At 71.7% G+C, this 57299-nt stretch carries 46 protein-coding genes, 1 tRNA gene and 1 pseudogene (2 of these 48 cut by a window edge); 28 read left to right on the top strand and 20 right to left on the bottom strand.

The features are described 5' to 3' along the window. From KUM38_RS37330 to KUM38_RS37320, 3 genes are all read left to right on the top strand, one after another. Positions 1–687, top strand: the 3' portion of a protein-coding gene (locus KUM38_RS37330) for a VIT1/CCC1 transporter family protein (protein ID WP_217136454.1). It extends 45 nt beyond the left edge of the window; the window shows 687 of its 732 coding nt (coding positions 46–732); its start codon lies off the left edge, out of view; it ends in the stop codon at positions 685–687. A 371-nt stretch (positions 688–1058) separates the two neighbouring features. Further along, positions 1059–5660, top strand: a complete 4602-nt coding sequence (gene gltB / locus KUM38_RS37325; RefSeq protein ID WP_217136452.1) for a glutamate synthase large subunit — start codon at positions 1059–1061, stop codon at positions 5658–5660. Next, positions 5653–7116 carry a glutamate synthase subunit beta gene (locus tag KUM38_RS37320; protein WP_217136450.1) on the top strand — a complete coding sequence of 488 codons (1464 nt, stop codon included), beginning with the start codon at positions 5653–5655 and terminating at the stop codon, positions 7114–7116. The genes gltB and KUM38_RS37320 overlap by 8 nt, the downstream gene beginning before the upstream one ends. Positions 7117–7245: 129 nt before the next feature. Here KUM38_RS37320 and KUM38_RS37315 read toward each other — a convergent pair whose 3' ends face one another. Next, the gene (locus KUM38_RS37315; RefSeq protein ID WP_308409142.1) at positions 7246–8151 is read right to left on the bottom strand and encodes a chitosanase; all 906 of its coding nucleotides are present in this window, start codon (positions 8149–8151) and stop codon (positions 7246–7248) included. After that, on the bottom strand, positions 8148–9074 hold the full coding sequence (locus tag KUM38_RS37310; RefSeq protein WP_217136448.1) for a rhomboid family intramembrane serine protease: 927 nt from the start codon (positions 9072–9074) through the stop codon (positions 8148–8150). Before KUM38_RS37310 ends, KUM38_RS37315 begins: the two co-directional genes overlap by 4 nt. Before the next feature lie 144 nt (positions 9075–9218). Between KUM38_RS37310 and KUM38_RS37305 the strand changes: the two genes are divergently transcribed. Next, the gene (locus KUM38_RS37305) at positions 9219–9944 is read left to right on the top strand and encodes a VWA domain-containing protein (protein ID WP_217136446.1); all 726 of its coding nucleotides are present in this window, start codon (positions 9219–9221) and stop codon (positions 9942–9944) included. A gap of 101 nt (positions 9945–10045) precedes the next feature. Here KUM38_RS37305 and KUM38_RS37300 read toward each other — a convergent pair whose 3' ends face one another. Further along, positions 10046–10942, bottom strand: a complete 897-nt coding sequence (locus KUM38_RS37300) for a hypothetical protein (protein ID WP_217136444.1) — start codon at positions 10940–10942, stop codon at positions 10046–10048. 81 nt (positions 10943–11023) lie between these two features. On the opposite strand from KUM38_RS37300, the gene KUM38_RS37295 reads away from it, so the two are divergent. The 3 genes from KUM38_RS37295 (at position 11024) to pepN (ending at position 14714) form a co-directional block, all read left to right on the top strand. After that, positions 11024–11401, top strand: a complete 378-nt coding sequence (locus KUM38_RS37295) for a chorismate mutase (RefSeq protein WP_217136442.1) — start codon at positions 11024–11026, stop codon at positions 11399–11401. A gap of 109 nt (positions 11402–11510) precedes the next feature. Continuing rightward, a complete protein-coding gene (locus KUM38_RS37290) occupies positions 11511–12071 on the top strand; it encodes a two-component system response regulator (protein ID WP_217136440.1) in 561 nt (186 codons plus the stop codon). 48 nt (positions 12072–12119) lie between these two features. Continuing rightward, complete coding sequence (pepN, locus tag KUM38_RS37285) at positions 12120–14714, top strand: aminopeptidase N (protein ID WP_217136438.1); 2595 nt, start codon at positions 12120–12122, stop codon at positions 14712–14714. Between the two features lie 76 nt (positions 14715–14790). Here the strand turns inward: pepN and KUM38_RS37280 are convergent, their stop codons facing one another. After that, positions 14791–15402, bottom strand: coding sequence for a TetR/AcrR family transcriptional regulator C-terminal domain-containing protein (locus tag KUM38_RS37280; RefSeq protein ID WP_217136436.1), 612 nt, complete (start codon positions 15400–15402; stop codon positions 14791–14793). 57 nt (positions 15403–15459) lie between these two features. On the opposite strand from KUM38_RS37280, the gene KUM38_RS37275 reads away from it, so the two are divergent. Together KUM38_RS37275 and KUM38_RS37270 are read left to right on the top strand one after the other, a co-directional pair. Then, entirely contained in the window at positions 15460–16983 is a 1524-nt protein-coding gene (locus KUM38_RS37275) for an FAD-dependent monooxygenase (RefSeq protein ID WP_217136434.1), read from the top strand. Between the two features lie 389 nt (positions 16984–17372). Continuing rightward, complete coding sequence (locus tag KUM38_RS37270; RefSeq protein WP_217136433.1) at positions 17373–18779, top strand: lysine N(6)-hydroxylase/L-ornithine N(5)-oxygenase family protein; 1407 nt, start codon at positions 17373–17375, stop codon at positions 18777–18779. Between the two features lie 23 nt (positions 18780–18802). On the opposite strand, the gene KUM38_RS37265 is transcribed toward KUM38_RS37270, so the two are convergent. Next, positions 18803–20617: a 5'-nucleotidase C-terminal domain-containing protein gene (locus KUM38_RS37265; protein WP_217136432.1), complete on the bottom strand. Its 1815-nt coding sequence runs from the start codon at positions 20615–20617 to the stop codon at positions 18803–18805. Between the two features lie 153 nt (positions 20618–20770). Here KUM38_RS37265 and KUM38_RS37260 point away from each other — a divergent pair, with 153 nt between their 5' ends. Both KUM38_RS37260 and pyk read left to right on the top strand, forming a co-directional pair. After that, positions 20771–21442, top strand: coding sequence for an SIMPL domain-containing protein (locus tag KUM38_RS37260; protein WP_217136430.1), 672 nt, complete (start codon positions 20771–20773; stop codon positions 21440–21442). Positions 21443–21575: 133 nt separating this feature from the next. After that, a complete protein-coding gene (gene pyk / locus KUM38_RS37255; RefSeq protein WP_217136428.1) occupies positions 21576–23012 on the top strand; it encodes a pyruvate kinase in 1437 nt (478 codons plus the stop codon). A 101-nt stretch (positions 23013–23113) separates the two neighbouring features. Here the strand turns inward: pyk and KUM38_RS37250 are convergent. After that, positions 23114–23186: transfer RNA gene (locus KUM38_RS37250), tRNA-Leu, on the bottom strand. 105 nt (positions 23187–23291) lie between these two features. On the opposite strand from KUM38_RS37250, the gene KUM38_RS37245 reads away from it, so the two are divergent. Then, the gene (locus KUM38_RS37245) at positions 23292–23948 is read left to right on the top strand and encodes an ANTAR domain-containing response regulator (RefSeq protein WP_030858815.1); all 657 of its coding nucleotides are present in this window, start codon (positions 23292–23294) and stop codon (positions 23946–23948) included. A 65-nt stretch (positions 23949–24013) separates the two neighbouring features. Here KUM38_RS37245 and KUM38_RS37240 read toward each other — a convergent pair whose 3' ends face one another. The 7 genes from KUM38_RS37240 to KUM38_RS37210 form a co-directional block, all read right to left on the bottom strand. Continuing rightward, a complete protein-coding gene (locus KUM38_RS37240; protein WP_217136426.1) occupies positions 24014–24730 on the bottom strand; it encodes an ABC transporter ATP-binding protein in 717 nt (238 codons plus the stop codon). Continuing rightward, a complete protein-coding gene (locus tag KUM38_RS37235; RefSeq protein WP_217136424.1) occupies positions 24727–25587 on the bottom strand; it encodes an ABC transporter ATP-binding protein in 861 nt (286 codons plus the stop codon). Before KUM38_RS37235 ends, KUM38_RS37240 begins: the two co-directional genes overlap by 4 nt. 5 nt (positions 25588–25592) lie before the next feature. Next, positions 25593–27416 (bottom strand): branched-chain amino acid ABC transporter permease, encoded by a 1824-nt coding sequence (locus KUM38_RS37230; protein ID WP_217136423.1) that lies wholly within the window; start codon positions 27414–27416, stop codon positions 25593–25595. Between the two features lie 5 nt (positions 27417–27421). Beyond that, positions 27422–28351 carry a branched-chain amino acid ABC transporter permease gene (locus KUM38_RS37225; protein ID WP_217136421.1) on the bottom strand — a complete coding sequence of 310 codons (930 nt, stop codon included), beginning with the start codon at positions 28349–28351 and terminating at the stop codon, positions 27422–27424. A 117-nt stretch (positions 28352–28468) separates the two neighbouring features. After that, positions 28469–29704, bottom strand: coding sequence for a branched-chain amino acid ABC transporter substrate-binding protein (locus KUM38_RS37220; protein WP_217136419.1), 1236 nt, complete (start codon positions 29702–29704; stop codon positions 28469–28471). Positions 29705–30800: 1096 nt separating this feature from the next. After that, positions 30801–31283, bottom strand: coding sequence for a PaaI family thioesterase (locus KUM38_RS37215; protein ID WP_217136417.1), 483 nt, complete (start codon positions 31281–31283; stop codon positions 30801–30803). A gap of 52 nt (positions 31284–31335) precedes the next feature. After that, positions 31336–33615: an FdhF/YdeP family oxidoreductase gene (locus KUM38_RS37210; protein ID WP_217136415.1), complete on the bottom strand. Its 2280-nt coding sequence runs from the start codon at positions 33613–33615 to the stop codon at positions 31336–31338. A gap of 208 nt (positions 33616–33823) precedes the next feature. Here KUM38_RS37210 and polA point away from each other — a divergent pair, with 208 nt between their 5' ends. Both polA and KUM38_RS37200 read left to right on the top strand, forming a co-directional pair. Continuing rightward, on the top strand, positions 33824–36550 hold the full coding sequence (polA, locus tag KUM38_RS37205; RefSeq protein WP_217136413.1) for a DNA polymerase I: 2727 nt from the start codon (positions 33824–33826) through the stop codon (positions 36548–36550). A gap of 378 nt (positions 36551–36928) precedes the next feature. Then, entirely contained in the window at positions 36929–37348 is a 420-nt protein-coding gene (locus tag KUM38_RS37200) for a hypothetical protein (protein WP_254398432.1), read from the top strand. Here KUM38_RS37200 and KUM38_RS37195 read toward each other — a convergent pair. After that, the gene (locus tag KUM38_RS37195) at positions 37272–38126 is read right to left on the bottom strand and encodes a DUF4184 family protein (RefSeq protein WP_217136412.1); all 855 of its coding nucleotides are present in this window, start codon (positions 38124–38126) and stop codon (positions 37272–37274) included. The two genes, KUM38_RS37200 and KUM38_RS37195, sit on opposite strands and share 77 nt — an antisense overlap. 287 nt (positions 38127–38413) lie before the next feature. Here KUM38_RS37195 and KUM38_RS37190 point away from each other — a divergent pair, with 287 nt between their 5' ends. Further along, on the top strand, positions 38414–40147 hold the full coding sequence (locus KUM38_RS37190) for a lytic transglycosylase domain-containing protein (protein ID WP_217136411.1): 1734 nt from the start codon (positions 38414–38416) through the stop codon (positions 40145–40147). Positions 40148–40163: 16 nt separating this feature from the next. Here the strand turns inward: KUM38_RS37190 and hrpB are convergent, their stop codons facing one another. After that, positions 40164–42764, bottom strand: a complete 2601-nt coding sequence (gene hrpB, locus KUM38_RS37185) for an ATP-dependent helicase HrpB (protein WP_217136410.1) — start codon at positions 42762–42764, stop codon at positions 40164–40166. Positions 42765–42768: 4 nt separating this feature from the next. Next, positions 42769–43644 carry a class I SAM-dependent methyltransferase gene (locus tag KUM38_RS37180; protein ID WP_217136408.1) on the bottom strand — a complete coding sequence of 292 codons (876 nt, stop codon included), beginning with the start codon at positions 43642–43644 and terminating at the stop codon, positions 42769–42771. 303 nt (positions 43645–43947) lie between these two features. Between KUM38_RS37180 and rpsA the strand changes: the two genes are divergently transcribed. The 4 genes from rpsA (at position 43948) to KUM38_RS37160 (ending at position 47767) form a co-directional block, all read left to right on the top strand. After that, positions 43948–45441 (top strand): 30S ribosomal protein S1, encoded by a 1494-nt coding sequence (gene rpsA / locus KUM38_RS37175; RefSeq protein WP_217136406.1) that lies wholly within the window; start codon positions 43948–43950, stop codon positions 45439–45441. A gap of 259 nt (positions 45442–45700) precedes the next feature. Further along, complete coding sequence (locus KUM38_RS37170) at positions 45701–46639, top strand: PAC2 family protein (RefSeq protein WP_217136404.1); 939 nt, start codon at positions 45701–45703, stop codon at positions 46637–46639. Between the two features lie 18 nt (positions 46640–46657). Then, positions 46658–47269: a dephospho-CoA kinase gene (gene coaE, locus KUM38_RS37165; protein ID WP_217136402.1), complete on the top strand. Its 612-nt coding sequence runs from the start codon at positions 46658–46660 to the stop codon at positions 47267–47269. Positions 47270–47386: 117 nt separating this feature from the next. Continuing rightward, complete coding sequence (locus tag KUM38_RS37160; RefSeq protein WP_217136400.1) at positions 47387–47767, top strand: tetratricopeptide repeat protein; 381 nt, start codon at positions 47387–47389, stop codon at positions 47765–47767. 9 nt (positions 47768–47776) lie between these two features. Here the strand turns inward: KUM38_RS37160 and KUM38_RS37155 are convergent, their stop codons facing one another. Next, the gene (locus KUM38_RS37155) at positions 47777–48040 is read right to left on the bottom strand and encodes a DUF6343 family protein (RefSeq protein WP_217136842.1); all 264 of its coding nucleotides are present in this window, start codon (positions 48038–48040) and stop codon (positions 47777–47779) included. A gap of 147 nt (positions 48041–48187) precedes the next feature. On the opposite strand from KUM38_RS37155, the gene KUM38_RS37150 reads away from it, so the two are divergent. Then, positions 48188–48874: a bifunctional 2-polyprenyl-6-hydroxyphenol methylase/3-demethylubiquinol 3-O-methyltransferase UbiG gene (locus KUM38_RS37150; protein ID WP_254398293.1), complete on the top strand. Its 687-nt coding sequence runs from the start codon at positions 48188–48190 to the stop codon at positions 48872–48874. A 15-nt stretch (positions 48875–48889) separates the two neighbouring features. On the opposite strand, the gene KUM38_RS37145 is transcribed toward KUM38_RS37150, so the two are convergent. After that, on the bottom strand, positions 48890–49543 hold the full coding sequence (locus KUM38_RS37145; RefSeq protein WP_217136396.1) for an RNA-binding S4 domain-containing protein: 654 nt from the start codon (positions 49541–49543) through the stop codon (positions 48890–48892). Positions 49544–49617: 74 nt separating this feature from the next. On the opposite strand from KUM38_RS37145, the gene KUM38_RS37140 reads away from it, so the two are divergent. The 5 genes from KUM38_RS37140 to KUM38_RS37120 all read left to right on the top strand — a co-directional run bounded on the left by KUM38_RS37140 (position 49618) and on the right by KUM38_RS37120 (position 54100). Further along, a complete protein-coding gene (locus tag KUM38_RS37140) occupies positions 49618–50334 on the top strand; it encodes a uracil-DNA glycosylase (protein ID WP_217136394.1) in 717 nt (238 codons plus the stop codon). 36 nt (positions 50335–50370) lie between these two features. Then, positions 50371–51342 (top strand): prolyl aminopeptidase, encoded by a 972-nt coding sequence (pip, locus tag KUM38_RS37135; RefSeq protein ID WP_217136393.1) that lies wholly within the window; start codon positions 50371–50373, stop codon positions 51340–51342. A 173-nt stretch (positions 51343–51515) separates the two neighbouring features. Continuing rightward, the gene (locus KUM38_RS37130) at positions 51516–52349 is read left to right on the top strand and encodes an MIP/aquaporin family protein (protein ID WP_217136841.1); all 834 of its coding nucleotides are present in this window, start codon (positions 51516–51518) and stop codon (positions 52347–52349) included. Positions 52350–52707: 358 nt separating this feature from the next. Next, the gene (locus KUM38_RS37125) at positions 52708–53544 is read left to right on the top strand and encodes an alpha/beta fold hydrolase (RefSeq protein ID WP_217136392.1); all 837 of its coding nucleotides are present in this window, start codon (positions 52708–52710) and stop codon (positions 53542–53544) included. Between the two features lie 22 nt (positions 53545–53566). Next, positions 53567–54100, top strand: a complete 534-nt coding sequence (locus KUM38_RS37120; protein WP_217136840.1) for a TetR/AcrR family transcriptional regulator — start codon at positions 53567–53569, stop codon at positions 54098–54100. 84 nt (positions 54101–54184) lie between these two features. On the opposite strand, the gene KUM38_RS37115 is transcribed toward KUM38_RS37120, so the two are convergent. Next, complete coding sequence (locus KUM38_RS37115) at positions 54185–54706, bottom strand: ATP-binding protein (protein ID WP_374227126.1); 522 nt, start codon at positions 54704–54706, stop codon at positions 54185–54187. Positions 54707–54895: 189 nt separating this feature from the next. Here KUM38_RS37115 and KUM38_RS37110 point away from each other — a divergent pair. After that, a pseudogene (locus KUM38_RS37110) lies at positions 54896–55736 on the top strand (helix-turn-helix domain-containing protein). Continuing rightward, positions 55733–55945 (top strand): DUF397 domain-containing protein, encoded by a 213-nt coding sequence (locus tag KUM38_RS37105; RefSeq protein ID WP_217136390.1) that lies wholly within the window; start codon positions 55733–55735, stop codon positions 55943–55945. The pseudogene KUM38_RS37110 and the gene KUM38_RS37105 overlap by 4 nt, the downstream one beginning before the upstream one ends. 100 nt (positions 55946–56045) lie before the next feature. On the opposite strand, the gene KUM38_RS37100 is transcribed toward KUM38_RS37105, so the two are convergent. Then, the gene (locus KUM38_RS37100; RefSeq protein ID WP_217136389.1) at positions 56046–56462 is read right to left on the bottom strand and encodes a RidA family protein; all 417 of its coding nucleotides are present in this window, start codon (positions 56460–56462) and stop codon (positions 56046–56048) included. Between the two features lie 147 nt (positions 56463–56609). Here KUM38_RS37100 and KUM38_RS37095 point away from each other — a divergent pair, with 147 nt between their 5' ends. After that, a protein-coding gene (locus tag KUM38_RS37095) for a nucleotidyltransferase domain-containing protein (RefSeq protein WP_308409141.1) crosses the window boundary here: on the top strand, positions 56610–57299 show its 5' portion. It continues 75 nt past the right edge of the window; the window shows 690 of its 765 coding nt (coding positions 1–690); the start codon lies at positions 56610–56612; its stop codon lies beyond the right edge, outside the window.

Raw genomic sequence — 57299 nt, 5'->3', positions numbered from 1 at the left:
GACAACCACACGCACCGGGACGTGAACGGCGGCTGGCTGCGCCCCGCCGTGTTCGGGGCGATGGACGGGCTGGTCTCCAACCTCGCCCTGATGACCGGTGTCGCCGGCGGCTCGGTCGGTCAGCAGACCGTCGTGCTCACCGGCCTCGCCGGTCTGGCCGCCGGCGCCTTCTCCATGGCGGCCGGCGAGTACACCTCCGTCGCCTCCCAGCGCGAGCTGGTCGAGGCCGAGCTCGACGTCGAGCGGCGCGAGCTGCGCAAGCACCCCCAGGACGAGGAGGCCGAGCTCGCCGCGCTCTACCAGGCCCGCGGCGTCGAGCCCCACCTGGCCCGCGAGGTCGCCCGACAGCTGTCCAGGGACCCCGAGCAGGCGCTGGAGATCCACGCCCGCGAGGAACTCGGCATCGACCCCGGCGACCTGCCCTCGCCCACCGTCGCCGCCGTGTCCAGCTTCGGCTCCTTCGCGCTGGGCGCCCTGCTGCCCGTCCTGCCCTATCTGCTCGGCGCGAGCAGCCTGTGGCCCGCCGTGCTGCTGGCGCTGCTCGGACTCTTCCTGTGCGGCGCGGTGGTGGCCAAGGTGACGGCGCGGAGCTGGTGGTACAGCGGCCTGCGGCAGCTCGCCCTCGGTGGCGCGGCGGCCGGTGTGACGTACGCCCTGGGCGCACTGTTCGGAACGGCCGTAGGATAATGCGACTCGCACTTATGCGTTGGGCCGCATAAGTAGTCGTAACGTGTGGGTTTCGGCCGCGTGACCACTGGGCATGAGCCGTAAGCGCTGTGGGCAAAGAGGCCGACGGCGTGCCCCGCGGGGCGGGCGAAGAAGCCCTTTCCCGCCATCGGACCGACGGACACCGATCTGTCCGCCCCGGTCTCCATAGCCTCCACCGCCAGGCGCGGAATCCCGCCGCGACCCATGTGGTGTCCGCATGCTGGAACGGAATATCCCGGTTCCCGAGAACCGCTCCATCATGTAACCTGCACGAAATTTCGCACCACGCAGAGGGCCAGCGTCGTCCCTCGGCACTTCGCACATGCCACATGACGACGACGGGAGAGCCGATGCGTACGCCGCGCCAGCCGTCCCAGCACTCCACGAACGACCGCCTGAACTGGTCGTTCATGGATGCTCGCCCTGCTGCGCAGGGTATGTACGACCCCCGCAACGAGCACGACGCCTGTGGCGTCGGCTTCGTCGCCACCCTCACCGGCGAGGCGTCCCACGCTCTGGTCGAGCAGGCCCTCACGGTCCTGCGCAACCTCGAACACCGTGGTGCCACCGGCTCCGAGCCGGACTCCGGCGACGGCGCCGGAATCCTCTCCCAGGTCCCCGACGCCTTCTTCCGCGAGGTGGCCGGATTCGACCTGCCCGAGGCCGGCGGCTACGCCGTCGGCATCGCCTTCCTGCCGGAGGACGGCGCCGACGCCGCCGTCGCCCGCATCGAGGAGATCGCCGCCGCCGAGGACCTGACCGTCCTCGGCTGGCGCGAGGTGCCGATCGCACCCGAACTGCTCGGCGCCACCGCCCGCTCGACGATGCCGGTCTTCCGGCAGATCTTCGTCACCGCCGGTGAGCGCAAGGGCATCGACCTCGACCGCAAGGCGTTCGTGCTGCGCAAGCGCGCCGAGCGCGAGGTGGGCGTCTACTTCCCGTCGCTGTCCGCGCGGACCATCGTCTACAAGGGCATGCTGACCACCGGCCAGCTCGAGCCCTTCTTCCCGGACCTGTCCGACCGCCGCTTCGGCTCCGCGATCGCGCTGGTGCACTCCCGGTTCTCCACGAACACCTTCCCGTCGTGGCCGCTCGCGCACCCGTACCGCTTCGTCGCGCACAACGGTGAGATCAACACCGTCAAGGGCAACCGCAACTGGATGCGCGCCCGCGAGTCCCAGCTGGTCTCCGACCTGTTCGGGGGCGAGGACAAGAACCTCGAGCGGATCTTCCCGGTCTGCACCCCCGACGCCTCCGACTCGGCGTCCTTCGACGAGGTCCTCGAACTGCTGCACCTGGGCGGGCGTTCGCTGCCGCACTCCGTGCTGATGATGATCCCGGAGGCGTGGGAGAACCACGTCTCCATGGACCCGGCCCGGCGCGCCTTCTACCAGTACCACTCCACGATGATGGAGCCCTGGGACGGCCCCGCCTGCGTCACCTTCACCGACGGCACCCAGGTCGGCGCCGTGCTCGACCGCAACGGCCTGCGCCCCGGCCGTTACTGGGTCACCGACGACGGCCTGGTCGTCCTCGGCTCCGAGGTCGGCGTCCTCGACATCGACCCGGCGAAGGTCGTCCGCAAGGGCCGCCTGCAGCCCGGCCGCATGTTCCTGGTGGACACCGCCGAGCACCGCATCATCGAGGACGACGAGATCAAGGCCGGCCTCGCCGCCGAGCACCCCTACGCGGAGTGGCTCGAGGCCGGCGAGATCGAGCTGTCCGACCTGCCCGAGCGCGAGCACATCGTGCACACCCACGCCTCGGTCACCCGCCGCCAGCAGACCTTCGGTTACACCGAGGAGGAGCTGCGCGTCCTGATCGCGCCGATGGCCAAGGCCGGCGCCGAGCCGATCGGCTCGATGGGCACCGACTCGCCGATCGCCGCGCTGAGCGAGCGCCCGCGCCTGCTCTTCGACTACTTCACCCAGCTGTTCGCGCAGGTCACCAACCCGCCGCTGGACGCGATCCGCGAGGAACTGGTCACCTCCCTGCGCTCCTCGCTGGGCCCGCAGGGCAACCTGCTGGAGCCGACCGCCGCGACGTGCCGCAGCGTCACCCTGCCCTTCCCGGTGATCGACAACGACGAGCTGGCCAAGCTCATCCACATCAACGCCGACGGCGACATGCCCGGCTTCAAGGCCGCGACCCTGTCCGGCCTGTACCGGGTCTCCGGCGGCGGCGACGCGCTCGCTGCCCGCATCGAGGACATCTGCGCCGAGGCCGACGCCGCCATAGAGAACGGCGCCCGCCTGATCGTCCTGTCCGACCGGCACTCCGACGCCGAGCACGCGCCGATCCCGTCGCTGCTGCTCACCGCGGCCGTCCACCACCACCTCATCCGCACCAAGCAGCGCACCCACGTGGGTCTGCTGGTCGAGGCCGGTGACGTCCGCGAGGTCCACCACGTCGCCCTGCTCATCGGCTACGGCGCCGCCGCCGTCAACCCGTACCTGGCGATGGAGTCCGTCGAGGACCTGGTCCGCGCGGGCACCTTCCTGCCGGACATCGAGCCCGAGCAGGCGATCCGCAACCTGATCTACGCCCTCGGCAAGGGCGTCCTGAAGGTCATGTCCAAGATGGGCATCTCCACGGTCGCCTCCTACCGCGGCGCCCAGGTCTTCGAGGCCGTCGGCCTCGAGGACGCCTTCGTGGAGAAGTACTTCAACGGCACCGCCACCAAGATCGGCGGCGTCGGCATCGACGTCGTCGCCCAGGAGGTCGCCGCCCGCCACGCCAAGGCGTACCCCGCCTCGGGCATCGCCCCCGCGCACCGCGCGCTGGAGATCGGCGGCGAGTACCAGTGGCGCCGCGAGGGCGAGCCGCACCTGTTCGACCCGGAGACGGTCTTCCGCCTCCAGCACTCCACGCGCTCCGGCCGCTACGACATCTTCAAGAAGTACACCGAGCGGGTGAACGAGCAGTCCGAGCGGCTGATGACGCTCCGCGGCCTGTTCGGCTTCACGTCCGACCGGCAGCCGATCCCCGTCGACGAGGTCGAGCCGGTCTCCGAGATCGTCAAGCGGTTCTCGACGGGCGCCATGTCGTACGGCTCCATCTCCCAGGAGGCGCACGAGACCCTCGCCATCGCCATGAACCAGCTGGGCGGCAAGTCCAACACCGGTGAGGGCGGCGAGGACCCGGAGCGGCTGTACGACCCGGCCCGCCGGTCGTCCATCAAGCAGGTCGCCTCCGGCCGCTTCGGCGTGACCTCCGAGTACCTGGTCAACTCCGACGACATCCAGATCAAGATGGCCCAGGGCGCCAAGCCCGGCGAGGGCGGCCAGCTGCCCGGCCACAAGGTCTACCCGTGGGTCGCGAAGACCCGGCACTCGACGCCGGGCGTGGGCCTCATCTCCCCGCCGCCGCACCACGACATCTACTCCATCGAGGACCTCGCCCAGCTGATCCACGACCTGAAGAACGCCAACCCCCAGGCGCGCATTCACGTCAAGCTGGTCTCCGAGGTCGGCGTCGGCACCGTCGCCGCGGGTGTCTCCAAGGCGCACGCGGACGTGGTGCTGATCTCCGGTCACGACGGCGGCACGGGCGCCTCCCCGCTCACGTCGCTGAAGCACGCCGGCGGCCCCTGGGAGCTCGGCCTCGCCGAGACCCAGCAGACCCTGCTGCTCAACGGCCTGCGCGACCGGATCGTCGTGCAGACCGACGGACAGCTGAAGACCGGCCGTGACGTGGTCATCGCCGCGCTGCTCGGCGCCGAGGAGTTCGGCTTCGCCACCGCCCCGCTGGTCGTCTCCGGCTGCGTCATGATGCGCGTCTGCCACCTGGACACCTGCCCGGTCGGCATCGCCACCCAGAACCCCGTCCTGCGGGACCGGTTCTCCGGCAAGGCCGAGTACGTCGTGAACTTCTTCCGGTTCATCGCCGAGGAGGTCCGCGAGCTCCTCGCCGAGCTGGGCTTCCGCTCCATCGAGGAGGCCGTCGGCCACGCCGAGGTGCTCGACGTGACCCGCGCGGTGAACCACTGGAAGGCGCAGGGCCTGGAGCTGGCCCCGCTGTTCCACGTGCCCGAGCTGCCCGAGGGCGCCGTCCGCCACCAGGTCGTCGCCCAGGACCACGGCCTGGAGAAGGCGCTCGACAACGAGCTGATCAAGCTCGCCGCCGACGCCCTCGCCGCGTCCGGCGCCGAGGACGCCCAGCCGGTGCGCGCCCAGGTCGCCATCCGCAACATCAACCGCACGGTCGGCACCATGCTCGGCCACGAGGTGACGAAGAAGTTCGGCGGCGCGGGCCTGCCCGACGACACCATCGACATCACCTTCACCGGCTCCGCAGGGCAGTCCTTCGGCGCCTTCGTCCCGCGCGGTGTCACGCTGCGCCTGGAGGGCGACGCCAACGACTACGTCGGCAAGGGCCTGTCCGGCGGCCGGATCGTGGTCCGCCCGGACCGCGCGGCCGACCACCTCGCCGAGTACTCGACCATCGCGGGCAACACGATCGCGTACGGTGCGACCGGCGGCGAGCTGTTCCTGCGCGGTCGTACGGGCGAGCGGTTCTGCGTCCGCAACTCCGGCGCGCTGGTCGTCTCCGAGGGCGTGGGCGACCACGGCTGCGAGTACATGACCGGCGGTCACGCGGTCGTCCTCGGCGAGACGGGGCGCAACTTCGCGGCCGGCATGTCCGGCGGCATCGCCTACGTCATCGACCTGGACCGGGACAACGTCAACGCCGGCAACCTGGACGCCGTCCAGGCGCTGGACGAGGCCGACGAGCAGTGGCTGCACGACGTGGTCCGCCGCCACCAGGAGGAGACGGGCTCCACCGTCGCCGGGAAGCTGCTCGCCGAGTGGGACACCGCCGTGCGGCGCTTCAGCAAGATCATCCCCAGTACGTACAAGGCAGTGCTCGCCGCCAAGGACGCCGCCGAGCGAGCCGGTCTCTCCGAGACCGAGATCACCGAGAAGATGATGGAGGCGGCGATCAATGGCTGACCCGAAGGGCTTTCTGAACCACGGCCGCGAGGTCGCCAGGTCCCGCCCGGTCGAGGAGCGCAAGAAGGACTGGAACGAGGTCTACGTCCCCGGCTCCCTGCTGCCGATCATCAGCAAGCAGGCCAGCCGCTGCATGGACTGCGGCATCCCGTTCTGCCACAACGGCTGTCCGCTGGGGAACCTCATCCCCGAGTGGAACGACTACGCCTACCGCGAGGACTGGGGCGCCGCCTCCGAGCGGCTGCACGCCACGAACAACTTCCCGGAGTTCACCGGCCGCCTGTGCCCCGCTCCGTGCGAGTCGGCGTGTGTGCTCGGCATCAACCAGCCGCCGGTCACCATCAAGAACGTCGAGGTCTCGATCATCGACAAGGCGTGGGAGGCCGGTGACGTCGCCCCGCAGATCCCCGAGCGCCTGTCCGGCAAGACCGTCGCGGTCGTCGGCTCCGGCCCCGCGGGTCTGGCCGCCGCCCAGCAGCTGACCCGGGCCGGCCACACGGTCGCGGTGTACGAGCGCGCGGACCGCATCGGCGGCCTGCTGCGCTACGGCATCCCCGAGTTCAAGATGGAGAAGCGGCACATCAACCGCCGCATCGAGCAGATGCGCGCGGAGGGCACCAAGTTCCGCACGGGCGTCGAGATCGGCCGCGACATGCCGGCCACCGCGCTGCGCAAGCGGTACGACGCCGTGGTCCTCGCCGTCGGCGCGACGACCGCGCGCGACCTGCCGGTGCCGGGCCGCGAGCTCAAGGGCATCCACCAGGCCATGGAGTACCTGCCGCTGGCCAACAAGGTGCAGGAGGGCGACTACGTCGCCCCGCCGATCTCGGCCGAGGGCAAGCACGTCGTGGTGATCGGCGGCGGTGACACCGGCGCCGACTGCGTGGGCACCGCCCACCGCCAGGGCGCGGCCTCCGTCACGCAGCTGGAGATCATGCCCCGCCCGAACGAGGAGCGGGACCCGGCCTCGCAGCCGTGGCCGACCTTCCCGATGCTCTACAAGGTCACGTCCGCCCACGAGGAGGGCGGTGAGCGGGTCTACTCCGTCTCCACCACCCACTTCGAGGGCGACGAGGACGGCAACGTCCAGTGGCTGCACCTGACCGAGGTCGAGTTCGTCGACGGCAGGCTGACCCCGAAGCCGGGCACCGAGCGCAAGATCCCGGCCCAGCTGGTCACCCTCGCCATGGGCTTCACCGGCACCGACCGGGACAACGGCCTGGTCGAGCAGTTCGGCCTGGAGCTCGACGAACGCGGTAACATCGCCCGCGACGCCGACTTCCAGACCAACGTGCCCGGCGTGTTCGTCGCCGGTGACGCCGGCCGCGGCCAGTCGCTCATCGTGTGGGCGATCGCCGAGGGCCGCTCGGCCGCCCGCGGCTGCGACCGCCTCCTCACCGGGGCGAGCGAGCTGCCGGCCCCGATCCGCCCGACGGACCGCTCGCTGATGGTCTGACGGCCGGCGCGGCTCACAAGGTGACCTGACGGTCCCTCATATGCGTCCCGTACAACGGCGTACGGAACACACAGGTGGCGCCTGCCCGCCAGTCCCCGACCGGACGACTGGGCAGGCGCCTCCGCATGCTCAGGGAAGCCTGTGGTGCTCCCCGTACATCTCCCACACCAGCGGGGTGTCCAGCCCCAGGTTCCCCGCCTCCAGGAACCGGCGCTGGGCCGTGTCGACGCGGGAGGTGTCCTGGTCCGGGTACCGGGTCAGCATGGCCTCGCGGCGGATGTCGAGGAAGGCGTTCAGGTACTTCTTCTCGGAACCGCCCGCGGCGGGCGTCTTCGCCTGCTTCAGCGTGCGCTCACGCAGGCCGTAGAAGCCGTCCGGGTCGAGGTCGGGGCCGTGGAAGACCATCGCGTCGAAGTAGACGAACTGGCCCAGCGTGCCCAGGCCGTCCAGCTTGGCGAGCCGCACCGCCGGCTCGAAGTAGACGCGGTCGCGCTCCGCCTCCTGCGCCGCGCGGAAGGCGGGCACCTTCGCCTCCGCCTCCCACGCGGCGGGGAAGCCGGGGTCCAGGCCCTCGTGGGAGTCCGAGCCGTCGACCTCGCGCAGGGCGGGCAGATAGGACGCCAGCCCGTTGTCCGGGTGGTCCTCGGTGTAGCCCTCGACCAGCATGAGCAGATCGTGGGTGCCGGTGCAGAAGCCGATGATGCCCGCCGTGTACCCGCAGCCGTCGTGCTGGTCCTCGATGGAGCCGTAGGTGGTGCGCCAGTCGGTGGTCGAGTGCTCGGCGCTCGCCACCAGCTGCTGGGCCAGCTCCTTCTTCGCGGGGGCGGCCAGCCCGGCCGGCAGACCGGCGATGACCGCGTCGTCCTCCGCCCGCTCCTCCTCGGCCCGGTCCTTGGCGTCCTCACGGGCCGACTGGGCGGTGGCCGCGGGCGGCGCGGCCGCCGGGGCGTCCGCCGAGTCCGTCGGCATGACGAAGTACATCCCCGTGGCGATCACGGGAGCGGCCGCGAGGAGCAGCACACCGGCACGTTTCACTGGGGGATACCTCCACCCGTCAGTTCGGACACCTTGACCGCCGCCGCCCCCGCCAGCACCACCACCAGCGCCACGCACGCGCCCACCTGCACCACCGTCCGCCGCCCGTCCCTGGGGGCGTACGCGAACGCCACCGCCACCGCGCCGCCGGCCAGCAGCCCGCCGAGGTGCCCCTCCCAGGACGTGACGACCGCGGAGACCACCAGCCACAGCAGCAGCCCCGCCATGAACCGGTTGACCTGGCTCATGTCGGCCCCGACGCGCCGGGCCATCACGTAGTACGCGGCCCCCACCCCGAAGATCGCGCCGGACGCGCCGACCACGGCGTCCCCGGGCGCGATCAGCAGCACCAGCACCGAACCGCCGAGCGCCGACAGCAGGTACAGGGCGAGGTAGTGCACCCGGCCCAGCATCGGCTCGACGAGCCGGCCCAGGTTCCACAGCGCCACCATGTTCATCACGACGTGGAAGATCCCGAACGTGCCCTCGGTGGGCGGCAGATGCAGGAACGCACCGGTCAGCAGCCGGTACCACTCCCCGTTCACCAGCCCCTCCGGACTGAAGCCCGCGGGGTACGGGTCGATCCACAGGTAGTGCTCGCCGTCCGGTCCGAGCAGCCCCGCGCCCACCATCGCGAACCGGTCCACGGTCTCCGGCAGCGCCAGCTCCGCCAGGTACACCAGCACATTGAGGGCGATCAGCACGTACGTCACCACGGGCACCGCCGAGACCCGGCCGCCCACCAGCGTGCGGGCCTGCCGTACCGACCGCGCGCCCTCCTTGACGCACTCGGGGCACTGGTGGCCCACGGCCGCCTCGCGCATGCAGTCCGGGCAGATGTACCGCTCGCAGCGGACGCAGCGGACGTGGCACTCCACCTTGGGGTGGCGGTAGCAGGTGGTGACGGTGGACTCGGAATCCACGGGCCGGCTCCTCGGGAGGGACGGGACGGAAGTGAGCCGGTGGGGACGGCGGCGAACAAAATATCGAACACCTGTGAACGGAGTGAGAGGTGGGGTGATCGTGCCGTACCCTCGGGGCCAGTTCCATGACCGAGGGGGAGTCATATGGCCGCGATCAGTCTGCGCAAGATCGAGGAGACGGCGCCCGCGCTGGTCAGCCTCTACAAGACCGCCGGGGTGTCACTCGCCAAGCACGGCCTGGACGGGCTGCGCGCCGCGGTCTACCTGGTGGTCGACTACTCCGGCTCGATGAAGCCCTACTACAAGGACGGCAGCGTGCAGGCGCTCGCCGACCGGGTGCTGAGCCTGTCGGCGCACCTCGACGACGACGGCACCGTGCCGGTCGTCTTCTTCTCCACCGACGTCGACGCCGTCACCGACATCGCCCTCGCCGACCACCGGGGCCGCATCGAACGGATCGTGTCCGGCCTCGGTCACATGGGCAAGACCAGCTACCACCTGGCGATGGACGCGGTCATCGACCACTACCTGGACAGCGGCTCCACGGCCCCCGCCCTGGTGGTCTTCCAGACCGACGGCGGCCCCATCAACAAACTCGCCGCGGAGAAGTACCTCTGCAAGGCCGCCCGCCTGCCCCTGTTCTGGCAGTTCATCGGTTTCGGCGACCCGAACAGCAAACAGTTCGACTACCTGCGCAAACTGGACGAACTGGCGGTCCCGAAGAAGCGCGTGATCGACAACGCGGGCTTCTTCCACGCGGGGGAGAACCCTACGAAGGTCTCGGACGCAGATCTTTATGACCGTCTGGTGGGCGAGTTCCCCACATGGCTGGCGGCAGCGCGGGTGCAAGGGATCACGGGTGAGGTGTAGCGCCCCCACAGGGGCGCGGGGCCGTGTCGATCCGCGGCTCCGCCGCGTGGGCGCGACAAGCCACGACGCACCCGCACCCAAAAAACTGAGCCCCGATACCGCTAGGTATCACACTCCAACACGGTGCGGCACAGCCCACAACGCGCGCGCACACGCCCCTGTACCGGCACGCGGATCCGCTGATGACACGTAGGACAGGGAAACGACACCCGCAGGGAGCCGTGCTCGGCCGGAGTGAAGCTGTACGGGACCTCCGGCCGTCCCGCGGACACGCGATGGTCCTCCGCATGGCGCCGCTCCCGCGCGTACCGCCGCCGTCCGGCCCAGCCGGCTCCCGTCAGCGGCGGCTGCTCCGCGTCCCGGCGGGCCACCGCCAGACCCTTCGTGTACGCCGTGTACGCCTGCGCGCTGGTGAACCACACCGACGGATCCTCCCCGAACACCAGCGACCGCTTCGCCAGCACGTACCCGAACTCCTCCGGGGTGAGGTACCCCAGCTTCTGCGACGACGCCTCGTCCTCCCGGAACGCGTCCAGCAGCAGCCACCCCGCACCCAGGTACGTCGCCGTCGTGTCCGTCAGGATCTCGTTCTCCCGCGTCCCCGGGAACGACAGGTCCAGCCGGTGCAGGTACACATGCGCCACCTCGTGCGCCAGGGCCGCCCCGATGTCCCGCCGATGCGTCCGGAACCGGTCGTTCAGCTCGACGAAGTACTCCGGTCCGGACGCCAGCTCCACGTTCGCCGCATGCGTCATCTCACGGAACCCGACGATCAGCCGCGCGTCCGGCAGCCGGTAGTGCCGCACCAGCTCGCGGGCCACCCGCTGCGCTCCCAGATGAAGATCGTCCGTGTCGCAGAACGCCACGTCGACCGGTGCCACGCTCACCGAGAACGTGCGGACCGTGTCGTACGACAGACGCCGGTACAGCGCGGTGACGGCCGCCCGCACCGTCTCCAGATGCGGGTAACCGTGCTCGACCGGCCCGCCGTTCGCCACGTCTCACCCCCGGACGCCCTGAACCCGGTTCCACTGTACGGGCCCGCCCCGGCCCGTGCCCGCCCCGTAAGGTGACCCACCATGACCACCAGCAACACCACCACCGGTGACGCCGACCCTGCCGTCCGCGAGGAGCTCGCCCGGCTGCGCGACAGCATCGACAACATCGACGCGGCCGTCGTCCACATGCTCGCCGAACGCTTCAAGGCGACCCAGCAGGTCGGCCGTCTCAAGGCCGCGCACCAGCTGCCGCCCGCCGACCCGGGCCGGGAGGCCCGCCAGATCGCCCGGCTGCGCGCCCTCGCCGAGAACGCCAAACTCGACCCGGCCTTCGCGGAGAAGTTCCTGAACTTCATCATCGCGGAGGTGATCCGCCACCACGAGCGCATCGCCGAGGACGCCCTGAACGGCGCCACGCCCTCGGCGAACCACGCCACGGCGTCCTCCCCGGGGGAGTGACACGGCCGCCCGCGCGGAGCATGCTGCGCTGTGCACTCCTTGTCGGCCGGCGAGCACCCCCGCCGGCACCCGGACAGCCATCCGGTCCCTTGCGAGGAGGGACACGCGCATGCCGCCGAACGCCCGCATCCTCATCGTCGACGACCACGAGGACACCCTGTACGCCCTGGAGAGCGCCCTGGCCCCGCTGGGCCACCTGCTGGGCCGGGCCACCAGCGGCGACGAGGCCCTCAAACAGCTGCTGCGCGGGAACGTCGGCCTGCTGCTCCTCGACGTCCGGCCGCCCGGCACCGGCGGACTCGACGTCGTGCGCTACATGCGGCGCCTGGAACAGACCCAGCTCATCCCCGTCGTCCTGCTCACCGGCTTCACCCGCGACCCGCAGCTCGGCGCCGCCGCGTACGCCCTCGGCGTGGCCGACCTCGTCACCCCACCGGTCGACCCGTGGGCGCTGCGCACCAAGATCCGTCACCTCTACGACACGCACCAGCGCCGGCTCGCCCTGGAACGCGAGGTCCGCGCCCTGCGCGCCCGGCTCGGGGAACGCACCGGCACCCCCGGACATCCCGGCGCCCCCGGACATCCCGCCCTGCCCCACCCGCACGCGCACGTGCCGCCCGGAGGGCCCGCCGGGGCGCACACCGGGGAGCTCGAACGAGACCGGACATAGGGCGCGTACCCGATCCGCCCCTGTGGTTCGGCGACCGCATCAGGCAGCATGGCCTGCATGTCCGTACTGACGCGCGACGAAGCGCAGAACCGAGCACAGCTCCTCGACGTCCACCGCTACACGATCGAACTCGATCTGACCACCGGTGACGAGACGTTCGACTCCCGCACCCTGATCAGGTTCAGCGCCCGTACGGACGCGGACACCTTCGTCGAGGTCAAGCCCGCCGAGCTGCGCTCCGTCACCCTCGACGGACATCCCCTGGACGCCGAGACCCTCGACGGCAACCGGCTGCCGCTGAAGAACCTCACCGCCGGCGAACACGAACTGCGCGTCGACGCGAGCATGCGCTACTCCCGCACCGGCGAGGGCATGCACCGCTTCACCGACCCCACCGACGGCGAGACCTACGTCTACACCCAGCTCTTCCTCGACGACGTGCAGCGCGTCTTCCCCGCCTTCGACCAGCCCGACCTCAAGGCCGTCTTCGAGCTGACCGTCACCGCCCCGCAGCACTGGACCGTCCTCGCCAACGGCGTCACCGAACACACCGGCGAGGGGGTGTGGCGGGCCGCCCCCACCCCGCTGATCTCCACCTACCTCGTCGCCGTCGCCGCCGGCCCCTGGCACTCCGTGCGCACCGAGCACCGCGGACTGCCCTTCGGCATCCACTGCCGCCGCTCGCTCGCCCCCCACCTGGACGCGGACGCCGACGAGCTCCTCGACATCACCCGCGCCTGCTTCGACCGCTACCACGAGAAGTTCGAGGAGTCCTACCCCTTCGACTCCTACGACCAGGCCTTCGTGCCCGAGTTCAACGCGGGCGCCATGGAGAACCCCGGACTGGTCACCTTCCGCGACGAGTTCGTCTACCGCTCCGCCGTCACCGACACCGAACGCCAGACCCGCGCCATGGTGATCGCCCACGAGATGGCCCACATGTGGTTCGGCGACCTCGTCACCCTCACGTGGTGGGACGACATCTGGCTCAACGAGTCCTTCGCCGAGTACATGGGCTACCAGACCCTCACCGAGGCGACCCGCTTCACCGATACGTGGACCGACTTCGGCGTCAACCGCAAGCCCTGGGGCTACGACGCCGACCAGCGCCCCTCCACCCACCCCGTGGCGCCCGAGAACGTCCAGGACACCGCCTCGGCCCTGCTCAACTTCGACGGCATCTCCTACGCCAAGGGCGCCTCCGCCCTGCGCCAGCTCGTCGCCTGGCTCGGCGAGAAGGACTTCCTCGCCGGCATCAACGTCCACTTCCGGCGGCACCGGTTCGGCAACGCCGGCCTCGCCGACTTCCTCGACTCCCTCGCCTCCGCCACCGAACGCGACGTCCACGCCTGGGCCGACGCCTGGCTGCGCACCACCGGCGTCGACACCCTCGTCCCCGAGCCGAGCAACGGCGACAACGTCTACTGGCGCCTGGGCATCGGGCACAAGGGAGATCCCGGGATCCGGCCGGCACCCGACCCCGACAAGAACCGACCCGGCATGACACACGCCGGCATCCCCGTCTCGGCCGGCAACACGCGCCCGCACCGCATCACCATCGGCGTCTACGACCACGACCTCCACGACGCGGGCCGGCTCATCCTGCGCGACCGCATCGAGGCGGACATCCCCGCCCACGAGGACATCGCCATCGCCACCGGCGGCACCCGCCCCGCCCTCGTCGTCCTCAACGACGGCGACCTCACCTACGCCAAGATCCGCTTCGACGCCGAGTCCCTGGACACCCTGCGCGCCCGGCTCTCCGGCCTGCCCGACCCCCTCACCCGCGCGGTGGTGTGGAACGCGCTCAGGGACGCCGTCCGCGACGGCGAGCTGCCCGCCGGTGACTTCCTGGACATCGCCCGCGCCCACCTCCCGCACGAGACCGACCTCGCCCTCGTCCAGGGCGTCCTCGCCTTCGCCTCCGTCCACATCGCCGACCGCTACCTCACCCCCGACCGGCGGCCGGCCGCGCTCACCACCCTCACCCACCTGTGCCGCGACCTCATCCGCCGCACCGAGGACGGCGACAACCCCGGCCTGCGCCTCATCGCCGTACGCCAGTTCATCGACGTGGCCGCCCACCCCGAGGCCATCGCCGCCTGGCTCGCCGACGGCACCGTCCCCGGCGGCCCCGAACTCGACCCCGAACTGCGCTGGCGCGTCCTCGCCCGGCTCGCCGTGCTCGGCGCCGTCGACGGGACCGCCATCGCCGCCGAACTCGAACGCGACCCCAGCGCCACCGGCCAGGAGGGCGCCGCCCGCTGCCGCGCCGCCCTGCCCGACGAGGACGCCAAGGCCCGTGCCTGGGAGTCCATGTTCGGCTCCGACGACCGGACCGACCTGTCGAACTACCTGTTCACCGCCACCGCCCAGGGCTTCTGGCAGCCCGAACAGGCCGACCTCGTACGGCCCTACGTGTCCCGCTACTTCAAGGACGCCGTCGCCGTCGCCGCCCGCCGCGGCCCCGCCATCGCCGAGGCCGCCGGCCGCTGGGCCTTCCCCGCCCACGCCGTCGACGCCGAGACCCTGAAGCTCGGCCAGAAGTGCCTGCGCAAGGCCGACCCGATCCCGGCCCTGCGCCGCAAGCTCGTCGACCAGCTCGACGACCTGGCCCGCGCGCTGCGCGTGCGGGAGGCGTAACCGGGCGCGCGGGGCCCGGTCCGCGCGGAGCCCGGGCCCCGGCGCGCGTCGGTCACCGACGCGCGCCGGTCACCGCTCACCGCCGGGCGAGGACCGCGGCCAGGCCGTGCTCGAAGCGCTCGTCGAAGGCCTCCGGGGCGAGATGGCCGAGCACGCGGTGGAGGGCGGGGTGGGCCGTCTCCGAGACCGCGTCCGCCAGAGCGGCGTCCGGCGCCCGGCGCCCGGCCGCCTGTTCCTCCTGGGCGAGACCGAGGGCGAAGTAGACGGCCGTCCACGAGGTCCAGGCGGCCTCGCGCTCGTCCCGGCCGCCCTCCAGGAGCGCGTCGACCAGGGTGTCGGCGAAACGCAGGGTGTGCGGTTCGGCGGCATAGGTGCCGACGACGAGCGCGGCGCCGTCGCGGTGGGCGAGCAGGGCGCGGCGGTAGCGGCGGAGCAGTTCGCGGGCGCGCTCGTCCGGTGCGGCCGGCAGCCCGTCCAGCGGGATCTCGCCCAGCACGGCGTCCGTCATCAGCTCCAGCATCCGGGCCTTGGTCTTCACGTGCCACAGCACGGTGTTCATCCGTACGCCGAGCCGGTCGGCGACCGCACGCGTGGACAGCGCGTCGAGGCCCTTCTCGTCCAGGAGGTCCAGCGCGGCACGGATCACGGTGCCCGGATCGAGCCGGCCACCCGCTTGCCTATTGGTCATTGACCTAGTTTACTGCGACCCCAAGGAATTGGTCACTGACCAAGAAGGGGTGGGTTCATGGAACAGCAGCAGGTCGTCATCGCCGGAGGGGGCCCCGTCGGGCTCTGGCTCGCCGCCGAACTGCGGCTGGGCGGGATCTCCGTGACCGTCGTCGAGGAGCGCGCCGGGATCGACGGACGCTCCAAGGCGCTCACCGTCCACCCGCGCACCATCGAGGTGCTGGCCTCGCGCGGGGCGCACCGGCCGTTCCTCGCCGAGGGCCTGCCGATCCCGGGCGGCCACTTCGCGATGCTCGACGACCGGCTCGACTTCCGGGCGCTGGACACCCCGTTCCCGTACACCCTCGCCCTGCCCCAGGCCCGTACCGAGGAACTGCTCCAGGAGCGCGCGCTGGGCCTGGGCGCGCGGATCGTGCGGGGCCACCGCCTCACCGGGTTCACCGAGCACGCGGACGCGGTGACCGTGCGGGTGACGGGCCCCGAGGGGCCGTACGGGATCCGGGCCTCGTACGTCGTCGGCTGCGACGGCACCCGCAGCACCGTGCGCACCGCCGCCGGCATCGACTTCCCCGGCACGCCGTCGACCGTCCTCGGCTGGCTCGGCGACGTCACCCTGGACCGCCCGCCGCGGCCCGGCTTCAGCGCCTTCACGCTCCGCGGCGGGGTGATGGTCGCGCCGCTGCCCGGCGACCGGTTCCGCGTCGTCGGCGTCAGCCCCGACAGCCTCACCACCGAGCGGCCCGGCGACCTCACCCTGGACGAGCTGCGGGAGAAGACCCTCGCCGTCGCCGGGGACGACTTCGGCATGCGCGACGCGTCGTGGCTCTCCCGCTTCGGCAACGCCACCCGGCTGGCCGCCGCGTACCGGCGCGGACGCGTCCTGCTCGCCGGCGACGCCGCCCACCAGCACTTCCCCGCCGGGGGAGTCGGCATGAACGTCGGCATCCAGGACGCGCACAACCTCGGCTGGAAGCTGGCCGCGACGCTGAACGGCTGGGCCCCGGACGGTCTGCTGGACACCTACCACAGCGAACGCCACCCGGTCGGAGCACAGTTGACGGCGCACAGCCGCGCCCAGACCGCCCTGATGACCACCTTCACGCCCGAGGGTCTCGACCTGCGAGCCGTACTGAGTGAACTGATCGCCACGCTGCCCGAGTTCAACCGCGCGCTGGCCGAGCGGCTCACCGGCCTCGCGGTCACCTTCCCCGGCCCCGACCCGACGGCCCACCCGCTCACCGGCACCCGGGCCGCCGACCTCGCCTTCACCGGCACGGACGACACCCTGTTCACCCTGCTGCCCCCGGACGCCCACCTCCTGCTCGACCTCACGGCCGACCGCGCCCTCGGCGACCGCGCGCCGCGCGGGCTCGTCGTCCGCACCGGGACGCTGGAGGGACCTCCGGGCGCCTGGGCCGGGGTGCGCGCCGCCCTGATCCGCCCCGACGGGCACGTCGCCTGGGCCGGCACCGACCGGGAGGACACCGCACTGCGCGCGGCCGCGGACAGGGCCATCGCCACCGTGTACCGAGCCGCGCCCCGTCAGCGGGCGGCGGGCGGTGCCGCGCCGAGCGGCCGGTAGGCGCGGCGGCCCCGGAAGGCGCACCGTCCCCCGTCCGGTGCCCGTGCCCGGCCCGCGCACGGCACCCTCCCCCTCGTCGCCGACGGCCCAGGGGCCCGCTGCCGGACGGGCCGTCACCTCTGCGCGTCATGCCGCTGCCCACCGGCGACAGGCCCGGCGGCAACGGCCGCCGGGCCCGCCCCGCGCTCCGGGAGACCGCCGCCGGCGAAGGACAGGGAGGCACCCCGAACACACCTCACCATTCCGGACGTACCCCCTTTCGGGTCTGATTCCCGGGCCTTCCGGGCGCGGCGTCCTCCCGCGCGTACAAGCTGGGACCCCGCCACCCGCCCCGGCGACCTTGCGGGCCTGTCCGCTCTCGTCCACCGGGCCCACGCGGAAGGACCCCGATGACCACCCCCACGCCCCCCGACGCACCCCGCGACCTCGTCGGCATCGGCATCGGCCCCTTCAACCTCTCCCTCGCCGCCCTCGCCCACCCCCTCACCGCGCTGCGCACCGCCTTCTACGACCAGCGCCCCCGCTTCACCTGGCACCCCGGACTGCTCCTCGACGACGCCACCGTCCAGGTCCCCTTCCTCGCCGACCTCGTCACCCTCGCCGACCCCACCAGCCCCTGGACCTTCCTCAACCACCTCAGGGACCGCGAGCGCCTCTACCCCTTCTACTTCGCCGAGCACTTCCACATCCGCCGCACCGAGTACGACGCCTACTGCCGCTGGGTCGCCGGCCGGCTCCCCGCGCTCCACTTCGGCCACCGCGTCGACACCGTCCACTGGGACCCCGGACACGGCCTCTTCGACGTCCGCCTCACCCGCCTCGACGCCGACGGGAACGCCGCCTCCACCGGCCGCGTCCGCACCCGGAACATCGTCCTCGGCGTGGGCACCGAGCCCTGGGTGCCCGAACCGCTCAGACCCCTCGCCGACGACCCCGCCCTGCCCGTCGTGCACGCCGAGGACTACCTCACCCACCGCGACACCCTGCTCGCCGCCGGCCACGTCACCGTCGTCGGCACCGGCCAGTCCGGCGCCGAGGTCTTCCTCGACCTGCTCCGCCGACGGCCCCCCGGCCGGGAACGGCTGCACTGGCTGGGCCGCACCGAGGCCTTCGCCCCCATGGAGTACTCCAAGCTCGGCCTGGAGCACTTCACCCCCGACCACACCCGCTACTTCCACGCCCTGCCCGAACCCGTCCGCGACCGGCTCGTCCCCGCGCAGTGGCAGCTCCACAAGGGCATCGACGCCGCCACCATCGCCGCCGTCCACGACGAGCTCTACCGGCGCACCCTGCACGGCGGCTGGCCCGACACCGTCCTCACCCCCGCCGTCCGCGTCCACGCCGCCACCCGCACCGGCGCCGCCGGCATCGAACTCCACCTGGAACACACCCGGCAGGGCACCCGCACCCGCCTCACCACCGACGCCGTCGTCCTCGCCACCGGCCACCGCGAGCGCCCCCTCGACGCCCTCCTCGCCCCCCTCGGCGCCCACCTGCGCCGCGACCGCGCCGGCCGCCCCCGCGTCGACGAGCACCACCGGCTGGTCCTCGACCCCGCCGTCACCGGCGGCGTGTACGCGCAGAACGCCGAACTCCACACCCACGGCGTCGGAACACCCGACCTCGGCCTCGCCGCCTGGCGCAGCGCCACCATCCTCAACCACCTCACCGGCCGGGAGACCTACCCGCTGCCCGCCCGCACCGCCTTCACCACGTTCGGCCTCCACCCCCCGACGCGACAGGTCCCGCCCGCCCGGCGAGCCGCACGGCTCACCCCACTGGCGGACGGGACCTGACACCCGTACGGATCAGGAGACGGTCAGAACACCGGCGTACCGTCCCGCGTCAGCCTCCAGTCGACGGACGCGAAGTCCTTCGGGTCCAGCACGCCCTTCGCCGTCACCCATTCGGCGATCCGGGTCCGGATCTCCGTCGACTCCGCCCACAGCTCCTTCGCCGACGCCACGTGCGGGAACGCGCCGCCGCCGTTGGCGCGGTAGTTGTTCACCGCGAACACGAACTGCTGCGTGTCGTCCAACGGGGCGCCGTCGTGGGCCAGGTTCCGGATGCGCGAACCCGCCGGCTGCGCGATGTCGATGTCGTAGGTGAGCCCCGAGACGTAGTCGTAGTTGTAGTCCGGGCGGTTGCCCGCGTTCGTCAGCTTCGCCACGTCCACCGGGGCGCCCGCCGCCGTCTGCGCGAAGTACTCCGCCGAGTACTCCAGGTACGCCCGCACCTGCGCGCCCGTCATCAGCTTCGCGACCAGCGTGTTGTCGTACACGTACAGGCTCGACAGGTCCCGGATCGTCACCTCGCCCGCCGGGATCTGGGACGTCCGCGAGAACGGCGAGGCCTGCGACAGCACCGGCAGCGACGCGTACTCGGTGCCCGCGAGGGCCGCCCGCACCACGTCCTCCTGCACCTTGGCGATCAGGTCGATGATCGGCGCGTCCTTGTAGCGCGCCTCCACCGTGGTCAGGGTCTCCGTCGCCGTGCCCACCACCTGGTTGACGTACGCCACGACCACGGCGTGCTCGTCCGCCAGCAGCTTGGTGATCGCCGGGTCGTCCTGGACCGCCGCCGCGTTCCGCAGCGACGCCTTCACCGACTCCACCCGCCACCGGCCCCGCTCGAAGGCCAGCTCGAAGTCGAACAGCGTCAGCCGCTCCGCGTAGCACAGCGGCTCCGACAGCACGACCTCCCTGCCGGTCTCCTCGTTGACGACCCGCAGCTCCGCGATCTCCTGGTGCGCGTGCCCGACCAGGATCGCGTCGATCCCCGGCACCTGCCGCGCCACGTTCGCCGCCGCGTTCTCCACGTACGGCAGCTGGTCACCGTACGACGACGTGCCCGACGACCCCGAGTGCGCCGACACCACCACCACGTCCGCGCCCATCGACCGCAGCTTCGGCACCCACTTCGCCGCCTGCTCCTCCAGACCCGGGAACGTCAGCTTCCCCTGCACGTACGCCTTGTCCCAGATCGCGATACCGGGATTGGTCAGCCCCAGCACCGCCACCTTCACCGGCGGGGCGCCCTTCACGTGGAACTTCTTCATGAAGTACGGAGGGAAGGCCGGCTTCAGCGTCTTCGCGTCCAGCGCGTTGGCGCCCAGCAGCGGGAAGTCGCACTGCTCCTCGAACTTCCGCAGCGTCTCGATGCCGTAGTTGAACTCGTGGTTGCCGAGCGCCACCGCGTCGTACCCGATGGCGTTCATCGCCTGCGCCATCGGATGCACCGGACCGCCCTCGGCGGTGATCGGGTCCACCTTCGCGAAGTAGTACGTCAGCGGGGTGCCCTGGATGGTGTCGCCCGCGTCCAGCAGCAGCGTGTTGCGCCGGCCCTTCTCCTCACGGACCTGGTCCACCAGCGTCGACACCCGGGCCAGGCCCTTCGCGTTGCCGGCCGCGTCCACGTACTCCGCGTCCTTGAAGTAGTCCCAGTTGAAGACGTGACCGTGCAGATCGGTCGTGCCCATCACGGTCAGCGCGTACCGCTTCACCGGCTTCCTCCCCAGCCCCGCCCCGGCGGCCCCGGCGGCCTCGGCCGAGGGGACCGCCGCCGTACCCGCCAGCGCCACCCCCGCCCCGGTCACGGCGGACCTCTTCAGAAACTTCCGGCGGTTCAACGGCATGTCAGGCTCTCCTCGGACAACGACGAACAACGCGCGTAGATTCAGCCCGATGATTCTGACCTGAACACGCCCGCGCGGAACAGACCCCCCAGGTTGCGATCCGGTGTCCGGCAACCACCCCGCACCCGCACGACCGGTGACACAGTGGGACGCATGACCACCCCTCACCCGTACGGCACCCCCGGCGCACCCCATCTCGCCGTCCGCGGCGAGGCCCACCTCGAAACCGCCCCCGACCTCGCCCGCATCGCCGTCACGCTCACCGCGCGCGGCCGCGACCGGCGCGCCACCCTCGACGACCTCACCCGCCGCAACACGGCCGCCCTCGACCTGCTCAAGTCCTGCGGCGACGCCGTCGAGCACCTCGAGACCGGCGCCCTCACCGTCACCCCGGAACTCACCGCCCACGGCCGCGGCGAACGCGTCCGCGCCCACCGCGGCACCGTCCGCCTCACCGCCGGCCTGGGCGACTTCACCGCCCTGGGCGCACTCGTCACCCGTCTGGCCGACCTCGACCTCACCCGCGTCGACGGCCCCTGGTGGACCCTCCGCCCGGATTCCCCCGCCCACCGCGAAGCACGGCAGCAAGCGGTGCGCGACGCCGTCCGGCGCGCCCGCGAATACGCCGAGGCGCTCGGCACCACCCTCGCCGCCCTCATCGAACTCACCGACACCCGAACGGAGCCCGAACCCTTCGCCCGATCCCGCTCCATGGCGTTCGCCGCGGCCACCGAGGACGCCCCGCCCCTCGACCTCGAACCCCAGCGGCAGCACGTCCACGCCGAGGTCAGCGCCCGCTTCACACTCCAGCCGCCCCGCCTGTAGAACCGGCATTCGAACGCTCGTCGGGGCAGCCGGGCGCACACTTCAACCCTTGTCAACAACCCTTCATCCAGCGGCCGTTGAGTCGTCACGTGCGACCGAATCACTACCGGCGGGTAAGCCCTAGGCTCGAAACATGCGCCGAGCGAAAATCGTCTGCACACTGGGTCCTGCCACCGACACGTACGACCAGATCAAAGCTCTGGTCGACGCCGGAATGGACGTCGCCCGATTCAACCTCAGCCACGGCGAACACGCCGAGCACGAGGAGCGCTACCGACGGGTGCGGAAGGCCGCCGACGAAACCGGCCGCAGCGTCGGCCTCCTCGCCGACCTTCAAGGCCCGAAAATCCGCCTCGGCCGCTTCACCGAAGGCCCCGTACTCCTTGAACGCGGCGACACCTTCACCATCACCGTCGAAGAAGGGGTCGAAGGCGACGGCCGCACCTGCGGCACCACCTACGCCGGCCTCGCCGCCGACGTCACCACCGGCGAACGCATCCTCGTCGACGACGGCAAGGTCACCCTCGAAGTCACCGCCGTCGACGGCCCCCGCGTCCGCACCACCGTCCTCGAAGGCGGCATGGTCTCCGACCACAAGGGCCTCAACCTCCCCGGCGTCGCCGTCTCCGTCCCCGCCCTCTCCAAGAAGGACGAGGACGACCTGCGCTGGGCGCTGCGCACCGGCTTCGACGTCATCGCCCTCTCCTTCGTCCGCAGCGGACGCGACATCAAGGACGTCCACCGCATCATGGACGAGGAGGGCCGCCGTCTCCCCGTCATCGCCAAGGTCGAGAAACCCCAGGCCGTCGAGAACATCGACGACATCGTCGCCGCCTTCGACGGCATCATGGTCGCCCGCGGTGACCTCGGCGTCGAAATGCCCCTCGAACAGGTCCCCATCGTCCAGAAGCGCGCCATCAAACTCGCCAAGCGCAACGCCAAACCGGTCATCGTCGCCACCCAGATGCTCGACTCGATGATCGACAACGCCCGCCCCACCCGCGCGGAGGCCTCCGACGTCGCCAACGCCGTCATCGACGGCACCGACGCCGTCATGCTCTCCGGCGAGACCAGCGTCGGCAAACACGCCGTCGAGACGGTCCGCACCATGGCCCGCATCGTGGAAGCCGCGGAGGAGGACATCCTCGCCAAGGGCCTCCCGCCCCTCACCGAACGCAACAAGCCCCGCACCCAGGGCGGCGCGGTGGCCCGCGCGGCGGCGGAGATGGGCGACTTCCTCGGTGCCAAGTTCCTCGTCGCCTTCACCCAGTCCGGCGACACCGCCCGCCGTCTCTCCCGCTACCGCAGCCCCATCCCCCTCCTCGCCTTCACCCCCGACCCCGCCACCCGCTCCCAGCTCAGCCTCACCTGGGGCGTGGAGACCTTCCTCGGCCCCCACGCGAACACGACGGACGCGATGGTCGCCCAGGTCGACGAACTGCTCCTGGAGTACGCCCGCTGCGAGAAGGGCGACACGGTCGTCATCACGGCCGGTTCCCCTCCGGGGGTCCCCGGCTCGACCAACCTGGTCCGGGTCCACCACATCGGCGAGGACGACAGCCCGAAGTGACCGGGCGCCGGCGTGCACGCAGGCCGGGCGGCACAAAGCGGATGTTCACCGGAAAGGTGGACATCCGCTCTCAAATGGTGACCTTGGATATCAAGGAAAAGTACCCCGGGTCGGATTCGAACCGACGCTGGATGGTGTTTGAGACCATTGCCTCTACCGCTGGGCTACCGGGGCGCCCTACAAAACGAAGGTCGACGGTCACCCGCCGTGCCCCCACCTTATCGCAGCTGGGTACGCTCTTGTCAGCAGTACCGGCCTGCCTCGCACCAAGGAGCCCACGTGAGCGCCCCCGAGTCGCCCCAGCCCGCAGACGTGCCCGACGACGACAAGTCGCACGTGCCTCCGATGACGACCCGTGTCGTGATCGCCGAGGACGAGGCCCTGATCCGGCTCGATCTCAAAGAGATGCTGGAGGAGGAGGGGTACTCCGTCGTCGGTGAGGCCGGTGACGGTGAGCAGGCCGTGGAGCTGGCGCGTGAGCACCGGCCCGATCTGGTGATCCTCGATGTGAAGATGCCGAAGCTGGACGGCATCTCCGCGGCGGAGAAGATCGCGGAGGAGAGCATCGCCCCGGTGCTGATGCTGACCGCGTTCTCGCAGCGTGACCTGGTGGAGCGGGCGCGGGACGCGGGCGCGATGGCGTATCTGGTGAAGCCGTTCAGCAAGAGTGACGTGGTGCCCGCGATCGAGATGGCGGTGTCGCGGTTCACGGAGCTGAAGGAGCTGGAGCGCGAGGTCGCGGACCTGAGCCTGCGGCTGGAGACGCGGAAGCTGGTGGACCGGGCGAAGTCGGTGCTGCAGACGCAGTACGGACTGACGGAGCCGGCGGCGTTCCGGTGGATCCAGAAGACGTCGATGGACCGGCGGATGTCGATGCAGCAGGTGGCGCAGGCGGTCATCGACGACGCCGAGGAGAAGAAGGCGTCGAAGGGCTAGGTCCCGGCGGACGACGAGAGGCCCGCGCTCCCCGCTCGGCGGGGGCGCGGGCCTCGTCGTGTTGTTCAGTCCTCGCCGAGGTAGGCCTTGCGGACGGACTCGTCGTGGAGGAGGTCCTGCCCGGTGCCGGAGAGGACGATCTTGCCGACCTCCATGACGTGGGCGTGGTCCGCGAGGGAGAGCGCGGCCTGGGCGTTCTGCTCGATGAGCAGGATGGTGGTGCCCTGGGACTTGAGTTCGGCGATGGTCGCCATGATCTTCTGCATCATGATCGGTGAGAGGCCCATGGAGGGTTCGTCGAGCATGAGCAGTTTGGGCTGGGACATCAGCGCCCTTCCCATGGCGAGCATCTGCTGCTCGCCGCCGGAGAGGGTGCCCGCGGCCTGCTTGTGGCGTTCCCCGAGGATGGGGAAGAGGTCGTAGGCGCGCTTGATGTCCTTCTCGATGCCTTCCTTGTCGTTGCGGAGGTAGGCGCCGAGGCGGAGGTTGTCCTCGATGGTCATGCGGGGGAAGATGTGCCGGCCCTCGGGGGAGTGGGCGAGCCCCAGGGACACGATCTTGTGTGCCGGGATCTTCTTCAGCGACTGGCCGTCGAACCTGATCTGGCCGGAGACCGGCTGGAGCAGCCCGGACAGGGTCCGGAGCGTGGTGGTCTTGCCGGCGCCGTTGGTGCCGATGAGGGTGACGACCTCGCCCGCTTCGACCTTGAACGAGATGCCCTTGACGGCCTCGATCTTGCCGTAGGCGACCCTGAGATCCTCGACCTCCAGCAGTGCGGTCACTTGTCGTCCCCTTCTGTGGTGCTGTGCGCCTCGGCGGCTTCGACCTCGGCGGCTTCCTCCTGGCCGGGGGCGCCTTCGAAGGGGGTGCCGAGGTAGGCGGCGATGACGCGTTCGTCGGCCTGGACCACTTCGGCGGGTCCTTCGACGATCTTCTCGCCCTGGACGAGGACGGCGACCCGGTCGCAGAGGTTCATGATGAACCGGATGTCGTGCTCGATGACGAGTACGGCGATGCCCTGGTCGCGGATGGCGAAGATGAGCTCTTCGGCGGCGCGGGTCTCCTGCGGGTTCATGCCCGCGGTGGGCTCGTCGAGGAGGAGCAGGCCGGGTTCGCTGGCGAGGGCCCGGGCGATCTCCAGCTTGCGCTGTTCGCCGTAGGGCAGGTTGCGGGCGAGGTGGTCGGCCTTGGCGGCGAGACCGGTGAACTCCAGGAGTTCCATGGCCCGTTCGCGGGAGGCCTCTTCGGCCTTCTTGAAGCCGGGCAGCCGCAGCAGGGCGGACCAGAGGCCCTCCTTGGTGCGGGTGTGCCGGCCGACGAGCACGTTCTCCAGGACGGTCATGTTGGCGAAGAGCCGGATGTTCTGGAAGGTGCGCGCGATGCCGGCCTGGGTGACCAGGTGCGGCTTGGGCGGCAGGACGGTGCCCTTGTAGGAGACCTTGCCCTCGGTGGGGACGTACAGGCCGGTGAGGCAGTTGAAGAAGGTGGTCTTGCCGGCGCCGTTGGGTCCGATGAGGCCGACGATCTCGCCGCTGTTGACGGTGAGGTCGACGGAGCGCACGGCGGTGAGACCGCCGAAGCGCATGGTGACGCCGGTGGCGTCGAGGACGGTCGTGGTGGTGGGTGCGGTGGTGGTCATGGCGGTCACGCCCCTGCCTTCGCGACGCCGGTCGCGCCGTCGGGGAGCGGCTTGTCGTCCGGTACGTCGAGCTGTCCGGTGTCGTGGAACTCGAGCTGCTTCCTGCGGTCGGCGACCAGTCCTTCGGGGCGGAAGCGCATGAGGAGCATGAGCGCGACGCCGAAGAGGAGCAGCTGGTACTCCGCCATGAACTGGAGCTTGGCCGGGATCAGGTAGAGCAGCGCGGCACCGATGAGGGGGCCGCTGATGGTGCCCATGCCGCCGAGGATCACGGCGGCGAGCAGGAAGGCCGAGTTCGGCGGCACGGAGCCGGCGAACTGGTACTGCTCGGGGGTGACGCTGTAGGACACGTGGGCCTGCACGGTGCCGGCGAGGCCGGCCAGGCAGGCGCCGAGGGCGAAGGCGAGGAGCTTGAGGCGGAAGCCGTTGATGCCCATGGCGGTGGCGGCGGTCTCGTCCTCGCGGATGGCGACCCAGGCGCGGCCGATGCGGGATTCCGCGGAGCGGCGGAAGACCATGACGACGACGGCCGTGAACAGCAGCATCAGCAGGTAGTAGTTGCCGGAGCGGGTGAGCTCGTGGCCGAGGACGTCGTGCGGCAGCCCCAGGTTGAACCCGAAGATCTCCAGGTCGGGGATGTTCGGGATGCCGTTGGAGCCGTTGGTGACGTCGGGTCCGCTGTTGCCGTTGAGGTTGTTCATGGTGATGCGGAAGATCTCACCGAAGCCGAGCGTCACGATGGCGAGGTAGTCGCCGCGCAGTCGCAGGGTCGGCGCGCCGATCACCACGCCGAAGACCAGCGAGGCGACGGCACCGGTGAGGACGGCCGCCCAGAACGGGAAGTGCACGCCGATGCTCGACTGCGGGGAGCCGGAGACCAGGGCGGCGGCGTAGGCGCCGACGCCGAGGAAGGCGACGTATCCGAGGTCGAGGAGGCCGGCGAGGCCGACGACGACGTTGAGGCCCAGGGCGACCGTGGCGAAGATCAGGATGTTCGCGCCGATGAGGGCGAACTGGTCGTTGCTCTGGGTGAAGGGGAAGCAGATCGCGGCGACGAACGCGGCCGCGAGGGTGACGTTGCGGTGCTTGGCGGTGAGTGCCGAGAGCCGCTTGAGGAGCCCCGCGCGGATGACCGCGGTGAAGCCGAACGCGGCGATGATCAGGAAGCCGACGAACAGCTCGGAGTACTCGGTGCCGATGCCGTACGCGAAGACGTACAGGCCGATGCCGAAGCCGGCGGCGATGACGAGGATCTCCGCCCAGGAGGGCAGGTCCTTCGCGCGGGTGGGCTCGGGGGCGGTGAGGGAGTGGCGGACGCGGCCCCACAGACCCGGGTGCGGTTCGTCGGTGTCGTACGGCTGGTCGGCGGGGAGGCCGAGGGCGCCGATGACGGCGACGAGGGCGCCGATGCCGGAGACCCAGGCGCCGGGTTCGAGGTTGACGAGGCCGCCGAGCTCCTGGCTGATGGCGCCCATGGCGTAGCCGGTGGTGCCGAGGACGCCGAGGGCGCTCAGCAGGACGGGGCTGTTGGTGCCGCCGGGGGTGAGCCAGCCCAGTCCGCGGATGCCGTAGCCGGACAGGGTGAACAGCAGGGTCAGGACGGCGCCGACGAGGGTGAGGACCTGCAGGCCGCCGGGGTAGCCGGTGACGGTGAGGTTGCCGGGGAACTCGTCGGTCCAGGTCCAGGCGAGGAAGGTGCCGGCGAAGGCGACGGCGGAGCCGGCGGTGGTGATCGCGCGGGCCGCGGCGGGCGGCAGCGGGACGACCGGGCCGGCCGGGGTGGTGGCCGCCTTGGTGGCGGTGTCGGTGGTGGGAGTCTTCGTGGTCATGGGTATCACGCCCGATCCGCGACGCGTTCGCCGAGCAGGCCCTGTGGCCGGAAGAGCAGGACGAGGATGAGCAGGGCGAACGCCCATACGTCCTTCCAGGCGCCGCCGCCGAAGAGGTCCATGCCGGGGACGTTGGCGATGTAGCCGGTGGCGAGGGCCTCGGCGACGCCGAGGACGATGCCGCCGAGCATGGCGCCGTAGATGTTGCCGATGCCGCCGAGGACGGCGGCGGTGAAGGCCTTGAGGCCCATCAGGAAGCCCATGCGGAAGCCGACTTGGCCGTTCTTGAGGCCGTAGGCGACGGCGGCGATCGCGGCGAAGGCGGCACCGATGGCGAAGGCCATGACGATGATGCGGTCGGTGTTGACACCCATCAGCTTGGCGGTGTCGGGGTCCTGGGCGGTGGCCTGCATGCCGCGGCCGGAGCGGGTCTTCGACACGAAGAGGCCGAGGGCGATCATGCACAGCGGGGCGGCGACGATGACGAAGAGGTCACCGCGCTGGATGGTGGCGCCGAGGACGTCGATGGCCTCGCCCTCGAACTGCGGGAAGGAGCGGTCCTTCTTGGCCTCCGGGTACCACATCCACACGATCTGCTGGAGGACGATGGACAGGCCGATGGCGGTGATCAGTGGTGCGAGCCGTGGCGCGGTGCGCAGGGGCCGGTAGGCGAAGCGTTCGGCGGCGGTGGCGAAGGCGACCGAGACGATGACGCCGCCGAGGATCATGAGCGGGATGGCGGCGCCGAGGGCGAAGCCGTCGGGGAGTATGAGGAACACGGTGAGGGCCCCGAAGCCCCCGACCATGAAGATCTCGCCGTGGGCGAAGTTGATGAGCTGGACGATGCCGTAGACCATCGTGTAGCCGATCGCGATGAGTCCGTACATCGCGCCGAGGATGAGTCCATTGGCCAGCTGTTGCGGCAGTTCGTTCACCGCAGGGCCTCCGTGGAGTGGTTCGGATATGGCGCCGCGCGGGAGCGCTGGTGGGCGCTCCCGCGCGGCCTGGGGTCAATGTGTGAGGGGGAGTGTCCTCCGGTGCGGGCCCCTCGCTCAGTCCACCTTGGGCGAGGCGCTGTACTCGGGCGCCCACGCGTTGTTCTTGACCTTGTAGGCGGTCATCAGCGTGTTGGTGGTGTCACCGAACTCGTCGAAGGAGATGGTGCCGGTGACGCCGTCGAACTTGACCTTGCTCATGGCGTCCAGGACGGCCTTGCGGGCGTCGGTCGGGACCTCGCCGTCGTTGCCGTCGACGGCCAGCTTGATGGCCTCGATGATCGACCAGGTGGCGTCGTAGGTGAGGCCGCCGTAGGCCTCGTACGCGTCCTCGAAGCCCTCGGCCTCGTAGTTCGCGATGAATTCCTTGGCGGAGGGGAGCTGTTCGACCGGCTTGCCCACGGAGGTGGCCAGGTCGCCCTCGGCCTTCTTGTTGAGCTTCGGGAACTCAGCGGAGTAGATGCCGTCGCCGCCCATCAGCGGGATGTTCTGGCCGCTGTCCTTGAGCTGCTGGCTCAGGGGGGCGGCGGCGGGGTACTCGCCGCCGTAGTAGAGGGCCTCGGCGCCGGTCTTCTTGATCTTGGCGACGACGGCGTTGAAGTCGCGGTCGTCGGGGTTGATGTGGTCGTTGCCGACGATCTTGCCGCCGAGCTTGGTGAAGTTCGTCTTGAAGGAGGCGGCCAGGCCCGCGCCGTAGGTCTTCTGGTCGTCGATCAGGTAGACCTTCTTCTTGCCGGCCTTGGTGTAGAGGTACTCGGCGGCGAAGGCGCCCTGGATCTCGTCCGTGGTGGCGGTGCGGAAGAACGTCTTGAACTGGCGGACCGAGTCGCCGGTCTTCCAGCCGTCGCCCTGGGTCAGCTCGGTGCCGGTGTTGGCCGGGGACACCTGGACCAGGCCGGCGTCGTTGAACGGCTTCTGCATCTGCTGGGAGACGCTGGAGTTCAGCGGGCCGACGACGCCGAGGACGTCCTTGTTGCTGATGAACTTCTGGGCGTTCTGCTGGCCGACGGAGGGCTGCGCCTGGTCGTCGAGGGGCTCGAGCTCGAACTCGATTCCCTTGACGTACTCCTCCTTGTTGGCCGTCTTCACGGCGAGCTCGGCGGAGTTGCGCATGCCGAGGCCGAGGGCCGACAGGTCGCCGGTCAGCGGGGCGTCGATGCCGATCACGACAGTGGTCTTGTCGCCGCCGCCACTGCTGTTGTTGCTGTCGTCGTCGCGCGACCCGCATGCGGTGAGGGTGAGCGATCCCGCCGCGAGTGCCGCGGTGAGGGCGATGAGCGAACGTTGACGCACGATCCAGTCCTTTCCCCTGACGGCCGCTCCCCGATGGAAATGGCCGAGTCGAGCGCTGGGCCGACGTGACAATCGGGCGGCGCGGTGACTGGCGGTGACTCTAAGCGGGTGGGGGGAACGTGGAGGAGGGTCTGGCCAAGGCTGTGACTCTCTTGTTATGACACGACGTATTGCAGAGCGGTACTGCCTGGGGGGAACGGCGGAATTCTCGCCGTTTTGCCCTGTCCGGATGGTGAGAAACCGCAGGACCCGGCGCGGTGTGTTCAGGTGTATCGAGGGTTTTGGTGATGACCCGAAATTGTTGCTGGAGGCGACCGGCGGGGCCCGGGGGGAGGGGGTGCGCGCCCTGTGGCCGACGGGGTGGGGTGGGTGGCTTTATTGCGCGCGTATTACACAGAGTTACGCCCGGGAAAGGGGGTCCGGCGTTTCCGGCGCTTTCCCTCATTCCGTCGCCGACGGGGTGACGGAAGGCTCCGTGTGGGGCAGGGGGCGGAGGGCCAATTCCGTGTAATGACCACCGAAATCTTGGATTCCGTGCCGTGCCGGACGTTGAATCCGATGTTCCGGATTGTCGCCCCATAGGCTTTGGCCTGCGGTTTTTCCTCAACCGCCGGGTGAAATCGGGCTCATTGTCGCGATCCGTCGGCCGGCTCGCCGTCGCGGTACCGGCCGGCGCACTCCGCGCCCACCTCACGAGCCGTCAACTTCCGTTTCCCTCGGGCTCCTTGACGCTTCCCGAGGGGGCGCGCGGCATCCGGGGCCGCGCGCTGAGTGTCGTACCGTCCGTCGGGCGGCCCCTGGACCGGTGGCCCCCGTCGAGGGCTCCGCGGACCGGTTTCCGACGGACTGCGCGCACGGTTCCCCGCCGGAGGCGGCGCGGGGTGACGGCGGCGCGGTGCCGGTCCACCTGCCGGACACGGTGTCCGCCCGCCCCTCGAACGCGTGGCCGGAACCGGACGTGCCCGGCCGGTCACCGCGAGGCCCGTCGCGGGCGCCGCCAGGGGTGCATCCGAGGGGTCCCTGGCCGCCCCGTGCCGACCGGGCGGCTACGGCAACAGGGGTGCGGGGCGGACGCTTCCCGCACCCCCGACGGCCGTCAGCCCGCCGCCTGCTCCCCGTCGCCGGGCCGGACGTCCCGCAGCAGACAGGTCAGCCGCGCGGTGCACACCCGCTTGTCCGCCTCGTCGGTGATGACGATCTCGTACGTCGCGGTGGACCGCCCCCGGTGCACCGGCGTGGCGACCCCGGTCACCAGGCCGGAGCGGACGCCGCGGTGATGCGTGCAGTTGAGGTCGACACCCACCGCGATCCTGGAGCTGCCGCCGTGCAGCATCGACCCCACCGACCCCAGCGTCTCGGCCAGCACGGCCGAGGCGCCGCCGTGCAGCAGCCCGTACGGCTGGGTGTTGCCCTCCACCGGCATCGTCCCGACGACCCGCTCCGCCGACGCCTCCAGGATCTGCACGCCCATCCGCGTGCCCAGGTGGCCCGCCGAGAACAGCGCCGGCAGGTCCACGCCGAGCGCGGCGTACTCGTCTATGACCTCTTGCGGGAACTTCACCTGCTGCTGCTCTCCCATGGGCCCGGCTCCATTCGTCCTGCGTCGGTACGGCTGTCTGCTGAGCGAACGCTCAGTCGGTCGCCGATTGTTCCAGACGCACCACGACGGACTTGCTGGCCGGGGTGTTGCTGGTGTCCGCGGTGGCGTCCAGCGGCACCAGGACGTTGGTCTCCGGGTAGTACGCCGCCGCGCAGCCCCGCGCCGTCGGATAGTGCACGACGCGGAAACCGGGCGCCCTGCGCTCCACCCCGTCCTTCCACTCGCCGACCAGATCGACGTAATCGCCGTCCGCGAGCCGCAGCTCCCGCGCGTCCTCGGGGTTGACCAGCACCACGCGGCGGCCGTTCCTGATGCCCCGGTAGCGGTCGTCCAGGCCGTAGATCGTGGTGTTGTACTGGTCGTGCGAGCGCAGCGTCTGCAGCAGCAGCCGGCCCTTCGGCAGCTCGGGGTACTCCACCGGCGCGGCGGTGAAGTTGGCCTTGCCGGTGGCGGTGGGGAAGCGGCGCTCGTCGCGCGGGGCGTGGGGGAGCGCGAAGCCCCCGGGGCGGGCCACGCGCGCGTTGAAGTCCTCGAAGCCGGGGATCACCCGCGCGATGCGGTCGCGGATCGTCGCGTAGTCCTTCTCGAACTCCTCCCACGGCACCGTGTCGTCCTCGCCGAGGACGCGGCGGGCCAACCGGCACACGATGGCCGGTTCGGACAGCAGCTGCCCGCTCGCCGGTTCGAGGCGTCCGCGCGAGGCGTGCACCATGCCCATGGAGTCCTCGACCGTCACGAACTGCTCGCCGCCGCCCTGCAGATCGCGCTCCGTGCGGCCGAGCGTCGGCAGGATCAGGGCGCGCGCGCCCGTGACGGTGTGCGAGCGGTTCAGCTTCGTCGACACGTGCACCGTCAGCCGGGCCCGGCGCATCGCCGCCTCGGTGACCTCCGTGTCGGGGGAGGCGGAGACGAAGTTGCCGCCCATGGCGAAGAAGACCTTCGCGCGGCCGTCGCGCAGGGCGCGGATGGCCCGTACGACGTCGAAGCCGTGCTCGCGCGGCGGCGCGAAGCCGAACTCCTTCTCTAGGGCGTCCAGGAACGCCGGCGCGGGCCGCTCGAAGATGCCCATGGTGCGGTCGCCCTGCACGTTGGAGTGACCGCGCACCGGGCACACGCCCGCCCCCGGGCGGCCGATGTTGCCGCGCAGCAGGAGGAAGTTGACGACCTCGCGGATCATGGGCACGGAGTGCTTGTGCTGGGTGAGCCCCATCGCCCAGCACACGATGGTGCGCTTCGATCCGAGGACCATCCGCAGGCACCGCTCGATGTCCCCGCGCGTGAGGCCGGTCGCGGTGAGCGTCTCGTCCCAGTCGGCGGCGCGCGCGGCCTCGGCGAACTCCTCGTAGCCGTGCGTGTGTTCGCGCACGAACTCCTCGTCGACCGCGCCGGGGGTGTCGAGGATCAGCTTGTTGAGGAGGCGGAACAGGGCCTGGTCGCCGCCGATGCGGATCTGCAGGAACAGGTCGGTCAGGGCGGCGCCGGTGGTGAGCCCCTTGGGGGTCTGCGGGTTCTTGAAGCGCTCCAGGCCCGCCTCCGGAAGCGGGTTGACGCTGATGATCCGCGCGCCGTTCTCCTTGGCCTTCTCCAGGGCGGACAGCATGCGCGGGTGGTTGGTGCCGGGGTTCTGGCCGGCGACGATGATCAGGTCGGCCTGGTACAGGTCCTCCAGCAGGACGCTGCCCTTGCCGACGCCGATCGTCTCCGACAGGGCCGAGCCGGACGACTCGTGGCACATGTTGGAGCAGTCGGGCAGGTTGTTGGTGCCGAGCCGGCGGGCGAACAGCTGGTAGAGGAAGGCGGCCTCGTTGCTGGTGCGTCCGGAGGTGTAGAAGACGGCCTCGTCCGGGGAGCCGAGGGCGGCGATCTCCTCGGCGACGATGTCGAAGGCACGCTCCCAGGTGACCGGCTCGTAGTGCTCGCCGCCCTCGGGCAGGTACATGGGGTGCGTCAGCCGGCCCTGCTGGCCCAGCCAGTAGCCGCTGCGGCCGGACAGGTCGGCGACCGGGTGCGCGGCGAAGAACTCCGGGGTGACCCGGCGCAGGGTGGCCTCCTCGGCCACGGCCTTCGCCCCGTTCTCGCAGAACTCCACGCGGTGCCGGTGTTCCGGCTCCGGCCAGGCGCACCCCGGGCAGTCGAAGCCGTTCTTCTGGTTCACGCTGAGCAGCGTCAGCGCCGTCCGCTTCACGCCCATCTGCTGCTGGGCCATCCGCAGGGTGTGCCCGATCGCCGGCAGCCCCGCGGCCGCGTGCTTCGGCCCGGCGACCTGCGGCGCGTCCTGAACCGGATCACTCTTGGGCGGCTTCGCTGCCATCGCGCACTCCTGTTCCACATACACGTATGAGGTGGACCCCCGATCCTGCCACGCCCTTCCAGCCCGTCCGGCGTTCGAGGACGAGGCCCGCAGGGCCGATGGGGGTCTGGGGCGCGGCCCCAGGGACGGGAAGGGGCGGAGGGGGCGAATCAACCCCACGGCACACGCCCGCCCCCCACTGTCAGTGCCACGTGGCAGGATCGGACACGTGGCAGACACAGCATCGAAGAAGACCGACCAGCCCCCCACCGGCCCCCGCCCCCGCCTGATGCTCATGGACGGGCACTCCCTCGCGTACCGCGCGTTCTTCGCGCTGCCCGCGGAGAACTTCACCACCGCGACGGGCCAGCCGACGAACGCGATCTACGGCTTCGCGTCGATGCTGGCCAACACGCTCCGTGACGAGGCTCCCACCCACTTCGCCGTCGCCTTCGACGTCTCCCGCAAGACATGGCGCTCGGAGGAGTTCACCGAGTACAAGGCGAACCGCTCCAAGACCCCGGACGAGTTCAAGGGCCAGGTCGAGCTCATCGGCGAGCTGCTCGACGCGATGCACGCCGACCGCTTCGCCGTCGAGGGCTTCGAGGCGGACGACATCATCGCCACCCTCGCCACCCAGGCCGAGGCCGAGGGCTTCGAGGTGCTGATCGTCACCGGTGACCGGGACTCCTTCCAGCTGGTCTCCGAGCACACCACGGTGCTGTACCCGACGAAGGGCGTCTCCGAGCTGACCCGGTTCACCCCGGAGAAGGTCTTCGAGAAGTACGGCCTGACCCCCGCGCAGTACCCCGACTTCGCGGCGCTGCGCGGCGACCCGTCGGACAACCTGCCCGGCATCCCCGGCGTCGGCGAGAAGACGGCCGCGAAGTGGATCAACCAGTTCGGTTCCTTCGCCGAGCTGGTCGAGCGCGTCGACGAGGTCAAGGGCAAGGCCGGGCAGAACCTGCGCGACCACCTGGAGGCGGTCAAGCTCAACCGCCGGCTCACCGAGCTGGAGCGCGCGGTCGAGCTGCCCAAGGGCGTCCTCGACCTGGAGCGGACCGCCTACGACCGCAAGACCGTGACGATGATCCTGGACACCCTGGAGATCAGGAACCCGTCGCTGCGGGAGCGGCTGTTCGCCGTCGACCCGGGCGCGGAGGAGGCCGAGGCCGCCCCGGTCGCCGCGGCCGGCGTGGAGCTGGACGGCACGGTGCTGGGCACCGGCGAGCTGACCGGCTGGCTCACCGAGCACGGCACCGGCCCGCTCGGCGTCGCCACGGTCGACACCTGGGCCCTCGGCACCGGCTCGGTCGCCGAGGTCGCGCTGGCCACGTCCGCCGGACCGGCCGCCTGGTTCGACCCGTCCGAGCTGGACGAGGCCGACGAGCGGGCGTTCGCGGCCTGGCTCGCCGACGCGGACCGGCCCAAGGTGTTCCACAACGCCAAGGGCGCGATGCGGGTCTTCGCCGAGCACGGCTGGACCATCGAGGGCGTCACCATGGACACCGCGCTCGCCGCGTACCTGGTGAAGCCGGGCCGCCGCTCCTTCGACCTGGACGCGCTCTCCCTGGAGTACCTGCACCGCGAGCTGGCACCCGCCGCCGCGCCCGACGGCCAGCTGGCCTTCGGCGCGGACGACGGCGCTCAGGCCGAGGCGCTGATGGTGCAGGCCCGCGCCGTCCTCGACCTGGGCGAGGCCTTCGGGGACCGCCTGGCGGAAGTGGGCGCGGCGGACCTGCTCCGTGACATGGAGCTGCCCACGTCCGCGCTGCTCGCCCGCATGGAGCGGCACGGCATCGCGGCCGACCGGGAGCACCTCCAGGCGATGGAGCAGATGTTCGCGGGTGCCGTGCAGCAGGCGGTGAAGGAGGCGCACGCGGCGGCGGGGCACGAGTTCAACCTGGGCTCGCCCAAGCAGCTCCAGGAGGTCCTCTTCGGCGAGCTGGCCCTGCCGAAGACGAAGCGGACGAAGACCGGCTACACCACGGACGCCGACGCCCTGGCCTGGCTCGCCACGCAGACCGACAACGAACTGCCGGTGATCATGCTCCGCCACCGTGAGCAGGCGAAGCTGCGCGTCACCGTCGAGGGCCTGATCAAGACGATCGCCGCGGACGGCCGTATCCACACCACGTTCAACCAGACCGTCGCCGCGACGGGCCGTCTCTCCTCGACGGACCCCAACCTCCAGAACATCCCGGTCCGCACGGACGAGGGCCGCGCGATCCGCCGCGGCTTCGTGGTCGGCGAGGGCTTCGAGGCGCTCCTGACCGCCGACTACAGCCAGATCGAGCTGCGCGTGATGGCCCACCTCTCCGAGGACGCCGGCCTGATCGAGGCGTTCACCTCGGGCGAGGACCTGCACACCACGGCGGCGGCGCAGGTGTTCTCGGTCGAGCAGTCCGCGGTGGACGCGGAGATGCGCCGCAAGATCAAGGCGATGTCGTACGGGCTGGCGTACGGGCTGTCGGCCTTCGGCCTCTCCCAGCAGCTGAACATCGAGGCCGCGGAGGCACGCGCCCTGATGGACGCGTACTTCGAGCGCTTCGGCGGCGTACGGGACTATCTGCGCCGGGTCGTCGACGAGGCCCGGGCGACCGGCTACACGGCGACGCTCTTCGGCCGCCGCCGCTACCTGCCCGACCTCAACAGCGACAACCGCCAACGCCGCGAGGCCGCGGAGCGCATGGCGCTGAACGCGCCGATCCAGGGCACGGCGGCGGACATCGTCAAGATCGCCATGCTGAACGTGGACCGGGCGCTGCGCGAGGCCGACCTGCGCTCCCGCATGCTCCTCCAGGTCCACGACGAAATCGTCCTGGAACTGGCCCCCGGCGAACGCGCCACGGTGGAGGACCTGGTCCGCCGGGAAATGTCCACCGCGGTCCAGCTCCGGGTTCCCCTGGGCGTCTCGGTGGGCGCGGGCCCCGACTGGGAGTCAGCAGCCCACTGACCCGCTGGAGCGAGGGGCGGGCCGGGGCGTCCCGCAAGGCGCGCCGGCCCCGCCCGCACCGGAACGAGACCCGGTCCCCCGCTCCCGCCACGACGGCGAGCACCACAGGTCGTCCCCACCATGACGGCGAGCACCACAGGCCGTCCCCGCCGCGACGGCGAACACCGCGACGGCGCGGTCCGGCGGCGCCGAGCCGGCCGGACCCCGGTGGGCCACCGCGGCGCTGCCCGGCGTGCCCGACGGCGCCCGGCGTGCCGGTACCCTGCGGAGCGCCGCGCACGCCCGCCGCGTCACCCTGCCGCGCCCCCGGAGGGAACCTTCACTCGCGTGGCCCCCGCGGAAAAGCCGCCGCCGGGGCGGGCGGACACCATGCCATGCATGGGTATACGCATGCTTCCCCGCAGAGCGGCACCCCCGCGCCCCGGCGGACACACGGTGTTCCCGCCGGTTCTGGTCTTCGCGGCCGCCGCAAGTACCGCCCGCACCCCCGCCACCCTCGCGACCGCGTTGCGGAACGCCACGGCGGACCTCGGCCGCCGTGTCGCCGACGGCCGCCGGAGAACCGCCCGCACCCCCACCGCCGTATGCCTCGCGGGCGAGCAGCCGCCCTGGCGGCTGTGGGCCGAGCTGGCCCGTGCCTACCTCACCCTCGTGCTCACCCTGCTGCCCCGCCCCCGACCGGTCCGCACCGTCACCGTGTTCGTCGCGGCGGGCGACATCCTCAGCGTGCGCCCGTACGGCTCGACCGCCGCGTACCGGCGCCCGCAGGGACCCCCGTGGCCGGACGCCACACCCTGACGGCCACCGCGTACAGCGGCAGCGCGAGGACCAGTCCCGCGCCCGCACCGAAGCACACCGTCGGAATCAGTTCCCAGGGCTTCGCGGTCGAGCCCCAGTAGGCCCACCACCGCGAGGCCCGCTGCACCGCCCCCGCCACCGCGCACCCGCCGAGCAGCGCGACGGCCCGCCACCGGTCCCCGGCGGACAGCGGGGGAACCCCCGCCGGCTCGGCCAGGGGGTCCGTCCGGCGCAGCGCCCGCGCCACGAACAGCGCGATGACGACCGCGGCCACCGCCGAACCGCCGTACTGCAGGTACCAGTACAGCGGCGACCCCGCCACCTCCTCGCCCAGCACGGGGAACATCCGCGTCCCCCACCGGTCGAGATGCGTGAACGCGTCCCAGACCACATGCGTCGACGCCCCCACCACGGCCGAGACGTACCAGCGCGCCACCAGCGACGGCCGCGTCCGCGCACGCGGCGCCCCGCAGCGCAGCAGCGCCGCCGCCCGCCCCTGCCGGGCCCGAGGCAACAGCGCCACCAGCGGTTCGCGCACCAGCAGCCACAGCCCCACCAGCGCCCAGGCGATGAGCACGTCGACCGTGAACACGCCCCAGAACGCGTGGGTGACGTCACCGAACTCCATCGCCCCGGACAGGACACTCGCCGCGTAATAGGTCATGTCGGGAGCGAAGCTGCCCGCGACGAGCACGGCGGGGACCAGGGAGCCCCGCCCGCTCCCGTCCGTGCGCACGGCGGGCAGCACCGCCGCCGCGTGGCTCAGCGTGAACGGCAACTCGGCTCCTCGGGGCAGTGGTTGACCGGGCCGGCGGACCCTGATGATCGACAGGCCCCAGTATGCGGGACGTCCCCGCAGCGACCCCCGTCACGCGGGAACGTGGCCAACCGGTGAATATCGGGCAGGAACGGGTGTCCGAGCAAAGGAAGTTGTCATAGGGTCGCGAGGGTCGTCGTGCCGGATGTCCGCAGGAGGGCAACCAGCGGGGCGGGTAGATCGTCACAACAAAGCGAACACGACACAGGCTGACGGACGCCACGGCGTCCATGGGAGGGGTCCACTCTATGGCGGCGCAATTCGGCAGGAGGCTCCGCAAGGGAGTGACGACCACCGCCGTGGCCGCGGCGGCGGTGGCGGCTCTGGCCGCGTCCCAGGCTCCGGGCGTGACGACCGACGGCCAGGGCAGAGAGACCACGTCGGACACCACGCCCTCGCCCGAGGAGACCGCCGACGGCGCCGGCGCGACCGGCAACTCCCCGTACTACACGGACCTGCCGCCGCTCAACAGCCCCAACCCCGCCCCGTCCGCGAGCACCGGAACGGACCTGTCCGGTGTGGCCGAGGCCGGCATCCCCGCGACCGTCCTCGACGCCTACAAGAAGGCCGAGGCCGCGCTGCGCGAGTCGAAGCCCGGCTGCAACCTGCCCTGGCAACTGCTCGCCGCCATCGGCAAGGTGGAGTCCGGCCAGGCCCGCGGCGGACGCGTCGACGCCGACGGCACCACCCTCTCACCCATCCTCGGCCCCCAGCTCGACGGCAACGGCTTCGCCCTCATCAGGGACACCGACGACGGTGCCTACGACGGCAACAGCTCCTACGACCAGGCCGTCGGCCCCATGCAGTTCATCCCCTCCACCTGGGAGTGGGCGGGCCGCGACGGCAACGGCGACGGCCGTGAGGACCCCAACAACATCTACGACGCCGCGCTCGCCGCCGGCCACTACCTGTGCCGCTTCGACTGGGACCTGTCCGACCAGCGCGACCTCGACAAGGCGATCCTCAGCTACAACAACTCGACGGACTATCTGAACACCGTCATGTCGTGGCTGGAGTACTACCGCAAGGGCACCCACGAGATCCCGGACGGCTCCGGCACGCTGCCCACGGACCGCAGCGACAACGTCACGGTGCGGCCCTCCTCCCCGGCGACGCCGAGCGCGCCGGCGTCGCCGAAGCCGAGCACGAAGCCGAGCACGAAGCCGACCAAGCCGTCCGGCTCCGGCCCGAGCAAGCCGCCGGCCGACTCCGGCAGCCCGAGCACGCCGCCCGGCACCACCCCGCCCACCCCGACCGACACGGTGGACCACCTGGAGGACGCCGGCACCGCGACGCTCACCGCGATGGCGGGCGACGCGTTCACCGAGCGGATCAGCGCCCGCGCCGAGACGAAGGCCGGCAAGGCGGTGGCCAAGGTGCGGATCCGGTTCACCGTCGTCGGTGACACCGACACCACCTTCACCGGCGGCGAGAGCGTGGCCACCGTCGTCACCAACAGCTCGGGCGTCGCCGTGGCCCCCGCCCTCCTGGCGGGCGAGCGGACCGGCCCCGTCGTCGTCCAGGCCACCGTGGTCGGCCGCACGGTCAAGGGCGTCGCCTACAAGGCGACCGTCACCGAGCGCGCCGCCGACACCCTCGTCCGCACCGGCACCGAGGCGCTCACCTGCACCGCGGGCGGCGAGTTCGCGGACGCGGTCGAGCTGAAGGCCACGTACGACGGTGAAGCCGCGGACAAGGTCGCCGCCACCGCGACGATCGTCAAGTCGATCCTCGACCCGACGGCGAACGACAAGGGCCCCTACTTCAAGGACGCCGACGGCAAGGCCGTCCGCACCCTGAGCGGCCTGACGACGGACGCGGACGGTCTGCTGACGCTGCCTCAGCTGTACGCGGACGACACCACCGGCACGTTCCTGCTCCGCGTCACCACCGCGGGCGGAGCGACCACCACGGTCGCACTGACCGTGACGGCGGCCGGGGCGACGGCGTCCCCGAGCCCGACGGTGAGCCCCACCGCCTGACGGAACGCGGAACGGATCACCGCCGGAGCCGGGCGTTGGTGTACCGGGTCGGCTCGGCGGTGGCCGGATCCTCCGGCCAGGGGTGCTTGGGGTAGCGCCCGCGCAGTTCGGCCCGTACGCCCTGGTAGCCGTCCCGCCAGAACGAGGCGAGGTCGGCGGTCACGGCGGCGGGCCGCCCGGCCGGGGACAGCAGGTGCACCAGCAGCGGCACCCCGGCCACCCGCGGCGACTCCTGGAGCCCGAACATCTCCTGGAGCTTCACGGCGAGCACCGGCCGCTCCGGATCGGAGTAGTCGATCCGGATTCCGGACCCACTGGGTACGGTGATCCGCTCGGGGGCGAGCTCGTCGAGCCGTACGGCCTCGCCGGAGGCCCAGGGCAGCAGCCGCGCGAGCGCCTGCCCGGCGTCGATCCGCGCGAGATCGGCCCGCCGCCGGGCACGGCTCAACTCCGGCTCCAGCCACTCCTCCACGCGCGCGTGTAGCGCCTCGTCGGAGACGTCGGGCCACGGTTCACCGAGCCGGGCGTGCAGGAAGGCCAGCCGCTGCCGCAGTACGGCCGCCCCGGCCGGCCACCGCAGCAGCCCGAACCCCTCCCGCCGCAGCCCGTCCAGCAGCGCGCCCCGTACGAGCGAGGGCTCGGCGTCGGCATACGCCCGTACGGCCACCTCCACCGCCCCGAGCCGCTCGACCCGCCGTGCGACGACGTCCCCGTCGCCCCAGCCCACTTCCTCCCGGTGCTCCAGCAACGCCCCCGCCGCGATCCGCGCGACCCCCTCGTCGACGACGCCCCCGAGCTGCACGCGCGCGTGCCCCCGCCCCACGGGCCGATCGGCCACGGCGACGGCGATCCACTCGGCCCCCCGCAGCGGGGACCCCGCCCCCACCTCGGCCCGTGTCCCGCCCACCATCAGGTACGAACCGCCCTCCGCGCGGGCCACCCGCTCGGGAAACGCCAGCGCCGCCACCAGCCCGGCCCACCCGTCCTCCCCACCGCCCGGCACCCGCCCGGAGCCCGGTGCGCACACCCCTCGGAGGAGGGCGGCCCCGGCGTCCGACCCGGTCTCCGGCGTCGGCAGCAAGTCCCGTGCCGTCTCGCCGGAGGTGTCGGCGGTGCCGGGAGCCAGGCGGCGGAGCCGGTCGGTCTCCCTGCGCCAGCGGGTGGCGTACGCGTCGCCGCCGCGCCGGGCGGCCCGCAGGGCGGCGGCGAGGTCGTCGCCGTACTCGCGCGGCGGCTCCTCGCCGAGCAGGGCGGTCACCTCGGCCGCGAGGCCGGGGCCCACCACCGGTGCCGCGTCCAGCAGGGCGCGGCCCAGACGCGGGTGCAGGCCCAGGCGGGCCAGCCGCGCCCCGCGCTCGCCGGCCCGTCCGTCGGGGCCCACCGCCCCGATCGCCGTCAGGACGGAGCGGGCCGCCGCCATCGCCCCGGCCGGCGGGGGATCGAGCAGCGCCAGCCCCGAGGCGTCCGGATCGCCCCAGCAGGCCGCCTGGAGCGCGAACGCGGTCAGGTCGGCCACCTTGATCTCGGGAGAGGGGAACCGCGGCAGACGGGCGTCCTCCGCCTCCGCCCAGCAGCGGTACACCGTCCCCGGCGCCTCACGCCCGGCCCGCCCCGCCCGCTGCCGCCCCGCCGCGCGGGAGGCCCGTACCGTCGTCAGCGCGCTCAGCCCCCGCGCGTGGTCCACGCGCGGCTCCCGCGCCAGCCCGGAGTCCACGACCACCCGCACCCCCGGAACCGTCAGCGACGACTCCGCGACCGAGGTCGCCAGCACTACCCGGCGCCGCTCCCCTGCGGACAGCACCGCGTCCTGCACGGCGGCCGGCGCCCGCCCGTGCACCTGGAGCACGTCGACACCGGCGAGGTCCCCGAGCTGCCCGGCCACCCGGGCGATCTCGCCGACCCCCGGCAGGAACGCCAGCACGTCCCCGTCCCGCTCCGCCAGCGCCCGCCGCACCACCAACGCCACGTGCGTCAGCAGCGCGGGGTCGACCCGCGTCCCGTGCGGCGGCCGCACCGCACGCGCGGGAGGCGCCCACACCACGTCCACCGGGAACGCGGCACCACGCGCCTCGACCACCGGCGCGTCCCCCAGCAGCCGGGCCCAGCCCTCCGCGTCCGTCGTCGCCGACGCGGCCACCAGCCGCAGCTCCGGGCGCAGCGTCTGGCGCACGTCCCACAGGAACGCCGCCGCCGTGTCCGCGTCCAGGTGCCGCTCGTGGCACTCGTCGAGCACCACCACGTCCACCCCGGACAGCTCCTGGTCGCGCTGGAGGCGCTGGAGGAGCACACCGGTGGTGACGACCTCCACGCGCGTGCGCCGTCCCACCGCCCGCTCCCCGCGCACGGTGAAACCGACCGACTCCCCGACCCGCTCGCCCAGCAGCCACGCCATCCGCCGTGCCGCCGCGCGGGCCGCGATCCGCCGCGGCTCGGCGACCACCACCCGCCGCGCGGGCCCGTCCCCGAGCAGCCCCGCCAGCGCCAGGGGCACCAGCGTCGTCTTGCCGGTGCCGGGCGGCGCCACCAGGACGGCGGTGCCGTGCGCGTCGAGCGCGCCGGTCAGCCCCGGCAGGGCCTCGCGCACGGGAAGGGCGTCCAGGGCGTCGTGGCGGATCACGCACTCAGTCCCGTACGCACACGAAGATCGCCGTCCCCGGGATCAGGTTCCCGCGCAGCGGCGACCAGCCGCCCCACTCGGAGGTGTTCCAGGCCGGCCACTCCGGTTCCACCAGGTCCACCAGCCGGAACCCCGAGGCGACGACGTCACGGACGCGGTCCCCGAGCGTCCTGTGGTGCTCCACGTACACCGCGCGGCCCTTCTCGTCCTGCTCGACGTAGGGAGTGCGGTCGAAGTACGACGCGGACACGCTCAGCCCCTCCGGTCCCGGCTCGTCGGGGAACGCCCAGCGGATCGGGTGCGTGACCGAGAAGACCAGCCGGCCGCCGGGCCGCAGCACCCGCCGCACCTCGCGCAGCACCAGCCGCGGATCGGCGACGAAGGGCAGCGCTCCGTACGCCGAGCAGGCCAGGTCGAAGGAGCCGTCCGCGAACGGCAGCGCGCCCGCGTCGGCGCACACCAGCGGGACCGGCCCGCCGATCCGCAGCGCGTGCTGCAACTGCCGGTGCGAGATGTCCAGCGCCACCGGCCGGGCCCCCTGCGCGGCCAGCCAGCGCGAGCACTGCGCCGCTCCGGCGCCCAGCTCCAGGACGTCCCGCCCCTTCAGCCCCTCCGGCGGGCCGAGCAGCTCCGCCTCCACCTCGTCCAGGCCCTCGGGCCCCCACACGAAGCGGTCGTCGCCGAGGAACGTGCCGTGCTCGACCTGGTACTCGTCCGCGTTGCGGTCCCACCAGCCCCGGTTGGCTCGGGAGCTCTCCGTGACACCGGCCTGCCGCCGGGTCGCCTCCGGTTCGGGCGCTTCGGGCTCTTGGATGATGGGCTCCCTCGTCGTACTCTTCCGTCCAGCCGGTCCCCGGCGTGTCGCCGAAGGGGTCTTCATCGCCCCTGCGTGGCCTCGGGAGACCGCAGTTGTGCCGGTTATGCGGCGATCCGCCCCGGGTGGGTGGCTTCGCGCATTGACCATGCCCGGCAGCCCCCGTATGCTACAAGTTGCGCTGCGAGCCTGCGCACCTCAGACGTAGCAGGCTGCGCTCGCATCTGTTGTATGTCCCCTCGGTTTTCGAGGCGTCATCACTGGCAAACGGTGGGACGCTTCCTTGGCTGTCCGGCTTCTGCAGAGCGAAACGGGCTCCGGCGTAGCAGTACCTACGACTTCAATGTCCGTACCGGAGCCCTTTCCCACATGACGAGCAGCACCGAGACCACCGCCACCACCCCGCAGGTTGCGGTCAACGACATCGGTAACGAGGAAGCGTTCCTCGCCGCGATCGACGAGACGATCAAGTACTTCAACGACGGCGACATCGTCGACGGCGTCATCGTGAAGGTCGACCGGGACGAGGTCCTGCTCGACATCGGTTACAAGACCGAAGGTGTCATCCCGAGCCGCGAGCTCTCGATCAAGCACGACGTCGACCCCAACGAGGTCGTCGCCGTCGGCGACGAGATCGAGGCCCTTGTCCTCCAGAAGGAGGACAAGGAAGGCCGCCTGATCCTCTCGAAGAAGCGTGCCCAGTACGAGCGGGCCTGGGGCACCATCGAGAAGATCAAGGAAGAGGACGGCATCGTCACCGGCACCGTCATCGAGGTCGTCAAGGGTGGTCTCATCCTCGACATCGGCCTCCGTGGCTTCCTGCCGGCCTCCCTCGTCGAGATGCGTCGTGTCCGCGACCTCCAGCCCTACGTGGGCAAGGAGCTCGAGGCCAAGATCATCGAGCTGGACAAGAACCGCAACAACGTGGTCCTGTCCCGCCGTGCCTGGCTGGAGCAGACCCAGTCCGAGGTCCGCCAGACGTTCCTCACGACCCTCCAGAAGGGTCAGGTCCGTTCCGGCGTCGTCTCCTCGATCGTCAACTTCGGTGCCTTCGTGGACCTGGGTGGCGTCGACGGTCTGGTGCACGTCTCCGAGCTGTCCTGGAAGCACATCGACCACCCCTCCGAGGTCGTCGAGGTCGGCCAGGAGGTCACGGTCGAGGTCCTCGACGTCGACATGGACCGCGAGCGCGTCTCCCTGTCGCTGAAGGCGACCCAGGAAGACCCGTGGCAGCAGTTCGCCCGCACCCACCAGATCGGCCAGGTCGTGCCCGGCAAGGTCACGAAGCTGGTTCCGTTCGGTGCGTTCGTCCGCGTGGACGAGGGCATCGAGGGTCTGGTCCACATCTCCGAGCTGGCCGAGCGCCACGTGGAGATCCCGGAGCAGGTCGTCCAGGTCAACGACGAGATCTTCGTCAAGGTCATCGACATCGACCTCGAGCGCCGTCGCATCAGCCTCTCGCTGAAGCAGGCCAACGAGGCCTTCGGTGCCGACCCGTCGGCGGTCGAGTTCGACCCGACCCTGTACGGCATGGCCGCGTCCTACGACGACCAGGGCAACTACATCTACCCCGAGGGCTTCGACCCCGAGACCAACGACTGGCTCGAGGGCTACGAGACCCAGCGCGAGGCGTGGGAGACCCAGTACGCCGAGGCGCAGCAGCGCTTCGAGCAGCACCAGGCGCAGGTCATCAAGTCCCGCGAGGCGGACGAGAAGGCCGCTGCCGAGGGTGGCGAGGACGTCGCTCCGGCCGCGTCCGGCGGTGGTTCGTACTCCTCCGAGGGCGGCGACCAGTCCGGTGCGCTGGCTTCGGACGAGGCGCTGGCCGCGCTGCGCGAGAAGCTGGCGGGCGGCCAGAGCTGACGCTCTGCGCTGACGCTCAGCCGTTGACTGAGGGGCCGTACCTTTCGAGGTGCGGCCCCTCGGTGCTGCCCCCTCGGGGTGGTGGGGTGCCCGCGGGCCGGTGAGGGCTTGTCGCGCCCGCGCGGCGGAGCCGCACATCGATACAGCCCCACGCCCCTCGGGGAGTTGCCGACGTCCTCGTCGAGGGGGTGCCGTCGCCCGGGAATGTCGGTGCCGTGTGTCACGTTGTGCAGTACGGACACGAGGAGGAGCGGTCACTGTGCTTGATCCGCAGGGTTTGTACGCATGGGAGCCGAAGGGGCTCGGCGTCGTCGACATGGCGCTGGCCCAGGAGTCGGCCGGACTTGTCATGCTCTACCACTTCGACGGATACATCGACGCGGGGGAGACCGGGGACCAGATCGTCGACCGGCTGCTCGACTCGCTGCCCCACCAGGTCGTCGCCCGGTTCGACCACGACCGGCTCGTCGACTACCGCGCCCGGCGCCCGCTGCTGACCTTCACCCGTGACCGGTGGAGCGACTACGAGGTGCCCGCCCTCGAGGTGCGCCTCGTCCAGGACGCCACGGGAGCGCCCTTCCTGCTGCTCTCCGGGCCCGAACCGGACGTGGAGTGGGAGCGCTTCGCCGCCGCCGTCCAGCAGATCGTGGAGCGGCTCGGCGTACGCCTGTCGGTGAACTTCCACGGCATCCCCATGGGCGTCCCGCACACCCGGCCCGTCGGCCTCACCCCGCACGGCAACCGCGCCGACCTCGTCCCGGTGGCCGGCAGCGCCTTCGACGAGGCGCAGGTCCCCGGCAGCGCCGAGGCGCTCGTCGAGTACCGGCTCATGCAGGCCGGGCACGACGTCCTGGGCGTCGCCGCGCACGTGCCGCACTACATCGCCCGTTCCCCGTACCCGGACGCGGCACTGACCGCCCTGGAGGCCATCACGGCCGCGACGGGACTGGTCCTGCCCGGCGTCGCGCACGCGCTGCGCACCGACGCCCACCGCACCCAGACGGAGATCGACCGCCAGATCCGGGAGGGCGACGACGAACTCACCGCCCTCGTCCAGGGCCTCGAGCACCAGTACGACGCGGCGGCGGGCGCGGAGACCCGGGGCAACATGCTCGCCGAGCCGGTGGAGATCCCGTCGGCGGACGAGATCGGCCGCGAGTTCGAACGCTTCCTGGCGGAGCGGGAGGGCGACAGCTGACGCCTTAGGCTTCCTCCCATGCTGAAAGTGGGCCTGACCGGCGGTATCGGCGCCGGCAAGAGTGAGGTGTCGCGGCTGCTCGTCGAGTGCGGGGCCGTGCTGATCGACGCGGACCGGATCGCGCGCGAGGTCGTCGAACCGGGGACGCCCGGTCTCGCGGCGGTCGTGGACGCCTTCGGCCCGGAGGTCCTCACCGCGGACGGCAGGCTCGACCGGCCCAAGCTGGGCTCCATCGTCTTCGCCGACCCCGAGAGGCTGGCCGTCCTCAACTCGATCGTCCACCCCCTGGTGGGCGCCCGCTCCCGCGAGCTGGAGGGGGCCGCCGCCGAGGACGCCGTCGTGGTCCACGACGTCCCCCTCCTCACGGAGAACGGTCTGGCCCCCCTCTACGACCTCGTGATCGTCGTCGACGCGAGCCCCGAGACCCAGCTCGACCGGCTGGTGGGCCGGCGCGGCATGACGGCGGAGGACGCACGCGCGCGGATGGCCGCCCAGGCGACCCGCGAGCAGCGCCGGGAGATCGCCGACATCGTCATCGACAACGACGTCCCCCTCGACGAGCTGGAACAGCGCGTCAAGGACGTGTGGGCCGGGCTCGTCCGCCGGGCGCGGGCCGCCCACCCGGAATAGCGATTCCGGGCGCGGGCCGCCCACTCGGAATAGCGATTCCGGGCGCGGACCCCCCGACCCGGAATAGCGGGTGCCGGACGGGGCGTTGGACCCGTTCAGTGAGGGAAGGATCCCGCCGTGCCCGAGACCAGCGGTTCGACCGGACGTACGCCGGAAACGCATGTCATCGACTTCCGTGCCGCCGAGCACCTGCTCGCCTCCCGTGACCCGAGGGGCGCGGTGAAGCTGCTCGACGGTGTCATAGACGTCCATCCGGAGAACACCGCGGCGCGGTTGCTGCGCGCCCGCGCCTTCTTCGCGGCGGCCCAGCTGCGCCCCGCCGAGCTGGAGTTCTCCTTGGTCCTGGAGCGCGAGCCGGACAACGCCTTCGCCCACTTCGCGCTCGCCCGCACCTACCAGCGGCAGGGCCGCCCGCACCCGGCCAAGCGCCACTTCCGGCTGGCGGCCGCGCTGGACCCGAACCCGGAGTACCTGGAGGCGGCCCGCTTCGACGCGTGACGGCCCGCGCTACGGGCGGCTCCTCGGCGGCTGGTACGGGGGCACGTCGCGCCCCGGCTGGTAGTGCGGGCCCTGGCGGATGTGCCGCAGGACGACGACCAGGTCGACCGTGACGACCAGCCACAGCAGCCCGCAGACGAGGGCCCAGCCCGGATGCCCCGCGAGCGCGAACGCCACCGTCCCGGACACCGTCCAGACCACGCCCCACACACTCAGCCAGAACCGCATCCGCAGAGCACTGCGCGCGGTCGTCGGCTCACTGCCCGTACGCATCGCGATCACCACCCCGTCCGCGCCGGTCCCCCGGTCCCGGGTTCCCGGAACCGCCTCCAGGACCACGCGTCACTCGGTCGGGTGAACCGGCGGGGGAGAGGGAACGGGTGTGCGGACGCGGACCGTTTGACGGGCATGGAATCGAAAATGCGTGAGGGCTACGAGGGGACGGGTCCCGGGGCGATCACCCCGGACGGCTGTGCGGTGGAGCTGTACGCGCGGCTGCCCGTCGGGGACGAGCCGGACGTCATCGCCGCCGCGGTGCCGGCGCGGGCGCGGATCCTGGAGCTGGGCAGCGGGGTGGGACGGATGACCCACGCGCTGCTGGAGCGCGGCTTCGAGGTCACGGCGGTGGACGAGTCCGCCGAGATGCTGGAGCGGGTGCGCGGGGCGCGGACGATATGCGGCCCCATAGAGCGGCTCGACCTCGGCGAGACGTTCGACGTGGTGCTGCTCGCGTCGTTCCTGGTGCACGCGGGGGACGTCGAGGTGCGGCGGGGCATGCTGCGCACCTGCGCGCGGCATCTGGCGGAGGGCGGGTGCGTCCTGATCCAGCGGGAGGGCGAGGACTACCACACCGATGTGCCGCGCGAGCGGGTGGACCCGGCCGGCTTCACCGTGCGGATCGTGTCGGCGGAGCCGGTCGGCGACGGCGTGGACTCGGTGCACGCGGAGTACGTGTTCCCGGACGCGACCTGGACCCAGACGTTCCGCGCCCGCCCCCTGACGAGGGAGCAGTTCGAGGAGGCGCTGGCCGAGGCGGGCCTGAAGGTGGACCGGTACCTGACGGAGGACAGGGTGTGGGTGAGGGCGGTGCCGATGTCCGGCGCCTGAGCGCGCGGCCCGCGGTCACGGCCGGGCCGCACCACCGGCCCCCCTGCCACGGGTCTTGCGCCCACCACCGCCCGCCCCGCGTCCGGCGGCCCCGCCACGCCCACCGCCCGTCCCGTGTCCGGCGGCCCCGCCACGCCCGCCGGACGCGACCCCCGGGTCACCGCCGCCGCCCGGTCCGCCCGGTCCTCCCGGTCCGCCGGGCCCCGCGTACCCGCCGAACGGGCCGGGCCCGCCCAGCCCCCGCAGCCGCTCCATCTCCCGGCGGTCGCGCTTGGTCGGGCGGCCCGTGCCGCGGTCGCGGATGCCGGCCGGGGCGACGGCCTCGCGGGGCGGGGGCGGCGGGGAGTTGTCGATGTAGCACTGGACGGCCACGGGGGCGCCGACCCGCTTGCGGATCAGCCGCTTGACGACGACGATCCGCTCCCGGGTCTCGGCCCGCAACCGCACCTCGTCACCGACGCGGAGGGAGTGCGAGGGCTTCACACGCTCACCGTTCACCCGGACGTGCCCGCCCTTGCAGGCGGCGGCGCCGAGCGACCGCGTCTTGACCAGCCGCACCGACCAGATCCAGCTGTCGATCCGCACGGACTCACCACTGCCCGGACCGGCCGCCTCGGCGGCGGCCACGGCGGCGGCGACCTTGGGGTCCTCGGCACTCTCAGAAGCCATGGTCCCGACCTTAACTCCCGGGCCCGGCCGGCGGTGCGGGGTTTTCGCCCGCCCCGAACACCTACGGTGGAGCCATGGACGCCCGTGGCCTCGACCGGCTCGACCAGCGCATCGCCGACTGCCGTGCCTGCCCCCGGCTGGTCGACTGGCGTGAGGAGGTCGCCCGTACCAAGCGGGCCGCGTTCGCTGACTGGACGTACTGGGGGAGGCCGGTGCCCGGATTCGGGCCGTCGGACGCCCGACTGCTGATCGTCGGCCTGGCACCCGCCGCCCACGGCGGCAACCGCACCGGCCGGATGTTCACCGGGGACCGTTCCGGGGACGTGCTGTACCAGGCGCTGTACGACGTGGGGCTCGCCTCGCAGCCGGGCTCCACCCACGCCGGGGACGGTCTGGAGCTGTACGGCGTGCGCGTCACCTCGCCCGTGCACTGTGCCCCGCCCGCCAACAAGCCCACCCCCGAGGAGCGGGACGCCTGCCGGCCCTGGCTGGTGCAGGAGCTGCGCCTGCTGCGGCCGACGGTACGGGCCGCGCTCGTGCTGGGGGCCTTCGGCTGGCAGGCCGCGCTGCCCGCGTTCGCCGAGGCCGGCTGGACCGTGCCCCGGCCCCGGCCCGCCTTCGCGCACGGCGCCCACGTCACCCTGGACGCCCCCGACGGGCCCGGCCTCCACCTCTTCGGCTGCTTCCACGTCAGCCAGCGCAACACCTTCACCGGCCGGCTCACCCCCGAGATGCTCCGCGACGTGCTGCGCACGGCGGCCGGGGCGGCGGGACTGCCCGCGCGGAAATGAGATGAGCCGCCCCGTCTCCGGCGTTACGTTGTCCCGATGGCCAGGTATCCGGAAATCGAACCGTACGACCACGGCATGCTCGACGTCGGTGACGGCAACCGCGTCCACTGGGAGACCAGCGGCAACCCGCGGGGCAAACCCGCGGTGGTGCTGCACGGCGGACCGGGCTCCAGCGCCGGCCCGAACCTCCGGCGCTACTTCGACCCCGCCGCCTACCGCATCGTGCTGCTCGACCAGCGCGGCGCCGGCCGTTCGACACCGCCCGCGAGCGACCACGCCACCGACATGAGCGTCAACACGACCGCCCACCTCATGGCGGACCTGGAGCGCCTGCGCACGCACCTCGGCATCGAGCGGTGGCTGGTGTGGGGCGTGTCGTGGGGATCGGTGCTCGGCCTGCGGTACGCGCAGACGCACCCCGGTGTGGTCTCCGAACTGGTGCTGACCGGCGTGGCGACCGGCTCCAACGCCGAAGTCGGCCTCCTCACCCGCGGGTTGGGCACCGTCTTCCCCGAGGCCCACGAACGCTTCCTCGCCGCACTGCCCGCCGACGAGCGCGACGGGAACCTGGCCGCCGCCTACAACAGGCTGCTGGAGTCGCCCGACCCGCAGGTCCGGGAACGGGCCGCGCAGGCCTGGACCGACTGGGAGACGGCGATGATCCCCGCGCCCCCGGGTTCGGTCGCACGCTTCCAGGATCCGGTGTTCCGCATGGGCTTCGCCCGTACCGTCACCCACTACTGGGGCAACGACCACTTCCTCGGCGACGGCGGGGACGACGACCAGGAAGTCGTCCTGCGCGACGCCCACCTCCTCAAGGGCATCCCCGGCACCCTCGTCCAGGGCAGCCTCGACTTCGGCAACCTCCTCGGCATCGTCTGGCGCCTCCACCACGCCTGGCCGGACAGCGAGTTGACGATCGTGGACGAGGCCGGCCACGACGCGGGCGACGTCGGCGACGACGTACTGGTGGCGGCGACGGACCGGTACGCGCGCCGCGGCGGGTGAACACCGTCCCCCTTTGCTCCATGGGAGGGAAATCCGGCTCCCCACAGGCATGATCCGCACTCCGGACATACGCTTCCGGCAAGGGAGGGGAGACGCGGAATTCCAGCCGAGGAGGCCCGGTGGCCGAACGCACCGTGAAACGACGGGGCTATCGAGAAGGCGTCCTCGGCGACATGCTCGCCGAATTCCTGGGCACGTTCGTCCTGCTTCTGCTGGGTATCGGATCCGTGGCCGTGGCCGTCGTGGGACTGCCCGGTTCGGGCCGGCAGGCGGTGGACTTCGGGCCCGCCAACTGGCTCATCATCGCGTGGTCGTGGGGGTTCGCCGTCATGTTCGGCGTCCATGTGGCCGGCGGTGTCAGCGGCGCCCACCTCAATCCCGCGGTGACCCTGGCCTTCGCCGTCCGGCGGGACCTCCCCTGGCGGAAGGTCCTGCCCTACTGGCTCGCGCAGGTCCTGGGCGCCTTCGTCGCCGCCGCGCTCGTCTACGCCTGCTACCGGTGGGCGATCGACGCGGCCAACGCCAAGGAGGGAATCACCCGGGAGGAATCGCTGGGCACCTATTCCATCTTCGCCACGTTCCCCGCCGAATACTTCGGGAATTCCTGGTGGGGCCCCCTGCTCGACCAGATCGTCGGAACGGGAATCCTGCTCCTGCTGATCTGCGCGCTCATCGACACCCGCAACACGGCTCCGGCGGCGAACCTCCATCCGTTCCTCATCGGTCTGGTGGTCGTCGTCATCGGCATGGCCTTCGGCACCAACGCCGGATACGCGATCAACCCGGCGCGCGATTTCGGGCCCCGGCTGTTCACCTTCTTCGAAGGCTGGGGGGCGATCGCGCTGCCCGGGTCGTTCGGATGGTTCAGCGGCTACTGGTGGATCCCGATCGTCGGCCCGCTCATCGGCGCGGTCCTCGGGACCCTCGTGTACGACCTGCTCATCGGCCCGGTGCTCAGGGCGAGGGCGGGGGAGGCCGAAAAAGGCCCGGCCACCGAAGAACCCTAGGCGCACCCACCGCCCGGTCACCGCTCGTCACGAGACCTCCGACGCGAGCAGCGGCACCAGGAACGACTCGGTCTTGCCGGACCCGGTCCCGGTGGTGATCCGCTCAGGGTCTCCCGTCGTCCGGACGCGGCCCGGAAGCCACGCAGTCCATGGGGATCCGCCGATTCATCCCTCCCGTGGGAACGGGCTGCCCGGTGGCCCTCACCCACGTCCACTTCCTCGGGCTCACCGGGCAGGGGGATTCTCCTCGAGCCGAGGGAGAGGGCGTTCCTCCGCTGTTGACAGCATTGGCTAACGACACTAGCTTTTAGCTAACGCGCTTAGCCAAGTGTCGGGTCGACCAACCCCGGGAGATGCCATGACCGAGTACCTCGCTGTCGACGGTGGCACGATCGCTTACGAGGTGACGGGGTCCGGCCCGCTGGTCGTGCTCGCGCACGGCATGGGGGACCACCGCGCCGCCTACCGCGCCGTGGTCCCCCAGCTGGTGGCGGCGGGCTACCGGGTCGCCGCGGTCGACCTGCGCGGCTGCGGCGAGTCCAGCACCGACTGGCCGGACTGGAGCCGCACCGCCATCGCCGGCGACCTGCTCGCCGTGATCCGCCACCTGGGCGGTCCGGCCGTGCTCGTCGGCCACTCGATCTCCGGCGGCGCCGCCACGATCGCCGCGGCGCGGGAGCCCTCGCTGGTCACCGCGGTGATCGAGCTGGCCCCCTTCACCCGCAAGCAGTCCGTCGGCCTGGGCGACCTGCGCAGCAAGCGCCTGCGGCAGGGCATGACGCGGCTGCTCGGCGTGGCCGTGCTGGGCAGCGTGCCGCTGTGGCGCTCCTACCTGGACGTGGCCTACCCGGGCGTGAAGCCGGCCGACTTCGCCGAGCGGCTCGACCGCGTCGAGGCGGTGCTGCGCGAGCCGGGCCGGATGAAGGCCCTGCGGAGCATGGGCCGCACCACCCCGGCCGACGCCGGCGCGCAGCTCGCGGGCGTGCGCTGCCCGGTCCTGGTCGTGATGGGCACGGACGACCCCGACTGGGCCGACCCGCACGCCGAGGGCTCGGCGATCATCGAGGAGCTGCCCGCCGGCCTCGGCCGCCTCGAAATGATCGAGGGCGCCGGTCACTACCCGCACGACCAGTACCCTGACCAGGTGGTTTCGCTGACGCTCTCCTTCCTCCGAACGGACGCGGCCCGTGCCTAGGGCCGGCCTCGACCCCGCGACCGTGGTCGCGGCCGGTGCCGACCTCGCCGACGAAGTGGGCCTGGCCCACCTCACGATGGGGCTGCTGGCCGAGCGCCTCGGCGTGCGCACCCCCTCCCTGTACAAGCACGTGGGCGGCCAGGAGGACCTCGTGCGGCGCATCGCGGCGCTGGCCACGGCCCAGGCCGCCGACGCCGTCGGAACCGCCGTCCAGGGCCTGGCGGGCCGCGACGCCCTGGCCGCCGCGCTGCGCGCCTTCCGCACCTTCGTGGTCGCCCACCCGGGCCGCTACGCCGCGACGACCGGCATGGAACCCATCGGCCCCGACGATCCGATGGCCCTCGCCGGCCGACGGCTGTTGGACGTGTTCCGGGCCGTTCTGCGCGGCTACGAGATCGAGGAGTGCGACGTGAACCACGCCCTGCGCGTGTTCCGCAGCCTCTGCCACGGCTTCGCCACGCTGGAAGCGGCGGGCGGCTTCAAGTGGAGCACCGACATCGACGAGAGCTTCGCATGGCTGATCGCCTTCACCGACCGGGGTCTGCGCGCCGTGTGAAAGCGCCCCTGCCGCCGGCCGTCCGTCCGCCGGGAGCGGCGGTCGCCGCCTGCATCGGCCAAGGCGGCCACGACTTCACGTTCCTCAACCGGCCTGGTCCGGCCGGAGCGTGAAGGCGGGCTCTCGCGTCCGGCGCGGGGGCGAGGCGGGCGCGGGCGGTTCCGGTGGTGGTGCCGACTCCGCCCATACGGTCTTGCCGGGGCCCGTGGGGCGGGGCAGTACGCCCCAGTCGTCGGCGAGCGCGTCGACCAGGAGCAGGCCCCGGCCCGACTCGTCGTCCGGGGACGGTGTTCCGGCGACCGGTCGTCGCTCCGCGCGGGTGTCCGACACCTCGATGCGCAGCGTGCCGTCCTCGCTCTCGGTGAGGCTCAGGTGGAAGTCGCGGCCGGGTACGTGTCCGTGCCGGACCGCGTTCGCGGTGAGTTCGGCGGCGATCAGCGTGAGCGTCTCGTTCGCCGGTGAGGCGTAGGGGTGGCCCCACGCGTCCAGGCGGTGCGAGACCAGTCGGCGGGCGAGGCGGGCACCGCGCGGGGTCGAGGTGAACCGCATCGCGAACGTGCGGGTCGGTCGGGGCGTACGTCTTTGCGGGGGAGCTGCCGACTTCATGGGGCAACGGTGGCGAACCGTGCGTAGCGTTGAACAGGTGGGACGCGCCGACCGGCGGTGGCTGTACGCCGATGTCGTGGGCCTTGTACCCGGGGTGGACCGTGACGAGGGCTTCGCGGGGCGGGTTGGTTGCGTACGCGATGTCTGTGCGGGGTGTTCGGCGGTGAGTACGTACGGGAGGTGCCGGGCGTGGAGGAACAGCGGCAGCAGGTGGACGGGCAGGAGCAGGAGGCGAGCGCGGGCATCCTTGCACGTCTTCGGGCGGCAGTTGAAGCTGTGCAGGGAGCGGGCGGGGCTGGACCGGGCGACGCTGGGGAGCAGGGTGGGGTACTCCGCGTCGACGATCGCCAGCTTCGAGCAGGGAAGGCGGATCCCGCCGCCCAAGTTCATCGACAGCGCGGATGAACTGCTCGACGTGGGTGGGTTGTTGAAGGCGGGGAAGGAGGAGGTGGCGAGGGCTCAGTATCCGGCGTTCTTCCGGGATGCGGCCAGGTTGGAGGGCGAGGCGGTTGAAATCCACCTGTACGACACCCACCTGGTCAACGGGCTGCTTCAGACGGAGGAGTACGCGCGAGCGGTGTTCGCCATGTGGCAGCCGCTCTTGGACGAGGCGATCATCGAGGAGCGCGTTGCCGCGCGACTGGCACGGCAGGAGATCTTCACCAAGCGCCCCGCGCCGCACCTCGGCTTCGTGATCGAGGAGAGTGTCCTGCTCCGCCCGATCGGCGGCAAGGCGGCCTGGCGGGGGCAGCTGGAGCACCTCATGCTGATCGCGGAGAAGCGCAACGTGGTGATTCAGGTGATGCCACTCTCTCGTCAGGAACATGCGGGACTGGCCGGTCCGTTCACCTTGATGGAGACCAGGGATGAGCGGAGGATCGCCTACACGGAGGTCCAAGGCGACAGCCGTGTCCACACGGAGCGTCAGAAGGTACGAGGTCTTGAGCGCACGTACGGGATCCTTCGCGCGCAGGCCCTCACTCCGACAGACTCGCTCGCGTTGATCGAAAAGTTGCTGGGAGAGAGATGAACGGGGACAAGGCCAGGCCTCACGCCGATGACTTGGCGTGGTTCAAGAGCAGTTACAGCGCTGGCGATGGCGGCCAGTGCGTCGAGGTGGCTACGGGTAGCGGCGCCCTGTACGTGCGCGACTCGAAGCACGAGGCTGGCCCCGTGGTCAGCCTCGCGCCGGAGGCGTGGGCGGAGTTCATCGGGTTCGCCGCTCGACACACCGCGTAGAGCGCAGAGCACCGCAGTGCCCCGTGACCGCTGATCCGGGTCACGGGGCACTGGCGTGCCTACGAGGGGCGCAGCGGTGACCAGCGCCCGGCCACGCCCCTCAGGAGCCCGCGCCGGCGTCCGGCACGACCGCCGTGGCCGTGATCTCCACGAGCTGCCCGGTGTACCCGAGGCAGGCCACACCGAGCAGGGTCGACGAGTGGGGCCCCGCGCTCAGCCCGGACGCCTCGACCACGTCCCACACGGCGGACAGCACCGCGGGCTCACTGCTCACGACGTACACATCCGTCGTGACGACGTGGCCCAAGCCGGATCCCACCGCCCGCAACTGCTCCTCCAGATTGAGGATCACCTGCCGGGCCTGCCGCACCGGATCCCTCTCGCCGACCAGCTTTCCGTCGGCGTCCAACGGGACCGCCCCGGCGAGAAACGCCAGCCTCGTGCCCGCCTCGACGACGGAGGCGTGGGAGTAGGTGGGCGGCGGGAAGAGAGCGGGGACGGTGACGCGTCGGATCACGCGGACTCCGATCTACGGGGAGGGCGGACAACCCCCGATCCTGCATGACACACCGGGCCACCGCACCCGTATTTCGCTCGCCCCCTCGACCACGTCCCCGTACCCTGCCCGATGCCTCCCGCACACCGCCGATCACCAGGAGCCCTCGTGCCGTCCGCCCTCCCGGACCAAGCCTTCCTCGACCGTACGGCCGACCGCCTTGCCGACCTCCCCGGTGTCCGGGCCGTCGCCCTCGGCGGCTCGCGCGCCCAGGGCACCGAACGGCCCGGGAGCGACTGGGACATGGCGCTCTACTACCGGGGTTCCTTCGACCCGGACGACCTGCGCGCGGTCGGCTGGGAGGGCGAGGTCTGCGGCATCGGCGACTGGGGCGGCGTCTTCAACGGCGGTGCCTGGCTGACCGTCGACGGGCGCCGGGTCGACGTCCACTACCGCGACCTGGACAGCGTCGAGCACGAACTGGCGGAGGCGGAAGCAGGCCGCTTCCGCGTCGAACCGCTGATGTTCCACCTGGTCGGCATCCCGACCTACCTGATCGTCGCCGAACTCGCCGTCAACCGGGTGCTCCGGGGAGAAGTGCCCCGCCCGGACACTTACCCGCCGGCGCTCCGCGACAGCGCCCCGCCCCGCTGGTCCGGCGTGGCCACCGCCACCCTGGCCTACGCGAAGGCAGGCCATGCCCCCAAGGGCGCCCTCACCCAGGTCGCGGGCGCCATCGCCGTGGCCGCGACCTGCACCGCGCACGCGGTGATGGCGGCACGCGGGGAGTGGGTCACCAACGAGAAGGGGCTGCTCCACCGCGCGGGCCTCCAGGGCGTGGACGACATCATCGCCGGA

Source organism: Streptomyces sp. AC558_RSS880, from assembly GCF_019049255.1.
Taxonomy (GTDB): Bacteria; Actinomycetota; Actinomycetes; order Streptomycetales; family Streptomycetaceae; genus Streptomyces.
This window is presented reverse-complemented; position numbering and strand designations above follow the sequence as displayed.

What these genes read in the sequence shown, in the direction of transcription:
- gltB (WP_217136452.1), top strand. Translation starts at nt 1,059, where the DNA reads ATGCGTACGCCGCGCCAGCCGTCCCAGCACTCCACGAACGACCGCCTG.
- KUM38_RS37320 (WP_217136450.1), top strand. Translation starts at nt 5,653, where the DNA reads ATGGCTGACCCGAAGGGCTTTCTGAACCACGGCCGCGAGGTCGCCAGG.
- KUM38_RS37305 (WP_217136446.1), top strand. Translation starts at nt 9,219, where the DNA reads ATGGCCGCGATCAGTCTGCGCAAGATCGAGGAGACGGCGCCCGCGCTG.
- KUM38_RS37295 (WP_217136442.1), top strand. Translation starts at nt 11,024, where the DNA reads ATGACCACCAGCAACACCACCACCGGTGACGCCGACCCTGCCGTCCGC.
- KUM38_RS37290 (WP_217136440.1), top strand. Translation starts at nt 11,511, where the DNA reads ATGCCGCCGAACGCCCGCATCCTCATCGTCGACGACCACGAGGACACC.
- pepN (WP_217136438.1), top strand. Translation starts at nt 12,120, where the DNA reads ATGGCCTGCATGTCCGTACTGACGCGCGACGAAGCGCAGAACCGAGCA.
- KUM38_RS37280 (WP_217136436.1), bottom strand. Translation starts at nt 15,402, where the DNA reads ATGACCAATAGGCAAGCGGGTGGCCGGCTCGATCCGGGCACCGTGATC.
- KUM38_RS37275 (WP_217136434.1), top strand. Translation starts at nt 15,460, where the DNA reads ATGGAACAGCAGCAGGTCGTCATCGCCGGAGGGGGCCCCGTCGGGCTC.
- KUM38_RS37270 (WP_217136433.1), top strand. Translation starts at nt 17,373, where the DNA reads ATGACCACCCCCACGCCCCCCGACGCACCCCGCGACCTCGTCGGCATC.
- KUM38_RS37265 (WP_217136432.1), bottom strand. Translation starts at nt 20,617, where the DNA reads ATGCCGTTGAACCGCCGGAAGTTTCTGAAGAGGTCCGCCGTGACCGGG.
- KUM38_RS37260 (WP_217136430.1), top strand. Translation starts at nt 20,771, where the DNA reads ATGACCACCCCTCACCCGTACGGCACCCCCGGCGCACCCCATCTCGCC.
- pyk (WP_217136428.1), top strand. Translation starts at nt 21,576, where the DNA reads ATGCGCCGAGCGAAAATCGTCTGCACACTGGGTCCTGCCACCGACACG.
- KUM38_RS37235 (WP_217136424.1), bottom strand. Translation starts at nt 25,587, where the DNA reads ATGACCACCACCGCACCCACCACCACGACCGTCCTCGACGCCACCGGC.
- KUM38_RS37230 (WP_217136423.1), bottom strand. Translation starts at nt 27,416, where the DNA reads ATGACCACGAAGACTCCCACCACCGACACCGCCACCAAGGCGGCCACC.
- KUM38_RS37215 (WP_217136417.1), bottom strand. Translation starts at nt 31,283, where the DNA reads ATGGGAGAGCAGCAGCAGGTGAAGTTCCCGCAAGAGGTCATAGACGAG.
- KUM38_RS37210 (WP_217136415.1), bottom strand. Translation starts at nt 33,615, where the DNA reads ATGGCAGCGAAGCCGCCCAAGAGTGATCCGGTTCAGGACGCGCCGCAG.
- KUM38_RS37200 (WP_254398432.1), top strand. Translation starts at nt 36,929, where the DNA reads ATGGGTATACGCATGCTTCCCCGCAGAGCGGCACCCCCGCGCCCCGGC.
- KUM38_RS37190 (WP_217136411.1), top strand. Translation starts at nt 38,414, where the DNA reads ATGGCGGCGCAATTCGGCAGGAGGCTCCGCAAGGGAGTGACGACCACC.
- KUM38_RS37180 (WP_217136408.1), bottom strand. Translation starts at nt 43,644, where the DNA reads ATGAAGACCCCTTCGGCGACACGCCGGGGACCGGCTGGACGGAAGAGT.
- rpsA (WP_217136406.1), top strand. Translation starts at nt 43,948, where the DNA reads ATGACGAGCAGCACCGAGACCACCGCCACCACCCCGCAGGTTGCGGTC.
- coaE (WP_217136402.1), top strand. Translation starts at nt 46,658, where the DNA reads ATGCTGAAAGTGGGCCTGACCGGCGGTATCGGCGCCGGCAAGAGTGAG.
- KUM38_RS37155 (WP_217136842.1), bottom strand. Translation starts at nt 48,040, where the DNA reads ATGCGTACGGGCAGTGAGCCGACGACCGCGCGCAGTGCTCTGCGGATG.
- KUM38_RS37150 (WP_254398293.1), top strand. Translation starts at nt 48,188, where the DNA reads ATGCGTGAGGGCTACGAGGGGACGGGTCCCGGGGCGATCACCCCGGAC.
- KUM38_RS37145 (WP_217136396.1), bottom strand. Translation starts at nt 49,543, where the DNA reads ATGGCTTCTGAGAGTGCCGAGGACCCCAAGGTCGCCGCCGCCGTGGCC.
- KUM38_RS37140 (WP_217136394.1), top strand. Translation starts at nt 49,618, where the DNA reads ATGGACGCCCGTGGCCTCGACCGGCTCGACCAGCGCATCGCCGACTGC.
- pip (WP_217136393.1), top strand. Translation starts at nt 50,371, where the DNA reads ATGGCCAGGTATCCGGAAATCGAACCGTACGACCACGGCATGCTCGAC.
- KUM38_RS37130 (WP_217136841.1), top strand. Translation starts at nt 51,516, where the DNA reads ATGCTCGCCGAATTCCTGGGCACGTTCGTCCTGCTTCTGCTGGGTATC.
- KUM38_RS37125 (WP_217136392.1), top strand. Translation starts at nt 52,708, where the DNA reads ATGACCGAGTACCTCGCTGTCGACGGTGGCACGATCGCTTACGAGGTG.
- KUM38_RS37115 (WP_374227126.1), bottom strand. Translation starts at nt 54,706, where the DNA reads ATGAAGTCGGCAGCTCCCCCGCAAAGACGTACGCCCCGACCGACCCGC.
- KUM38_RS37105 (WP_217136390.1), top strand. Translation starts at nt 55,733, where the DNA reads ATGAACGGGGACAAGGCCAGGCCTCACGCCGATGACTTGGCGTGGTTC.